Origin of the sequence: Pseudomonas sp. S30_BP2TU TE3576, assembly GCF_050436025.1 — a bacterium.
Taxonomy (GTDB): domain Bacteria; phylum Pseudomonadota; class Gammaproteobacteria; order Pseudomonadales; family Pseudomonadaceae; genus Aquipseudomonas.
On record NZ_JBNDLK010000001.1, the window covers coordinates 5,907,133 to 5,963,960 of the forward strand.

At 60.6% G+C, this 56,828-nt stretch carries 51 protein-coding genes and 1 pseudogene (1 of these 52 running past the window's edge); 28 read left to right on the plus strand and 24 right to left on the minus strand.

Annotated features, from left to right (window positions below; genetic code table 11):
• Together ABIA48_RS27005 and ABIA48_RS27010 are read right to left on the minus strand one after the other, a co-directional pair.
• Positions 1-57, minus strand: partial view of a LysR substrate-binding domain-containing protein gene (locus tag ABIA48_RS27005; RefSeq protein WP_429492615.1) — the 5' portion only. It extends 837 nt beyond the left edge of the window; the window shows 57 of its 894 coding nt (coding positions 1-57); its start codon is at positions 55-57; its stop codon lies beyond the left edge, outside the window.
• An 88-nt stretch (positions 58-145) separates the two neighbouring features.
• Positions 146-373, minus strand: a complete 228-nt coding sequence (locus ABIA48_RS27010; protein ID WP_429492617.1) for a hypothetical protein — start codon at positions 371-373, stop codon at positions 146-148.
• A 175-nt stretch (positions 374-548) separates the two neighbouring features.
• Between ABIA48_RS27010 and ABIA48_RS27015 the strand changes: the two genes are divergently transcribed.
• Positions 549-1,109 carry an NADPH-dependent FMN reductase gene (locus ABIA48_RS27015; RefSeq protein ID WP_429492619.1) on the plus strand — a complete coding sequence of 187 codons (561 nt, stop codon included), beginning with the start codon at positions 549-551 and terminating at the stop codon, positions 1,107-1,109.
• A 23-nt stretch (positions 1,110-1,132) separates the two neighbouring features.
• Here the strand turns inward: ABIA48_RS27015 and ABIA48_RS27020 are convergent, their stop codons facing one another.
• Complete coding sequence (locus ABIA48_RS27020; protein WP_429492621.1) at positions 1,133-1,303, minus strand: hypothetical protein; 171 nt, start codon at positions 1,301-1,303, stop codon at positions 1,133-1,135.
• A gap of 31 nt (positions 1,304-1,334) precedes the next feature.
• Positions 1,335-1,421, minus strand: a pseudogene (locus ABIA48_RS27025) (TetR/AcrR family transcriptional regulator); the annotation flags it as partial.
• Positions 1,422-1,455: 34 nt separating this feature from the next.
• On the opposite strand from ABIA48_RS27025, the gene ABIA48_RS27030 reads away from it, so the two are divergent.
• On the plus strand, positions 1,456-1,734 hold the full coding sequence (locus ABIA48_RS27030; RefSeq protein ID WP_429492623.1) for a DUF2855 family protein: 279 nt from the start codon (positions 1,456-1,458) through the stop codon (positions 1,732-1,734).
• Positions 1,735-1,914: 180 nt separating this feature from the next.
• Here the strand turns inward: ABIA48_RS27030 and ABIA48_RS27035 are convergent, their stop codons facing one another.
• Positions 1,915-2,865 (minus strand): DUF1853 family protein, encoded by a 951-nt coding sequence (locus ABIA48_RS27035; RefSeq protein WP_429492625.1) that lies wholly within the window; start codon positions 2,863-2,865, stop codon positions 1,915-1,917.
• Positions 2,866-2,982: 117 nt separating this feature from the next.
• Here ABIA48_RS27035 and ABIA48_RS27040 point away from each other — a divergent pair, with 117 nt between their 5' ends.
• The 8 genes from ABIA48_RS27040 (at position 2,983) to ABIA48_RS27075 (ending at position 14,210) form a co-directional block, all read left to right on the plus strand.
• The gene (locus ABIA48_RS27040; protein WP_007996366.1) at positions 2,983-3,873 is read left to right on the plus strand and encodes an NAD(+) kinase; all 891 of its coding nucleotides are present in this window, start codon (positions 2,983-2,985) and stop codon (positions 3,871-3,873) included.
• Positions 3,870-4,844 (plus strand): metallophosphoesterase, encoded by a 975-nt coding sequence (locus tag ABIA48_RS27045; RefSeq protein WP_405046380.1) that lies wholly within the window; start codon positions 3,870-3,872, stop codon positions 4,842-4,844. Before ABIA48_RS27040 ends, ABIA48_RS27045 begins: the two co-directional genes overlap by 4 nt.
• Positions 4,841-5,710 (plus strand): rhomboid family intramembrane serine protease, encoded by an 870-nt coding sequence (locus tag ABIA48_RS27050; protein ID WP_429492627.1) that lies wholly within the window; start codon positions 4,841-4,843, stop codon positions 5,708-5,710. The genes ABIA48_RS27045 and ABIA48_RS27050 overlap by 4 nt, the downstream gene beginning before the upstream one ends.
• Positions 5,711-5,743: 33 nt before the next feature.
• Positions 5,744-6,004, plus strand: coding sequence for a YeaC family protein (locus ABIA48_RS27055; protein ID WP_007988613.1), 261 nt, complete (start codon positions 5,744-5,746; stop codon positions 6,002-6,004).
• Positions 6,001-6,831, plus strand: a complete 831-nt coding sequence (locus ABIA48_RS27060; protein WP_429492630.1) for a DUF2797 domain-containing protein — start codon at positions 6,001-6,003, stop codon at positions 6,829-6,831. The genes ABIA48_RS27055 and ABIA48_RS27060 overlap by 4 nt, the downstream gene beginning before the upstream one ends.
• A 10-nt stretch (positions 6,832-6,841) precedes the next feature.
• Complete coding sequence (pepN, locus tag ABIA48_RS27065) at positions 6,842-9,499, plus strand: aminopeptidase N (RefSeq protein WP_429492632.1); 2,658 nt, start codon at positions 6,842-6,844, stop codon at positions 9,497-9,499.
• Between the two features lie 1,245 nt (positions 9,500-10,744).
• Positions 10,745-11,797 carry a WD40/YVTN/BNR-like repeat-containing protein gene (locus ABIA48_RS27070; protein WP_429492634.1) on the plus strand — a complete coding sequence of 351 codons (1,053 nt, stop codon included), beginning with the start codon at positions 10,745-10,747 and terminating at the stop codon, positions 11,795-11,797.
• Positions 11,798-11,825: 28 nt separating this feature from the next.
• Positions 11,826-14,210 carry an efflux RND transporter permease subunit gene (locus tag ABIA48_RS27075; protein WP_429492636.1) on the plus strand — a complete coding sequence of 795 codons (2,385 nt, stop codon included), beginning with the start codon at positions 11,826-11,828 and terminating at the stop codon, positions 14,208-14,210.
• 176 nt (positions 14,211-14,386) lie between these two features.
• On the opposite strand, the gene ABIA48_RS27080 is transcribed toward ABIA48_RS27075, so the two are convergent.
• Together ABIA48_RS27080 and ABIA48_RS27085 are read right to left on the minus strand one after the other, a co-directional pair.
• A complete protein-coding gene (locus tag ABIA48_RS27080; RefSeq protein WP_429492638.1) occupies positions 14,387-15,106 on the minus strand; it encodes a FadR/GntR family transcriptional regulator in 720 nt (239 codons plus the stop codon).
• Positions 15,107-15,290: 184 nt separating this feature from the next.
• On the minus strand, positions 15,291-17,027 hold the full coding sequence (locus ABIA48_RS27085; RefSeq protein WP_429492640.1) for an IlvD/Edd family dehydratase: 1,737 nt from the start codon (positions 17,025-17,027) through the stop codon (positions 15,291-15,293).
• 194 nt (positions 17,028-17,221) lie between these two features.
• Between ABIA48_RS27085 and ABIA48_RS27090 the strand changes: the two genes are divergently transcribed.
• The 9 genes from ABIA48_RS27090 (at position 17,222) to ABIA48_RS27130 (ending at position 24,190) form a co-directional block, all read left to right on the plus strand.
• Positions 17,222-18,544 carry an MFS transporter gene (locus ABIA48_RS27090; protein ID WP_429492642.1) on the plus strand — a complete coding sequence of 441 codons (1,323 nt, stop codon included), beginning with the start codon at positions 17,222-17,224 and terminating at the stop codon, positions 18,542-18,544.
• Positions 18,545-18,703: 159 nt separating this feature from the next.
• The gene (araD1, locus tag ABIA48_RS27095) at positions 18,704-19,696 is read left to right on the plus strand and encodes an AraD1 family protein (protein ID WP_429492644.1); all 993 of its coding nucleotides are present in this window, start codon (positions 18,704-18,706) and stop codon (positions 19,694-19,696) included.
• 10 nt (positions 19,697-19,706) lie between these two features.
• Positions 19,707-21,287, plus strand: a complete 1,581-nt coding sequence (locus ABIA48_RS27100; protein ID WP_429492646.1) for an aldehyde dehydrogenase (NADP(+)) — start codon at positions 19,707-19,709, stop codon at positions 21,285-21,287.
• Between the two features lie 141 nt (positions 21,288-21,428).
• Positions 21,429-21,767: a DUF5629 family protein gene (locus tag ABIA48_RS27105; protein WP_429492647.1), complete on the plus strand. Its 339-nt coding sequence runs from the start codon at positions 21,429-21,431 to the stop codon at positions 21,765-21,767.
• Entirely contained in the window at positions 21,760-22,929 is a 1,170-nt protein-coding gene (locus ABIA48_RS27110) for a lactonase family protein (RefSeq protein WP_429492649.1), read from the plus strand. Before ABIA48_RS27105 ends, ABIA48_RS27110 begins: the two co-directional genes overlap by 8 nt.
• A 156-nt stretch (positions 22,930-23,085) precedes the next feature.
• Complete coding sequence (locus ABIA48_RS27115; RefSeq protein ID WP_007979950.1) at positions 23,086-23,265, plus strand: hypothetical protein; 180 nt, start codon at positions 23,086-23,088, stop codon at positions 23,263-23,265.
• A gap of 217 nt (positions 23,266-23,482) precedes the next feature.
• Positions 23,483-23,608 (plus strand): hypothetical protein, encoded by a 126-nt coding sequence (locus ABIA48_RS27120; protein ID WP_007987003.1) that lies wholly within the window; start codon positions 23,483-23,485, stop codon positions 23,606-23,608.
• 115 nt (positions 23,609-23,723) lie between these two features.
• The gene (locus ABIA48_RS27125; protein WP_429492652.1) at positions 23,724-23,936 is read left to right on the plus strand and encodes a hypothetical protein; all 213 of its coding nucleotides are present in this window, start codon (positions 23,724-23,726) and stop codon (positions 23,934-23,936) included.
• Complete coding sequence (locus tag ABIA48_RS27130; protein ID WP_116261248.1) at positions 23,933-24,190, plus strand: hypothetical protein; 258 nt, start codon at positions 23,933-23,935, stop codon at positions 24,188-24,190. Before ABIA48_RS27125 ends, ABIA48_RS27130 begins: the two co-directional genes overlap by 4 nt.
• 164 nt (positions 24,191-24,354) lie before the next feature.
• Here the strand turns inward: ABIA48_RS27130 and ABIA48_RS27135 are convergent, their stop codons facing one another.
• From ABIA48_RS27135 to ABIA48_RS27180, 10 genes are all read right to left on the minus strand, one after another.
• Entirely contained in the window at positions 24,355-24,951 is a 597-nt protein-coding gene (locus ABIA48_RS27135; protein WP_429492654.1) for a glutathione S-transferase, read from the minus strand.
• Positions 24,948-28,589, minus strand: coding sequence for an AAA family ATPase (locus ABIA48_RS27140; protein WP_429492656.1), 3,642 nt, complete (start codon positions 28,587-28,589; stop codon positions 24,948-24,950). The genes ABIA48_RS27135 and ABIA48_RS27140 overlap by 4 nt, the downstream gene beginning before the upstream one ends.
• Positions 28,586-29,830 carry an exonuclease SbcCD subunit D C-terminal domain-containing protein gene (locus ABIA48_RS27145; RefSeq protein WP_429492658.1) on the minus strand — a complete coding sequence of 415 codons (1,245 nt, stop codon included), beginning with the start codon at positions 29,828-29,830 and terminating at the stop codon, positions 28,586-28,588. Before ABIA48_RS27145 ends, ABIA48_RS27140 begins: the two co-directional genes overlap by 4 nt.
• Positions 29,831-30,088: 258 nt before the next feature.
• On the minus strand, positions 30,089-31,738 hold the full coding sequence (locus ABIA48_RS27150; protein ID WP_429492660.1) for a BatD family protein: 1,650 nt from the start codon (positions 31,736-31,738) through the stop codon (positions 30,089-30,091).
• Positions 31,735-33,474: a VWA domain-containing protein gene (locus tag ABIA48_RS27155; protein ID WP_429492662.1), complete on the minus strand. Its 1,740-nt coding sequence runs from the start codon at positions 33,472-33,474 to the stop codon at positions 31,735-31,737. Before ABIA48_RS27155 ends, ABIA48_RS27150 begins: the two co-directional genes overlap by 4 nt.
• Positions 33,471-34,553 carry a vWA domain-containing protein gene (locus ABIA48_RS27160; protein ID WP_429492664.1) on the minus strand — a complete coding sequence of 361 codons (1,083 nt, stop codon included), beginning with the start codon at positions 34,551-34,553 and terminating at the stop codon, positions 33,471-33,473. Before ABIA48_RS27160 ends, ABIA48_RS27155 begins: the two co-directional genes overlap by 4 nt.
• Positions 34,546-35,040, minus strand: coding sequence for a DUF4381 domain-containing protein (locus ABIA48_RS27165; protein WP_277537539.1), 495 nt, complete (start codon positions 35,038-35,040; stop codon positions 34,546-34,548). Before ABIA48_RS27165 ends, ABIA48_RS27160 begins: the two co-directional genes overlap by 8 nt.
• Positions 35,037-35,981 carry a DUF58 domain-containing protein gene (locus tag ABIA48_RS27170; RefSeq protein ID WP_007987018.1) on the minus strand — a complete coding sequence of 315 codons (945 nt, stop codon included), beginning with the start codon at positions 35,979-35,981 and terminating at the stop codon, positions 35,037-35,039. Before ABIA48_RS27170 ends, ABIA48_RS27165 begins: the two co-directional genes overlap by 4 nt.
• A gap of 5 nt (positions 35,982-35,986) precedes the next feature.
• Positions 35,987-36,946, minus strand: coding sequence for an AAA family ATPase (locus ABIA48_RS27175; RefSeq protein WP_007987019.1), 960 nt, complete (start codon positions 36,944-36,946; stop codon positions 35,987-35,989).
• A 290-nt stretch (positions 36,947-37,236) separates the two neighbouring features.
• Positions 37,237-37,590 (minus strand): hypothetical protein, encoded by a 354-nt coding sequence (locus ABIA48_RS27180; protein WP_429492667.1) that lies wholly within the window; start codon positions 37,588-37,590, stop codon positions 37,237-37,239.
• Positions 37,591-38,093: 503 nt separating this feature from the next.
• Between ABIA48_RS27180 and ABIA48_RS27185 the strand changes: the two genes are divergently transcribed.
• Both ABIA48_RS27185 and ABIA48_RS27190 read left to right on the plus strand, forming a co-directional pair.
• The gene (locus ABIA48_RS27185; RefSeq protein WP_429492669.1) at positions 38,094-42,992 is read left to right on the plus strand and encodes an NAD-glutamate dehydrogenase; all 4,899 of its coding nucleotides are present in this window, start codon (positions 38,094-38,096) and stop codon (positions 42,990-42,992) included.
• A gap of 206 nt (positions 42,993-43,198) precedes the next feature.
• Positions 43,199-44,380, plus strand: coding sequence for a hypothetical protein (locus ABIA48_RS27190; protein WP_429492670.1), 1,182 nt, complete (start codon positions 43,199-43,201; stop codon positions 44,378-44,380).
• 178 nt (positions 44,381-44,558) lie between these two features.
• Here ABIA48_RS27190 and ABIA48_RS27195 read toward each other — a convergent pair whose 3' ends face one another.
• The 4 genes from ABIA48_RS27195 to ABIA48_RS27210 all read right to left on the minus strand — a co-directional run bounded on the left by ABIA48_RS27195 (position 44,559) and on the right by ABIA48_RS27210 (position 47,924).
• A complete protein-coding gene (locus ABIA48_RS27195; RefSeq protein ID WP_429492672.1) occupies positions 44,559-45,266 on the minus strand; it encodes an ATPase in 708 nt (235 codons plus the stop codon).
• A 229-nt stretch (positions 45,267-45,495) separates the two neighbouring features.
• Positions 45,496-45,906 (minus strand): cupin domain-containing protein, encoded by a 411-nt coding sequence (locus tag ABIA48_RS27200; protein ID WP_310063243.1) that lies wholly within the window; start codon positions 45,904-45,906, stop codon positions 45,496-45,498.
• 167 nt (positions 45,907-46,073) lie between these two features.
• The gene (locus tag ABIA48_RS27205) at positions 46,074-46,367 is read right to left on the minus strand and encodes an antibiotic biosynthesis monooxygenase family protein (RefSeq protein ID WP_204929019.1); all 294 of its coding nucleotides are present in this window, start codon (positions 46,365-46,367) and stop codon (positions 46,074-46,076) included.
• Between the two features lie 123 nt (positions 46,368-46,490).
• Positions 46,491-47,924, minus strand: coding sequence for a PLP-dependent aminotransferase family protein (locus tag ABIA48_RS27210; protein WP_429492675.1), 1,434 nt, complete (start codon positions 47,922-47,924; stop codon positions 46,491-46,493).
• A 205-nt stretch (positions 47,925-48,129) separates the two neighbouring features.
• Here ABIA48_RS27210 and ABIA48_RS27215 point away from each other — a divergent pair, with 205 nt between their 5' ends.
• The 3 genes from ABIA48_RS27215 to ABIA48_RS27225 all read left to right on the plus strand — a co-directional run bounded on the left by ABIA48_RS27215 (position 48,130) and on the right by ABIA48_RS27225 (position 50,319).
• Positions 48,130-48,570, plus strand: coding sequence for a carboxymuconolactone decarboxylase family protein (locus tag ABIA48_RS27215; RefSeq protein WP_429492677.1), 441 nt, complete (start codon positions 48,130-48,132; stop codon positions 48,568-48,570).
• A gap of 73 nt (positions 48,571-48,643) precedes the next feature.
• On the plus strand, positions 48,644-49,624 hold the full coding sequence (locus tag ABIA48_RS27220; protein ID WP_429492679.1) for a LysR substrate-binding domain-containing protein: 981 nt from the start codon (positions 48,644-48,646) through the stop codon (positions 49,622-49,624).
• A gap of 173 nt (positions 49,625-49,797) precedes the next feature.
• A complete protein-coding gene (locus ABIA48_RS27225; protein ID WP_429492681.1) occupies positions 49,798-50,319 on the plus strand; it encodes a GNAT family N-acetyltransferase in 522 nt (173 codons plus the stop codon).
• 1 nt (position 50,320) lies between these two features.
• Here the strand turns inward: ABIA48_RS27225 and ABIA48_RS27230 are convergent, their stop codons facing one another.
• The gene (locus tag ABIA48_RS27230) at positions 50,321-51,013 is read right to left on the minus strand and encodes an aspartate/glutamate racemase family protein (protein ID WP_007987033.1); all 693 of its coding nucleotides are present in this window, start codon (positions 51,011-51,013) and stop codon (positions 50,321-50,323) included.
• A 76-nt stretch (positions 51,014-51,089) separates the two neighbouring features.
• On the opposite strand from ABIA48_RS27230, the gene ABIA48_RS27235 reads away from it, so the two are divergent.
• The gene (locus ABIA48_RS27235; protein WP_429492683.1) at positions 51,090-51,866 is read left to right on the plus strand and encodes a helix-turn-helix domain-containing protein; all 777 of its coding nucleotides are present in this window, start codon (positions 51,090-51,092) and stop codon (positions 51,864-51,866) included.
• Between the two features lie 70 nt (positions 51,867-51,936).
• On the plus strand, positions 51,937-52,431 hold the full coding sequence (locus ABIA48_RS27240; RefSeq protein WP_007987037.1) for a hypothetical protein: 495 nt from the start codon (positions 51,937-51,939) through the stop codon (positions 52,429-52,431).
• Positions 52,432-52,569: 138 nt separating this feature from the next.
• Here the strand turns inward: ABIA48_RS27240 and ABIA48_RS27245 are convergent, their stop codons facing one another.
• Complete coding sequence (locus ABIA48_RS27245; protein WP_108229471.1) at positions 52,570-52,791, minus strand: CcoQ/FixQ family Cbb3-type cytochrome c oxidase assembly chaperone; 222 nt, start codon at positions 52,789-52,791, stop codon at positions 52,570-52,572.
• On the minus strand, positions 52,791-54,218 hold the full coding sequence (gene ccoN / locus ABIA48_RS27250; protein WP_429492684.1) for a cytochrome-c oxidase, cbb3-type subunit I: 1,428 nt from the start codon (positions 54,216-54,218) through the stop codon (positions 52,791-52,793). The genes ABIA48_RS27245 and ccoN overlap by 1 nt, the downstream gene beginning before the upstream one ends.
• A 295-nt stretch (positions 54,219-54,513) precedes the next feature.
• Between ccoN and ABIA48_RS27255 the strand changes: the two genes are divergently transcribed.
• Together ABIA48_RS27255 and ABIA48_RS27260 are read left to right on the plus strand one after the other, a co-directional pair.
• Positions 54,514-56,187 (plus strand): nitrite/sulfite reductase, encoded by a 1,674-nt coding sequence (locus ABIA48_RS27255; RefSeq protein WP_429492686.1) that lies wholly within the window; start codon positions 54,514-54,516, stop codon positions 56,185-56,187.
• Positions 56,184-56,663 carry a DUF934 domain-containing protein gene (locus ABIA48_RS27260; RefSeq protein ID WP_429492688.1) on the plus strand — a complete coding sequence of 160 codons (480 nt, stop codon included), beginning with the start codon at positions 56,184-56,186 and terminating at the stop codon, positions 56,661-56,663. Before ABIA48_RS27255 ends, ABIA48_RS27260 begins: the two co-directional genes overlap by 4 nt.
• Positions 56,664-56,828: the final 165 nt, after the last annotated feature.

The following is a 56,828-nucleotide window of genomic DNA, read 5'->3' on the forward strand; positions in this document are numbered from 1 at the left end:
GCCCAGGTGACCGGTCTGCAAGAGCGCCTGGATCACTTCGATATGGCGTAAGCGCATGCGTGAAGTCCATGTTCAGCAGGTGGAGGAGTCAGTGGCTGAATCCTACCCCAAGTCCGCGCATATGACTTCTGCTCATAACGACGAGTTATGAAACGCTGGTGGTTTGCGGTTCGCGGGTAATGGTAATGCCGGTTTGCACCAGCAGAAATTCATTGTCGTCGACCTTGTTGAGGCGGTCGCCAATGGCCAGCTTATAGGTGGTGACAGGCCCTGAGCCATCTGCCGCCGGGGTGGAGTCCTGGAACTCGTGCACCGAATAAATACGGCCTTGCGCGTCTCTTGCATGGAACTGACCGACGAGTACTGCTGCCATCTGCTTAGAACCTCTGGAGATAAATCACTCAATTTGCGGCACTGTAGACCGTGCTTGGGCGAGGTAAGTTTTCCTACAGGAAAAAAATAGTCAGGGACGGTATTTTCAGTCGCCCGCTGCCTGAATCGTCATCTATAACTACAAGCTCTCCATATCGGACAGTCGAGAAACTCCCATGAGCAACGTCTATACGATCGCCGTGCTGGTCGGCAGCTTGAGAAAGGAATCGATCAACCGCAAGGTCGCACGGGCCCTGATAGAACTGGCTCCGGCCAATCTCAAGCTCAACATCGTCGAAATTGGCGATCTGCCGCTCTATAACGAAGACATCGATGGCGCTTCACCGCCGGCAGCCTACAGCACTTTCCGACAACAAGTGAGCTCATCCGACGCGGTGTTGTTCGTGACCCCGGAATACAACCGTTCGGTGCCGGCGCCGTTGAAAAACGCGATTGACGTGGGCTCGCGCCCTTATGGCAAAAGTGCCTGGAACGGTAAACCGGGCGCCGTTATCAGTGTTTCGCCGGGGGCCGTCGGCGGATTTGGTGCCAACCACAACCTGCGTCAATCCATGGTGTTTCTCAATGTCCCGCTGATGCAGCAACCGGAGGTCTATCTGGGGAACGCCGGTTCGGCGTTCGACGAGGCGGGCAAATTGTCCGAGTCGGTGAAGCCGATCCTGCAGAAATTCATCAACGCCTATGGGCAATGGGTTGAACAGCACAAGAAAGTTTGATGTTTATTGACCAGCACTTCGTCTTACAAGGCGCTGGTCAATCGGCTGCAAATCATCGTTTCCATTTCCGACAGCCAGGCGGCAGTTTGCTCCGCCGCCGGTTGTGCCGTGACGCAATAGCGGCGACCACCCCAGGCCATGATGACCCAGGCTTGAATAGTCGGTGCTGATGGCTGCATCGGCAAAATAGTCATACAGCGTGCCAATCGCCACGCCGGCTTCCAGGGCCGCTTCGCGGGTGGTCAGCCCGGACCAGCCGGCACGCTGCCAAATCCGAACAAAAGCCCCGTAAATGGCCTCGACGGTGAAGATCGCCCGGGCCTGACTCGGCTGTTACGAACGCGTGGTGTCCTATGCCGAGTTGGCAACCCTTGCCGGTGACCGTCCTACGCTGTATGTGGATTTTTCCGGCGACCTGGATTTACGTGATCGAGTCCACCAGCATTTTGCCGGGCAACTGGTTTACAGCTGCTTCGCCGGCACTGCGCAAAGTACCGATGAGGCGCGGTTGACGGCTATCGTGGGACCGCAACCGGTATTCTTTTTTGCGCCGATCCAGATCCGCAAGCGCAATGCGGAATGGGGGCCGGAGGGGGCAGCCAGCATATCGGCGAGGGGCATGTGATTCGCTTGTAGGCGGGGCAGGCTTAGTGCTTCCGGGGCTCCTCAGGTAGACCGTGGTGACTTCTTCGCGAGCAAGCCCGCTCCCACATTCGATTTCGGTCGAGTACAGATTTTGTATTCACTGAAGGTCCCTGTGGGAGCGGGCTTGCCCGCGAAGGGGGCGACTCAGGCAATACGAGACTCAACTCTGCCCCGGCACATTCGGCCAACGGTCCGCCACCAGAAACAATCGCTCGGCCTCTTCCCAGTCGCCGCTGGCATTTTCCGTCAGGCGCACCAGCAGTTGTGCCGGCGCCAGCGGGTCCAGGTCATTGAGCCACGCCTGCATCTGTTCAGGGGTCCAGGTGTGCTCCGGCGAATAATGCGCCGGCGCCAGCCAGGCGTGGCGGGGCAGCGGTTGCCAGCGACCGGGCGGGCTCTGGGCCAACAACGCCGCCCAATCCTTTTGATGCAACCAGCGACCGCGCAAATGCTGCGGATGGGCACCCAATGGCGGGGCGGCCTGTCCGGGCCACGGATACAGCAAATACCCGCCCAGCCACAAGTGCGCGCTGAAGGTGTGGATGTCCAGCGACGCCAGCATCTCTCGGCTCTCGGGGCGTGCGGAGATCGGTAATTGATGCTGGCTCAGGTGGGCCAGTTTGCGATCGAGCCGATCGTGGCACCCAGGTCCGAGCCACTGGGCGGTGTCGTGCCCGTCGCCGGATTGCGGGCCGAGGTAGAGCTTGATCGCCAGTTCCATGTGATGCACACCGTCGCGGTCACGCAGCAGCATGTCCAGTTCACCCAGAGTGTGCCCTTCGCGGCGAATCGGCATGTTGGCGGCAATCAGTTCAATGCCCGGTGCATGCTGCACGGCGAATTGCCAGAGGCGTTCGTAGTACAAGCCCAGGCGCCGGGTCCGGGCCTGGGCCAGCCAGTGCAGCAAGCCATAACTGTCCCGATCCAGTTGGCGCAGCCAATGCTCCAGGCGTTCCGGTGCCTGGACCCAGTCGCTGCCGGCCAACGGGTGACGCTGTGGCCACGGAGCCTCACCCAGCATGGGCGGCGCGAGGATGACCCACGCCAGGTCACGCACTTCGGGATGGCGTAACTGGTGGGGCAGGCGGAGCAAATCCGGAAATAGCATCATCTTGCGAGCATAGCCCGAAACCCGGGCACACCCTTGAAGCTGAAAGGATTTTGTCTACGGGCGGCTTTCGCCCATAATCGTGGTTTTCACCGCCACGCAGATCCCCGCAGGAGCCCCATGGAGCAATTTCGCAATATCGGCATCATCGGTCGCCTGGGCAGTTCCCAGGTGCTGGATACCGTCCGCCGGCTGAAACGGTTTCTGCTCGATCGTCACCTGCACGTGATCCTTGAGGACACTATCGCCGAAGTGCTGCCAGGGCACGGCCTGCAAACCTCATCGCGCAAGATGCTCGGCGAAGTCTGCGACATGGTCATTGTGGTCGGTGGTGACGGCAGCTTGCTCGGTGCCGCCCGGGCGCTGGCCAAGCACAACATTCCGGTGCTCGGCATCAACCGCGGCAGCCTGGGCTTTCTCACCGACATCCGTCCTGATGAACTGGAAACCAAGGTCGCCGAAGTGCTGGATGGCCACTATCTGGTGGAAAACCGTTTCCTGCTGCAGGCCGAAGTTCGCCGCCACGCCGAGGCCATCGGCCAGGGCGATGCACTTAACGATGTGGTACTGCATCCCGGCAAATCGACCCGGATGATCGAGTTCGAGCTGTACATCGACGGCCAGTTTGTCTGCAGCCAGAAGGCCGACGGCCTGATCGTCGCCACGCCGACCGGTTCCACCGCCTATGCGCTGTCCGCCGGCGGGCCGATCATGCATCCCAAGCTCGACGCTATTGTGATTGTGCCGATGTACCCCCATACCTTATCGGGTAGACCCATCGTGGTCGATGGCAACAGTGAGCTGAAAATCGTCGTGTCCAAGGATATGCAGATTTACCCGCAAGTCTCGTGTGACGGGCAGAACCACTTTACCTGCGCGCCGGGCGACACCATTACCGTCAGTAAAAAAGCCCAGAAGTTGCGGCTGATTCACCCACTCGACCACAACTACTATGAGGTCTGCCGGACCAAACTCGGCTGGGGCAGCAAGTTGGGGGGTGGAGGCGACTGATGCTCGATCCCGCGCGTAGCTACGACCTGATCGGTGACGTGCACGGTTGCGCCCTGACCCTGGAGCACTTGCTCGACCGACTCGGTTATCACAAGCAGGGTGGCGTCTGGCGGCACGCGTCGCGCATGGCGGTGTTCGTCGGCGATATCATCGACCGCGGCCCGCGGATTCGCGAGGCGCTGCACATTGTCCACGACATGGTCGAGGCCGGTCAGGCGCTGTGCATCATGGGCAACCATGAGTTCAATGCGCTGGGCTGGAGCACACCGGCGCTGCCCGGCAGTGGCAAGCAGTTCGTGCGCGAGCACACACCGCGCCATGCCCGCCTGCTGCACGAAACCCTGACCCAGTTCGAAGATCATCCGGGTGACTGGCACGACTTCCAGCAATGGTTCTACCAGTTGCCATTGTTCGTCGATGCCGGGCGTTTTCGCGTGGTCCACGCCTGCTGGGATGCCGGGCTGATCGAGCCGCTGCGGGCGCTGTTCCCCAACGGTTGCGTCGACGAGCATTTTCTACAGGCATCGGCGGAGTCGGGTTCATTTGCCTGCACCGTGTTCGACCGGCTGCTACGCGGTACGGACATGCGCTTGCCCCATGGCCTGACCATGACCAGCGGCGATGGGCTGGTGCGTTCGTTTTTCCGTACCAAGTTCTGGGAGGACGATCCGAAAACCTACGGCGACATCGTGTTCCAGCCGGATGCACTGCCGGAACCCGTGGCCCGGACGCCGCTGACATCTACCGAAAAGAACAGTTTGCTGCGCTATGGCATCGATGAACCGCTGTTGTTCGTCGGCCACTACTGGCGCAGCGGCAAGCCGGCACCGATCCGGCCGAACCTGGCCTGCCTGGATTACAGCGCGGTGCTCTACGGCAAACTGGTTGCCTATCGACTGGATCAGGAAACCCGCCTGGATCCGCATAAATTCGTCTGGGTCGATGTCGAGCGGCCGGAGGTGCTGCAATGAGTGCTGTAGCGGTATTGCGTCTGCCCCTGGCGGTGGACTTGAGCGGGTTCGTCACGCTGCTCAAGCGCATGCAAGTGCCCCACCGGGTCAGTGAAGAAGCGGGCGAGCAAGTGTTGTGGGTGCCGGACAATATCAGTGAAGACGTGCGTGCGCTGTACGAACGCTTTCCGGCGGGTGACCCCGACCAACAGCTGGACATTCCGGTGGCGCAGACCATCACGCGTCCGGGGTTCGTCGAGCAATTGAAATATGCCAGGGCCACCGCGCTGGTGCTGCTGCTGAGCCTGATTGTCGGTGCGGCGACCATGCTGGGCGACAACCTTGAAACGATGCGCTGGCTGACCTTCCTCGAGTTCCGCGTGGTCGGCGAATACCTTCACTTCACGCCGCTGGCCGACAGCCTGGCGGCGGGGCAGTGGTGGCGCCTGTTCACGCCGATGCTGATTCACTTCGGCATCCTGCACCTGGCGATGAACGGCATGTGGTACTGGGAGCTGGGGCGGCGCATCGAGTCGCGCCAGGGCAGTATCAATTTGATCGGCCTGACCTTGCTGTTCAGCCTGGTGTCCAACTACGCCCAGTATTATTTCAGCGGTCCGACCTTGTTCGGTGGCTTGTCCGGCGTGCTGTACGGCCTGCTCGGGCATTGCTGGATCTTCCAGTTGCTGGCGCCGAACCCGGCTTATCGCCTGCCGCGCGGCGTGCTGGTGATGATGCTGGTGTGGTTGCTGCTGTGCCTGTCCGGGCTGGTCTCGATGATCGGCTTCGGCGAAATCGCCAACGCGGCCCACGTCAGCGGGTTACTCATCGGATGCTTCACCGGTTTGTTGGGCGGTTTGTATAACCGCCGTAAACTGGCCGCCTAATTTAAGAACATGCAATAAAGAGACGGAGACCCAATGTCCTCTTTTAACGAAATGATCAAGAACATCACTTCCGATATCTACGAGAGCCTGAAACTGGCCGTGGAAATCGGCAAATGGTCCGACGGTGGCAAGCTCACTGCCGAACAACGCGAGCTGTCGCTGCAGGCGATGATCGCCTGGGAAATCCAGAACCTGCCCGAGGACCAGCGTACCGGCTACATGGGGCCGCAGGAATGCGCCTCGAAGTCGATCGAAGTGCCGAACATCCTGTTCAAATCGGATGCCATCCATTGATCGAGATTGGCCGCGGTGCAATCAGCAAAATGTCGGCACGCCTTGACGGGTCGAACGTGCAGTACGCTTTGCGTCTGGGCGAAACCGAGGTCCCGGTCAATCCGTTGATCGGCACCACGATACGCCTGGAATACCTGGGTGCGATCCACTGCATCCATTGCGGGCGCAAGACCAAGACCAGTTTCAGCCAGGGTTACTGCTACCCATGCATGACCAAACTGGCCCAGTGCGACGTCTGCATCATGAGCCCGGAGCGTTGCCACTACGACGCCGGTACGTGCCGTGAACCGGAGTGGGGCGAGAAGTTCTGCATGACCGATCACGTGGTGTACCTGGCCAATTCGTCTGGGGTGAAAGTCGGGATTACCCGCGCCACCCAGTTGCCGACCCGCTGGCTTGACCAGGGTGCGAGCCAGGCCTTGCCGATCATGCGCGTATCGACCCGGCAACAGTCCGGTTTCGTCGAGGATCTGTTCCGCAGCCAGGTGGCGGACAAGACCAACTGGCGTGCTTTACTCAAGGGCGATGCAGCGGCGGTGAACCTGGCCGAGGTTCGCGATCAACTGTTCGACAGCTGCGCTGAAGGCTTGCAAGGATTGCAGGAACGATTCGGCTTGCAGGCGATCCAGACCGTTACCAATGTCGAACCGCTGGAAATCCGCTACCCGGTCGAGCAGTACCCGGCAAAGATTGTCAGCTTCAACCTGGACAAGAACCCGATTGCCGAAGGCACGCTGATGGGGGTCAAGGGCCAATACCTGATCTTCGATACCGGCGTGATCAATATTCGTAAATACACGGCTTACCAGCTCGCCGTGCATCAGTAAGGACTCCAGCATGCGCACCGAACAACCGAAGATGATTTACCTGAAGGACTATCAGGCGCCCGAGTACCTGATCGACGAAACACACCTGACCTTCGAGTTGTACGAGGACCACAGCCTGGTCCATGCGCAACTGGTGATGCGCCGCAACCCCGAGCGTGGCCCGGGCCTGCCGCCGCTGGTGCTGGACGGCCAGCAGCTGGAACTGCTGTCGGTCACGTTGGCCGACCAGGAGCTTTCTGCGGCGCAGTATCAACTGACCGAGAATCACCTGACCCTGCAACCGACCAGCGCTACCTTCACGGTCGATACCAGCGTCAGGATCCACCCGGAAACCAACACCGCACTGGAAGGCCTGTACAAGTCCGGCACGATGTTCTGCACCCAGTGCGAGGCCGAAGGCTTCCGCAAGATCACCTATTACCTCGACCGCCCGGACGTGATGAGCACCTTCACCACCACGGTCGTCGCGGAACAACACAGCTACCCGGTGCTGCTGTCCAACGGCAACCCGATTGCTTCCGGCCCCGGCGAAGACGGCCGGCATTGGGCGACCTGGGAAGACCCGTTCAAGAAACCGGCGTATCTGTTTGCGTTGGTGGCCGGCGACCTGTGGTGCGTCGAGGACAGCTTCACCACAATGAGCGAGCGCAACGTGGCGCTGCGCATTTACGTCGAGCCGGAAAACATCGACAAGTGCCAGCACGCCATGAACAGCCTGAAGAAATCCATGCGCTGGGACGAAGAGGTCTACGGTCGCGAGTACGATCTGGACATCTTCATGATCGTCGCCGTGAATGACTTCAACATGGGCGCCATGGAGAACAAGGGCCTCAACATCTTCAACTCCAGCGCCGTGCTGGCCAAGGCCGAAACCGCCACCGACGCCGCGCACCAGCGGGTCGAGGCGATCGTCGCCCACGAATACTTCCACAACTGGTCGGGCAACCGCGTGACCTGCCGCGACTGGTTCCAGCTGTCGCTCAAGGAAGGCTTCACCGTGTTCCGCGATGCCGGTTTCTCCTCGGACATGAACTCGGCTACGGTCAAGCGCATCCAGGACGTGGCGTACCTGCGCACCCACCAGTTCGCTGAAGACGCCGGCCCCATGGCCCACGCCGTGCGCCCGGACAGCTTCATCGAGATTTCCAACTTCTACACCCTGACCGTGTACGAAAAGGGCTCGGAAGTGGTCGGCATGATCCACACCTTGCTCGGTGCCGAAGGCTTCCGCAAAGGCAGCGACCTGTACTTCGAACGCCATGACGGCCAGGCCGTGACCTGTGATGACTTCATCAAGGCCATGGAAGATGCCAATGGCGTCGACCTGACCCAGTTCAAGCGCTGGTACAGCCAGGCCGGTACACCGCGTCTGGCGGTGAGCGAGTCCTTTGATGCGGCGGCGAAAACCTACAGCCTGACCTTCCGCCAGAGCTGCCCGGAAACCCCGGACAAGGTGCAAAAACTGCCGTTCGTGATCCCGGTCGAGCTGGGGCTGCTGGATTCCAAAGGGGCAGCGATTGCCCTGCGTCTGTCCGGCGAAGCCACCGCGCAAGGCACCTCGCGGGTCATTTCCGTGACCGAAGCCGAGCAGACTTTCACCTTCGTCGACATCGCCGAACAACCGCTGCCGTCGTTGCTGCGCGGCTTCTCGGCGCCGGTGAAACTGAGCTTCCCGTACAATCGCGATCAGTTGATGTTCCTGATGCAGCACGACAGCGACGGCTTCAACCGCTGGGATGCGGGCCAGCAACTGTCGGTGCAGGTGCTGCAGGAGTTGATCGCCCAGCAGCAGAAGGGCGAAGCACTGGTGCTCGATCAGCGTCTGGTGTCGGCGTTGCGCACGGTGCTCTTGGACGAGTCGCTGGATCAGGCCATGGTCGCCGAAATGCTCTCGTTGCCGAGCGAGGCGTACCTGACCGAAATCAGCGAAGTGGCGGATGTCGAAGCCATTCACAGCGCCCGCGAGTTTGCCCGTAAACAATTGGCCGATGCGTTGTTCGATGGCCTGTGGCTGCGTTATCAAGCCAATCGCGAGCTTTCGAAGCAAACTCCGTACGTGGCCGAGGCCGAGCATTTTGCCCGCCGCGCCTTGCAGAACATCGCGCTGTCGTACCTGATGCTCAGCGGCAAGCCGGAGGTTCTGGCGGCGACCCTGGAGCAGTTCGACGCGTGCGACAACATGACCGAGCGCCTGACCGCACTCGCCGTGTTGGTCAATTCACCGTTCGAAGCCGAGAAAGCCAAGGCACTGGCCAGTTTCGCCGAGCACTTCAAGGACAACCCGCTGGTCATGGATCAGTGGTTCAGTGTCCAGGCCGGCAGCGTGTTGCCGGGCGGGCTTGCGCGGGTCAAGGCGTTGATGCAGCACCCGGCGTTCAACATCAAGAACCCGAACAAGGTGCGGGCACTGGTCGGTGCGTTTGCCGGGCAGAACCTGATCAACTTCCATGCCGCCGACGGTTCCGGGTATCGCTTCCTGGCGGATCTGGTGATCGAGTTGAACGGCTTTAATCCGCAGATTGCTTCGCGTCAATTGGCTCCTCTGACCCGCTGGCGCAAGTATGACGATGCTCGTCAGGCGCTGATGAAGGGTGAACTGGAGCGGATTCGTGCTTCGGGTCAGTTGTCTAGCGATGTGTATGAAGTGGTCAGCAAGAGTTTGGCTTGATCTTGGCTTTTTGAACTTGGCGGCCTTTGGGCCGACCAGGTTCTGGGTTGATTGAGTACATATCCGTTGCTGCGGTCACGGCGGCTTATGGTTTCGCCCTTACGGCGAGTCCCTTTTGGCAAACGCCCCAAAAGGAACCAAAAGGTCTCGCCCCTTACGTACGGCCCCTCGCTGAGGCTCGGGGTTCCTTCGCTCCGGCATTCATCCGGGGGCATCGCCTCCGGTCGGCTTCGCTTCGACCTCCTCTCGATGTGTTCGGCTTCGCCGAACGGCGCTGCGCGCCCACCCCCGGATGAACGCCTCCACTCAGCCTGCCGAGGGGGCGGGTGGATCAAGATCAAGATCAAGAGCTGCAGGCGAGCTAACGCTCGGCCTGATGAGTGGTGAAGAGCGCGGGTGTACGCCGCTCTGCCTTTGCTCTTCTGTAGGAGTGAGCCTGCTCGCGATGGCTGCCTGCCAGCCGACCAATTACTCACAGGTATACCCAATCCCCCTGTGGGAGCGGGCTTGCTCGCGAAGGCGGTTTGACAGCCGACCGAGCCCCACCTGACTGCCCCCCCGATTTTTCTGAACCCCTATCTGCTTTGGCTTTGGCTTTGGCTTTGGCTTTGGCTTTGGATCTTGATCTTGATCTTGATCTTGATCTTGATCTTTTGCCCCTTCGGCAGGCCGAGCGTAGGTGTTCATCAGGGGGTTAGGCGCGTAGCGCCGTTCGACGAAGTCGAACACATCGAGAGGAGGTCGTCGCGAAGCAGACCGGAGGCGATGCCCCCTGATGGACACCGTAGCGAGGGAACACCGAGCTTTGGCGAGGTGCCGTACGTCGGGGCAAAGCCTTTTGCTTACTTTTCGGCGTTTGGAAAAGTGAGTCGCTGTAAGAGCGAAACCGTCAGCAGCCGTTACCGCAGCAACGGATATGTACACCGATTGAACAAGCAGCCGTTACCGCAGCAACGGATATGCACACCGACCACCGACCACCGACCACCGACCACAACCACCAACCCCCCAATCACCCCACCTGATACCCAATCATTCAGAACAAGCCCCCATCCCCCCGGTTAACAAAAGATAACGTGGCGTCGATTGTCAGACATTAAAAAACACCGATAGGATAAGCCAGCTTCCGAAGGGGCTCTGGATTGCGGGTTTCAGGACTATGCTCTGAAACAGCCGGTCCAGACACGCACCCTTGCGGCGCCCTGAAAGGTTGAACGACCTAACAATAATAATGGGGGAAGGTCTATGAGTGAGCCTGTCATGGGTGTGGGTATCTGCCGCCCGCCGGCATTACGCAAATTCGCGTTGCTGGCTACAGCGCTCTCGCTGTTGGGCTCTGCCATGCTGTCGGCACCTGTGCTGGCCGCGGCGGCGCCAGCATCCGACGTTGTTTATTCCATTGAATCTGCCAAGGCTTCCAAAAGCCTGATGCTCGATGTCGTCCACGCCGGCAAGCGCCTGGTGGCGGTCGGGGATCGTGGGCACATCCTGTATTCCGATGACCAGGGCGCCACCTGGACCCAGGCCAAGGTCCCGACCCGGGCCCTGCTGACGGCGGTGTTTTTTGTCGATGACAAGCACGGCTGGGCCGTCGGCCATGACGCGCAGATCCTCGCCAGCGAAGACGGCGGTGTCACCTGGACCAAGCAATTCGAAGATCTGAAACGCGAATCACCGCTGCTCGATGTCTGGTTCAAGGACGTCGACAGCGGCTTTGCCGTGGGTGCTTATGGCTCGCTGATGGAAACCACCGACGGTGGCAAGCATTGGGAAGACGCCAGCGACCGCCTGGACAACGAAGACCAGTACCACCTGAACGCGATTGCCGCGGTCAAGGACGCCGGGCTGTTCATCGTCGGCGAGCAGGGCAGCATGTTCCGCTCCGCCGATTGGGGCCAGACCTGGGAGAGGCTCGAAGGCCCGTACGAAGGTTCGCTTTTCGGCGTGATCGGCACAGCACAAGCCAATACGCTGCTCGCCTACGGTCTGCGCGGCAACCTTTATCGCTCCACGGATTTCGGCAGCACCTGGGAGCAAGTCGAGCTCAAGGCTGAACGCGGCGCTCTGGAGTTCGGGCTGTCCGGCGCCACGCTGCTCGACGATGGTTCCATCGTGATCGTCGGTAACGGCGGCTCGGTGATTCGCAGCAGTGACAATGGCGAAACCTTCAAGGTGGTCAACCGTGCGGACCGTATTTCGGTCTCGGCGGTGACTGCGGCAGGCAATGGCAATCTGGTTCTGGCCGGGCAGGGCGGCGTTCGCGTCACCTCGCCAAACGGCACCGAGTCGGGCAAATGAGCCGGGTTAATAATAAGAAGGCGGGGCTATGACTTCCTTGAGCACTCATCATCAGGACAAGGCGACGTTTCTTGAGCGCCTGATCTTCAACAACCGCCCGGCAGTGATCACTATCTGCCTGCTGGTCAGCATTTTTCTGTTCTGGCAGGCGACGCTGATCCGGCCGTCCACCAGTTTCGAAAAAATGATTCCGCTGGAGCATCCCTTCATCCAGAAGATGATGGAGCACCGCAACGATCTGGCGAACCTGGGCAACACGGTGCGGATTTCGGTGGAAGCCACCGATGGCGACATCTTCTCCAAGGAGTACATGGAGACCCTGCGTCAGATCAACGACGAGGTGTTCTACATCTCCGGTGTCGACCGATCCGGTCTCAAGTCGCTATGGAGCCCCAGCGTTCGCTGGACCGAAGTGACGGAGGAGGGCTTCGCCGGCGGCGAGGTGATCCCGCAAAGCTACAACGGCTCCCAGGCCAGCCTCGATCTGCTGCGCAACAACGTGCTCAAGTCCGGCCAGGTCGGGCGCCTGGTGTCCAACGATTTCAAGTCGAGCATCGTCGACATTCCGTTGCTGGAGTCCTACCCGGACCCGCAGGACCAGGGCAAGCTGCTGGCGCTGGACTACCGCCAGTTCTCCCACGAGCTTGAAGACAAGATCCGCAACAAGTTCGAAGCACAGAACCCGAACGTGAAGATCCACATCGTCGGTTTCGCCAAGAAGGTCGGTGACCTGATCGATGGCCTGGTGATGGTCGTGATGTTCTTCGGCATCGCCTTCGTCATCACCCTGATCCTCTTGCTGTGGTTCACCAATTGCCTGCGCAGTACCGTCGCGGTGTTGAGTACGACGCTGGTGGCAGTGGTCTGGCAGCTGGGGTTGATGCACTTCTTCGGCTTCGGGCTCGACCCTTATTCGATGCTGGTGCCGTTCCTGATCTTCGCCATCGGTATTTCCCACGGCGTGCAGAAGATCAACGGGATCGCCCTGCAATCCAGTGAAGCGGACAACGCCCTGACGGCCGCGCGACGCACTTTCCGTCAATTGTTCCTGCCGGGGATGATCGCGATCCTCGCCGATGCGGTGGGTTTCATCACGCTACTGATCATCGATATCGGTGTGATCCGCGAACTGGCCATCGGCGCATCCATCGGTGTGGCGGTGATCGTGTTCACCAACCTGATCCTGTTGCCGGTGGCGATTTCTTATGTCGGCATCAGCAAGCGCGCCGTTGAACGCAGTAAAAAGGACGCGCATCGCGAACATCCGTTCTGGCGTCTGCTGGCGAATTTCGCCAGCCCGAAAGTCGCGCCGGTTTCCATTCTGCTGGCGCTGATCGCCTTTGGCGGCGGCCTCTGGTACAGCCAGAACCTGAAAATCGGCGACCTTGACCAGGGTGCTCCGGAACTGCGTCCGGACTCGCGCTATAACAAGGACAACAACTTCATCATCAAGAACTACTCGACCAGTTCCGATGTGCTGGTGGTGATGGTCAAGACCAAGTCTGAAGGCTGCTCGCGCTACGAAGCCATGGCGCCGATCGACGAGCTGATGTGGAAGATGCAGAACACCGAGGGCGTGCAGTCGGCAATTTCCCTGGTGACCGTGTCCAAGCAAATGATCAAGGGCATGAACGAAGGCAACCTGAAGTGGGAAACCCTGTCGCGTAACCCTGATGTGCTGAACAACTCCATCGCCCGCGCTGACGGCCTGTATAACAACAGCTGTTCCCTGGCGCCGGTGCTGGTGTTCCTCAACGATCACAAGGCCGAGACCCTGGATCGTGCGGTGCATGCGGTGCAGGCGTTCGCCAAGGAAAACAACAAGGAAGGCCTGGAGTTCATCCTCGCTGCCGGTAACGCCGGGATCGAAGCGGCCACCAACGAAGTGATCAAGAAGTCCGAGCTGACCATCCTGGTCCTGGTGTACATCTGTGTGGCGGTCATGTGCATGATCACCTTCCGCTCCTGGGCGGCGACCTTGTGCATCGTGCTGCCGCTGGTGCTGACCTCGGTACTCGGCAACGCCCTGATGGCCTTCATGGGCATCGGTGTGAAAGTGGCGACCCTGCCGGTCGTGGCGCTTGGGGTGGGGATTGGCGTGGACTACGGCATCTATATCTACAGTCGCCTGGAAAGCTTCCTGCGTGCCGGCCTGCCGTTGCAAGAGGCGTACTACCAGACGCTGAAGTCCACCGGCAAGGCCGTGCTGTTCACCGGTCTGTGCCTGGCCATCGGCGTGTGCACCTGGATCTTCTCGGCCATCAAGTTCCAGGCCGACATGGGCCTGATGCTGACCTTCATGCTGCTGTGGAACATGTTCGGTGCGCTGTGGCTGCTGCCGGCACTGGCGCGGTTCCTGATCAAGCCAGAGAAACTGGCGGGGCAGAAGGGCAACTCGTTGTTTGCTCACTGATCCATGCAGAAGTGAAAAAGCCGCAACCTTGGGGTGCGGCTTTTTTATACTTCGAATTTCACACCGTCCAATGTGGGAGCGGGCTTGCTCGCGAAAGCGGCGTGTCAGTCGACATCAATAGTGACTGTCAGTCCACCTTCGCGAGCAAGCCCGCTCCCACATGGGTTCTTTGGTCGTTATGAAAGATCGGTGCCCAATACGACATTCAACGCACTGCGTGCATCATCCAGCTGCACCAGCGTCGCATGCCGCGCGCCCAGAGCATCACGGTTCTCAATGGCGGTGAGAATCGCCTTGTGCCGGGGCAGCGCCAGTTCATGCAGGTTCGGCCGCTGGTTCGAATGCTTCAAGGCTTCGGCAATCGCCACCGAGAGCATGTTGCACAGGTTAGCCAGCAAGTCGTTGTGCGTGGCGTCGGCGATGCGGCTGTGGAAGTCCAGGTCCGGCTGCAACAGCGCCTCCGGTGTCGGCGCGGCTTCCATGCGTTGGTAGGCCTCACCGATGGACGCGATATCGGCATCGGTCGCGTACTGCGCGGCGAGCGCGGCGGCGGCCGGTTCGATGATGCTGCGCACACTGGTCAGCAGGTCGAAAAACTGGTTTTGCGGACTGCTCTGCATCAGCCAGTGCAGCACGTCCGGATCGAGCATGTGCCAGTCCTTGCGCGGCTTGACCACGGTCCCGACGCGCGGGCGGGAATACACCAGGCCCTTGGCAACCAATACTCGGGTGGCTTCGCGCAGCACCGGCCGGCTGACTGCATACTCTTCGCACAACAGCGCTTCAGCGGGCAGTTTGTCGTCCGGCAGGAAACGTCCCGAGACGATCTGCATGCCCAGTTCCTGGACGATGCGCGAGTGCATGCTTTTGCGGTCGGAGGGTTTGCGGTAATCCATGGGGAGCGGCGCGATCCAATGCGAATAGGTGTCGCGCATGATAGCAGGCGCGGCGCAATCTTGAGGCAGACGAAAATCGAATGTGGGAGCGGGCTTGCTCGCGAATGCGGAATCTCAGCCAACTGAAATGTTGAATGATAAACCGCATTCGCGAGCAAGCCCGCTCCCACATTAGAGGGTGGTGTCAGTGGGAGTGGCGCGGCACTTCAGCCCCACGGCAACCGACCAGGAAGTCGAAGTCGCACCCCTGGTCCGCTTGCAGCACATGGTCGATGTACAGCTGACGATACCCACCGACGATCAGGTTCTGCGGCGGTTGCAGGTCGGCCATGCGCGCGGCCAGTTCTGCATCGGGAATATCCAGGTGCAAACGGCCGCTGGCGCAATTGAGTTCGATCCAGTCACCTTCTTTCACGGCGGCCAATGGTCCACCAGCGGCGGCCTCCGGGGCGACGTGTAGCACCACTGTGCCGTACGCGGTGCCGCTCATGCGCGCATCGGAAATGCGCACCATGTCGGTCACACCCTGGGCCAGCAGCTTGGCTGGCAAACCCATGTTGCCCACTTCGGCCATGCCCGGATAACCCTTCGGCCCGCAGTTTTTCATCACCAGGATCGAGTTGGCATCCACGTCCAGTTCCGGGTCGTTGATCCGCGCCTTGTACATGTCGAAGTTCTCGAACACCACCGCACGGCCGCGATGCTGCATCAGTGCCGGCGTGGCGGCGGACGGCTTGAGCACGGCGCCCAGCGGTGCCAGGTTGCCGCGCAAAACACAGATGCCGCCGTCGGCACGGATCGGGTTGTCGAGGGTGCGGATCACTTCGTCTTCGCCATAGATCGGCGCATCCCTGGTGTTCTCGCCGATGGATTTGCCGTTGACGGTCAGGGCATTCGGGTTCGGGATCAGGTTGGCTTCGCCGAGGCGACGCAGCACCGCCGGCAAGCCTCCGGCGTAATAGAACTCTTCCATCAGGAAGCGCCCCGACGGTTGCAGGTCGACGATGGTCGGCATGCCGCGACCGATGCGGGTCCAGTCGTCGAGGTCCAGCTCCACGCCAATACGCCCGGCAATGGCCTTAAGGTGGATCACCGCGTTGGTTGAACCGCCGATGGCGGCATTGACGCGAATGGCGTTTTCGAAGGCTTCCCTGGTCAGGATCTTCGACAGTTTCAAGTCTTCGCGAACCATCTCCACGGCACGCATGCCGGACATGTGGGCCAACACATAACGGCGCGCATCCACGGCCGGGATCGCGGCGTTGTGGGGCAGGGAAGTGCCGAGTGCTTCGGCCATGCAGGCCATGGTCGAGGCCGTGCCCATGGTGTTGCAGGTGCCGGCCGAGCGGGACATGCCGCCCTCGGCCGCGAGGAAGTCGTCGATGCTGATGGTGCCGGCCTTGACCTGTTCGCTGAGCTGCCAGACCACGGTGCCGGAGCCGATGTCCTTGCCCTTGTGCTTGCCGTTGAGCATCGGCCCGCCGGTGACGACGATGGCCGGCACGTCGCAACTGGCGGCACCCATCAGCAGTGCCGGGGTGGTTTTGTCGCAACCGGTCAGCAGCACCACGCCATCGATTGGGTTGCCGCGAATGGCTTCTTCCACGTCCATGCTCGCCAGGTTGCGGGTGAGCATGGCGGTAGGACGCAGGTTGGATTCGCCGTTGGAGAACACCGGGAACTCCACCGGGAAGCCGCCGGCCTCGATCACGCCGCGTTTGACGTGCTCGGCAATCTGGCGGAAATGCGCGTTGCACGGAGTCAGTTCCGACCAGGTGTTACAGATGCCGATGATCGGCTTGCCATGGAACTGGTGGTCGGCGATGCCCTGATTCTTCATCCAGCTGCGGTACATGAAGCCGTTCTTGTCGGCCGTGCCAAACCATTGGGCGGAGCGCAGGGTGGGTTTCTTATCAGACATGATCTGTTCTCTTATTGTATGACTATATGGTTCGAGCTGAGGCGTAACATAAGCGTAAATTGCAATGTTTGGAAGTGTTGTTGATTAAATAGTATTACTATATAGTCCGCTCAAACGGAGGGATGACCCTGGCGAATCTTTCGCGAGAGGCGTCCCCCGAGGTTCCATAACAACAACAATCGGAGACCGATCTCATGAGCCAGGAACTGCGGCTTATCCGTCGCATTACGCTAAAACTGATTCCCTTCCTGATCCTGCTGTACCTGATCGCCTACGTGGACCGCTCCGCAGTGGGCTTCGCCAAACTGCACATGGGCGCCGACATCGGTCTGGGCGATGCGGCCTACGGCCTTGGCGCCGGGCTGTTCTTCATTGGCTACTTCCTGCTGGAAATCCCCAGCAACCTGATGCTCGACCGCTTCGGCGCACGGCGCTGGTTCGCGCGGATCATGCTCACCTGGGGCGCCATCACCATCGGCATGGCCTTCGTCCAGGGGCCGAACAGCTTCTATGTGATGCGCTTTCTGCTCGGCGCCGCCGAGGCCGGGTTCTTCCCGGGCGTCCTGTACTACATCACCCAATGGTTCCCGGTGCGCCATCGCGGCAAGATCCTCGGGCTGTTCATCCTCTCGCAACCCATTGCGATGATGATCACCGGCCCGGTATCCGGCGGCCTGCTGGGTATGGACGGCGTGCTCGGGCTGCACGGCTGGCAGTGGCTGTTCATTGTCATTGGCACCCCGGCGATCCTGCTGACCTGGCCTGTGCTGCGCTGGTTGCCGGACGGCCCGCAGCAAGTGAAATGGATGGACCAGGCGGAAAAAAACTGGCTGAGCGGCGAGCTGAAAAAGGACCTGGACGCGTACGGCCAGACCCGACACGGCAATCCGCTGCACGCCCTCAAGGACAAGCGCGTCCTGCTGCTGGCGCTGTTCTATTTGCCGGTGACCCTGAGCATCTATGGCCTCGGCTTATGGTTGCCGACACTGATCAAGCAGTTCGGCGGCAGCGACCTGGTGACCGGTTTCGTTTCCGCGGTGCCGTACATCTTCGGCATCGTCGGCCTGCTGATCATTCCGCGCAGTTCCGATCGCTTGAATGACCGCTACGGCCACCTCGCCGTGCTTTACGTGCTGGGTGCGATTGGCCTGTTTCTCAGCGCCTGGCTGTCGGTGCCGGTGCTGCAACTGGCGGCGCTGTGCCTGGTGGCATTCGCGTTGTTCTCCTGCACGGCGGTGTTCTGGACCTTGCCGGGCCGCTTCTTTGCCGGCGCCAGCGCGGCGGCGGGGATCGCCTTGATCAACTCGGTGGGCAACCTCGGCGGCTACCTCGGCCCATTCGTGATCGGCGCACTCAAGGAATACACCGGCAACCTGGCTTCGGGCCTGTATTTCCTTTCGGGCGTGATGGTGTTCGGGCTGGTGTTGACCGGTGTGGTGTATCGCTTGCTGGAGCGCAAGCACGTGTTGCCGGCCGATGAGTTTGCGGCGAGTGCGCGTGGGGCATCGCGTACCTGATTTTGAGAGTTCACACCGACCAAATGTGGGAGCGGGCTTGCTCGCGAAAGCGGAGTGTCAGTCACCAATGATGTCGGGTATGACGGCCTTTTCGCGAGCAAGCCCGCTCCCACATTGGTTCTGCGGTGATTTGACGTTTTGTTTTACAGGAGAAAACTCATGCATTTGGTTCAGTTCGAATTGAGTAACGGCGAACGCCGTGTCGGCGTGGTCGACAACGGTCTGGTGCGTGAAGTGCAGGACGCGCGCACTGTCCGCGACCTGGCACTGGCGGCGATCGAGGCGGGTGCGAGCCTTGAGCAACAGGTGCAGAGCCTGGGGCTGGGCATCAGCCATGACTATGCCGAACTGCAGACGCAACGGCGCATCCTGCCGCCGCTGGACCATCCGGACCCGGCGCACATGCTGGTCAGCGGTACTGGCCTGACCCATCTGGGCAGCGCGTCGGCCCGGGACAAGATGCACCAGCAAAGCGGCGACGAAACCGCGATGACCGACACCATGCGCATTTTCAAATGGGGCGTGGAGGGTGGCAAGCCGGCGGCGGATGAAGCCGGCGTGCAACCGGAATGGTTTTACAAAGGCGACGGCAGCATCGTCGTAAGGCCGGGGCAGCCGTTTCCATTGCCGCCGTTTGCCGAAGATGCAGGTGAAGAGCCGGAGATCGCTGGCCTGTACGTGATCGGTCACGACGGCAAGCCGTATCGCCTGGGTTTTGCCGTGGGTAACGAGTTCTCCGATCACGTCATGGAGCGCAAGAACTACCTGTACCTGGCCCATTCGAAACTGCGTAGCTGCAGCTACGGCCCGGAACTGCGGGTCGGCGAACTGCCGCAACATCTGGCGGGCACCAGCCGCATCCTGCGCAACGGCGAAGTGCTGTGGCAGAACGAGTTCCTCAGTGGCGAGGCGAACATGTGCCACAGCCTCGCCAACCTGGAATTCCATCATTTCAAGTACAGCCAGTTCCTGCGCCCGGGGGACGTGCACATTCACTTCTTCGGCACCGCGACCCTGTCCTTTGCCGACGGCATTCGCACCCGACCGGGTGACGTGTTCGAGATCACCCAGGCTGAATTCGGCGCACCGTTGATGAACGGCATCGCACCGGTCCCGGCGGCTTTCGAACCCGGCACTGTCGGCACACTTTGAGGAATAGCCCATGACCCGGATTCTTGGTCACAACTACATCGGCGGCCAACGTAGCGCCGCCGGCAGCGTCAAGTTGCAGAGTGTCGATGCCAGCACCGGCGAGACCTTGCCCCACGATTTTTTTCAGGCGACACCGCAGGAAGTCGATGCGGCGGCCAACGCAGCAGCGGCCGCCTATCCGGCCTATCGCAGCCTGAGCGCGGAGCGACGGGCGCAGTTTCTCGATGCTATCGCCGATGAACTGGACGCCTTCGCTGATGATTTTGTCGCTGTCGTCTGCCGCGAAACGGCGTTGCCCGCAGGCCGGATTCAAGGCGAGCGTGGGCGTACCAGCGGGCAGATGCGCCTGTTCGCCAAAGTGCTGCGTCGCGGTGATTTCTACGGCGCGCGAATCGACCGGGCATTGCCTGAGCGTCAGCCCTTGCCGCGTCCGGACCTGCGTCAGTACCGCATCGGCCTGGGACCTGTGGCGGTGTTTGGTGCCAGCAACTTTCCGCTGGCGTTCTCCACCGCCGGCGGCGATACCGCCTCGGCGCTGGCTGCCGGGTGCCCGGTGGTGTTCAAGGCCCATAGCGGCCACATGGCCACGGCCGAGCAGGTGGCAGATGCGATCATTCGCGCTGCCGAAAAAACAGGTATGCCGGCCGGCGTGTTCAACATGATCTACGGCGGCGGTGTCGGCGAGGCGCTGGTCAAGCATCCGTCCATTCAAGCCGTGGGATTCACCGGCTCGCTCAAGGGTGGTCGAGCCCTGTGCGACATGGCTGCGGCACGTGCGCAACCGATTCCGGTGTTCGCCGAGATGTCGAGCATCAACCCGGTGATCGTCTTGCCCCAGGCATTGCAGGCGCGGGCCGACACGGTTGCCCGGGACCTCACGGCCTCGGTGGTGCAGGGCTGCGGGCAGTTCTGCACCAATCCGGGTCTGGTGATCGGCATTCGCTCGGCGTCGTTCAGTGCCTTTGTGCAGCAAGTGGCCGGGTTGATGGGCGACCAGCCGGCGCAAACCATGCTCAATGCTGGAACCCTGAGCAGCTACGGCCAAGGCTTGCAAAAACTGCTGGCGCATCCGGGAATTGAACACCTGGCCGGCAATCCGCAACAGGGCAATCAGGCCCAGCCGCAGCTGTTCAAGGCCGATGTCCGCCTGCTGATCGATGGCGATGAAGTCCTGCAAGAGGAAGTGTTCGGGCCGACCACCGTGGTGGTCGAGGTCGCGGATCAGGCGCAACTGACGGCCGCCCTGAACGGCCTGCACGGCCAATTGACCGCCACCGTTATTGGCGAGCCGGAAGACCTCGAGCAGTTCGCCGGGCTCACGACATTACTGGAGCAGAAGGTCGGGCGAATCCTGCTCAATGGCTATCCGACTGGCGTGGAAGTCTGCGATTCGATGGTCCACGGCGGGCCTTACCCGGCCACGTCCGATGCGCGCGGTACATCGGTGGGCACACTGGCCATCGATCGTTTCCTGCGCCCAGTGTGTTTCCAGAACTATCCGGACAGTTTGCTGCCGGATGCGCTGAAGAACGGCAATCCGCTGCGCATCCAGCGTCTGGTGGATGGCCAGCCATCCCGTGACGCGTTGTAACAGGCAACCACAATCCCTGTGGGAGCGGGCTTGCTCGCGAATGCGGTTTATCATTCGACATCTCTGTTGGCTGACACTCCTCTTTCGCGAGCAAGCCCGCTCCCACAGGTCAGTCATTCCAACCGGGGGAAATGGGGTGCGATGAGCTATCATTGCGTCTTTCTCATTCAAAGATTGACTGCCATGACTTCCGCAACCGATACCCTGCTCAATGCCCTCGAACACTGTGGAATGGTGGAAATCGACGGGCTGCATGCCTTCGAATTCGCCCTCGACGAGTTTGATAACCTGCACATTGAATGCATGGATGGCCGCGCCGCCAAGCATTGGGAGTTCAGCCCGGCGCAGGTTCAGGCTGCGACATACGACATTACACTGCAAAGCTGGTTGATCACCGGTGATTCGGGTGAACACCGTTTGGTGTGCCTGGGCGACGTCGTCAGCGGTGACAACGATGACGATGAACCTGAGGATGAGTAAGCTCTGGCCACTGTTGATGGCCGGCAGCATCGGCGCGATGGGCGTCCAGGTCGCATCCGCCGATGACTATCAACTGCTCGTCGGCTCCTACACCGCCGGTCAAAGCCAGGGGATCTATCGCCTGGCTTTCGACAGCGCTACCGGGCAGATCAACGCCAAACCTCTACAAATCATCAACAGCGAAAACCCGTCGTGGCTGACCCTGTCGAAGGACCGACGATACCTGTTCGTGGTCAACGAAAACGGCCCCGGTCAGACCGATCCGGTCGGGCGCGTCAGCAGTTACGCGATCGATCCCAAGACTCATGCGCTGAGCTTGATCAGTCAGGTGCAAAGCCTGGGCAACGAGCCGACCCATTCCAGCCTCAGTGCCGATGGCAGCCATTTGTTTGTCAGCAATTACTCGGTGGCCGAAGACCCGGGTGGCACCCTCGCGGTGGTGCCGGTGGCGGCCGATGGCAAGCTCAAACCGGTGGTACAGATGAGCAGCCACCCGGCGAGCCGGGTCAATCCCGAGCGCCAGGCCTCGGCCCACGTGCATTCGGCGATCCCGTCTCCAGATGGCAAGTACGTGTTTGCCTGCGACCTGGGGGCGGACAAGGTGTTTGCCTACCGCTTCGACCCCAAGGCCAACCCGGATCTGCCATTGATCGCGGCGACCCCGGCATTCGTGCAGCTGCCACCCGGCAGCGGGCCGCGCCACTTGCTGTTCAGCGCCGATGGCAAACACGCCTGGCTGGTCATGGAGATGAGTGCTCAAGTGGCGGTATTCGATTACCACGACGGCACCCTTGAGCAGACGCAGATGGTCGATCTGGCCGCCGGGCAACCGGTTTCAGACAAGGCCGCGGCGGCGTTGCATGCCTCTGCCGACGGCAAGTTCCTCTACGTCAGCAACCGTGGCACGACCAATCAACTGCTGGTGTTTGCCATCGATCCGGCGACCGGCCACCTCAGTGAGCTGCAGCGTCGGGCGGTGGAGGGCGATCATCCACGGGAGTTCAGCCTCGACCCGAGTGGCAAATTCCTGTTGATTGCCAACCAGAAGAGCAACCAGATTGTTGTCGTCGAACGCGATGCCAAGACCGGTCTGCTGGGTAAAACCGTGCAAAAACTGCCGATGGATGCCCCGAGCGACCTCGGGTTTCTGCTGCGTCAATAGGCCGCAGCCCCCGGTTCGTGGGGCCTGCCTGCTTTTATTAATGACGCTGATATTCGGTAATGCTACAAAGCATTTCAAGGCATGAACCCTCGAGGGTTAAGTTTGCTTCACGGCCCCACCGGGCAAGCAAGCCAACTGAATCCGAGGAATACCGCCATGAACTTCAACATCTTTTCTGTCATCGCCGCTTCCGCCATTTCTGCCACCGTTGCGCTGCCAGCCAGTGCCAACGTTGAAATCAGCGACAAAAAAGCCCACACCCAGAGCTACACCCAGAAATACCTGCAACAGAGCGCCAACTTCTACGCCGCGCTGGATCACAAAACCCAGGCCTGAACGTTCATCCCTGCCTTTATGCAGGAGCGAAGTCACTGATGATCGAAGGCCGTGGTGTTCAAAGCCAAGTGTCGAAAACGATCAGAGTGATGTCGCTCCTGCATAACGCATTTGCGACAGTATCATTTTGCCATCAATGTCGCGCTTGATATCACATAGCCATACGTTTAAATTGACGCTGATTTTTTGACTCCTCCTCACGGCAAGGATCGGCAGCATGGTGACGCGTCTGGCATTGGTTCTTCTTTTCCTCTATTCCACCCCCATTTTGTCAGCGGCCGACCCTGTTCCGGGTGAACCGGATGCAGCCCGCGAACGCTTGATAAGTTTTATTGAAGACTGAAATAGTCTGGCTTAATGATCAATGAAGTTGATGGTCACTATGGATAACCCTGAGTGGTTAGCCAGGCTTTTTTGATCGATTCTGTGGGCATTGAAACATGCCTGCGGAGAACATCATGGCCAGCGCAATTCTCACTTCTGCCAAGCACGGCGCCTATGTGGCGATCGGTCTTTACCTTGCCCTGGTGCTGGTGGTCAGCCTTTGCGCCCAGTCGCAATACACCTTTGAAGCACCGATCCAGGTCGCTCATCCCGGCATCCAGTTTGAACACCGTGCGCAAAACGCGAGCGTTGATCAGGCTGAACTCGCAGGAGTCGCCGGCGCATGAAAGGGCACAGACTTTGGGTCATCGCCTTCCTGGCGTTCATGACCAACGGATCCTCCTTGTTGGGGATCGGGCAGGGCTCGGCGGGTTCGGTGGCACGGGCCATCGAAGCCAATCACAACATCGCCCGCAACATCGAAAACGCCAAGGCCCAGGGGATGTTGGCCGGCAATCCGCCGATCAGGACTGAAGGGGTGGTTTTCGGGCCGTTCCAGGTCGATTGCTCGGTGATTGGGATGTGTGAGGTGTTGGCGTGAGCCCTGCTGTCGATGAAGGGCTTTTGTGGCGAGGGGGCTTGCCTGTGGCGAGGGGGCTTGCCCCCGTTCGGTCGCGAAGCGGCCGCAAATCCGGATGACCAGAAAAAGCTTGGGGCTGCTTCGCAACCCAACGGGGGCAAGCCCCCTCGCCACAGGGGCCGCGTTTACTTTTTCATTACGCCAGTAAACAGTTCCGACTCCAGAAACCGCTGCAACCAATCCTGCAACCGCCGATACGGTGTCTGTGCAAACCATTCGCGGTCGACGTGGGCGAACTGCCGCACGAAGGGCATCAGCGCCACGTCGGCCAGGCTTGGATGGTCGGCCAGCAAGTAGTCGCGATCCTCCAGCAACTCATCCAGCCTTTGCAAAAACACTTCGCCTTCGGCGCGATAAACCGCCATCGGCTGCTCGGGATAACGCTCGGCGTACTTGTAGCGATTCAAGTGCACCTTGAACACCTGATCGTTCTGTTCGATCAGGCTGGCGATTTGCGCCGCTGCGGCAGGATTGTCCTTGAGCAACCAGTCTTGCGGATCGTTCTGCGCCAGGGCCCAGCGCATGATGTCGAGGCTTTCGTCGATCACCCGGCCATCGGCACTCAGTACCGGCACCGTGCCTTTGCCCGACAGCGCGAGCATTTCGGCGGGCTTGGCCTTCAGGCTGACTTCGACGATGTCCACGGCCACTCCCGAATAACGCAGGGCCATGCGTGCGCGCATGGCGTACGGGCAGCGGCGGAAGGAATACAGCGTGTTCATTTCACCTCCAGGGTGCTCAGGCCGTTGCCCTGGCGCTGGACCTGAATCTGCACCGGAATCCGTTCATGCATTTCCTGTACGTGGGAAATCACCGCGACCTTGCGGCCCTGGGCTTGCAGGCCGTCGAGCGCGTCCATGGCCAGTTGCAAGGACTCCGGATCGAGGCTGCCGAAGCCTTCGTCGATGAACAGCGATTCGATTTTCAGCGTGCTCGACGCCATCGACGCCAAACCGAGGGCCAACGCCAGCGATACCAGGAATGTCTCGCCACCGGACAGCGAATGCACCGAGCGCAGTTCGTCACCCATTTCGGTGTCCATCACCAGCAACCCGAGCATGCTGCCGCCGCGCTTGAGGCGATAGCGTCGTACCAGTTGGCGCAATTGCACGTTGGCATGGTGCACCAGCAGGTCGAGGTTGTAGGCCTGGGCGATCTTGCGGAAGGTGTCGCCGGTGGCTGAGCCAATCAGCGCATTGAGCCGTGCCCAACGCTGGTATTCGCTGTAGGCCTCGGCGATCTGTTGCGCCAGGGCCTGATTGGCGTTCTGTCGGCGCTGGTCCTCGGCCTGCTCGGCGCGCAGTTCGGCGCAGCGTTGCTCGCTGGTGGCGGCAAGGTTTTGCAGATCGACCAGTGCGGCGGCCAATTGCCCGGCGTCGAGGTTGCCGTTGTGTTGCGCTTGATGATCGAGCAGGCGTTTGTCGCGCTCTCGCACTAGGACGCTGGCTTGTTCGATGGCCTTTTCGCTGTGCTGCAAGCGCTGGCGCAGTTCACTGACCTGAGTGTCGTCAACCCGCAACAGGTCTTCGAGACCGCCGTCATCCAGTTCAGGGTGGCGGGCGCGCCAATCGCCGATTTTGCCGGCGAGTTCATGCTCTTCGCCTTCCAGTGCGTGCAAGCGCTCTTGCTGGGCCTTGAGCTCGGCGGCGATTTGCACTGACTGCGTAAGGACGCTTTGCAGCGCCTGCGCGGTGCCGGTTTCGGCGCTGCGCGCCTGTTCCACGGCCTGTTCCAGTTGCTGCTGCCAATGCTCGGCGCTGGTGTGTTCGCCGAGTAATTGCCCGAGTGTGTGCTGGCTTGCCTGTTGCTGTTCGGCCAGCCTGGTGAACTGTTGTTCGGCGGCATGCAATTGCTGCACGCGGCTGTGCTGGCGATCCTGCTCCTTCTCCAGGTTTTGCTGGCGCTGTTGCTGTTCGGCCAGTTCTTCCTTTTGTTGATCGAGTTGTGCCAGGCGCTCGGCAATTTGCCGGTCGAGCTGCAGGAAGGTCGCGGCCGGCTCGACGCGCAGCGCTTGCAGGGTCTCGTCTGGCAGCAGGCTGGCGAATGCTTTGAGTTCTTCGTCCAGACGCTGGCGATCGTTGCCCAGTTCACGCTGTTGATTGCTCAGGTGCTGGGCTGCCTGCTGGTGCGCGGTTTCGGCATGGCGCAGTTGCTGGGTCAGGCGTGCCGCATCCTGTTGCAGGGTAAGCAGTGCACTCTGCCGTTGCTCGTCCTGGCTGATGCTCTGGTTGAGCTGACTGTTTTGCTGGTTGAGCCAGGCGTCGCGTTTGGCGGCATCCTGATTCAGCAGTTGGGTCGCCAGCGGATGACCTTCCAGGCTTGGGGCGAGGGCTTGCTGCTGGGTCGCCAGTTGTTCCTGCTGTTGCAGCAGTTCCTTTTGCTGGGCGATCAATCCACCGACTTCGGCGCGCAAGTCAGTGAGTTTTTCCTTGAGCAGGTCGACGGCCTTCTGGGCGCTGGCCTGTTCGCTTTCATCGAAGCGGCCGAGGCTTTGCAGCAGCGCTTCAGGCTGATGATACGGATGCTCGTTGCTGCCGCAGACCGGGCATGGCTGGTCATCCTGCAACTGTGCGCGCAGCTCTTCGACACTGGCACTGCGCGCCAGACGCTGACGCTCCAGCAGTTCGCGGGTGACGTTGAGGGTTTGCTCGGCAACACTCAGTTCAGCCTTGGTCTTTACCCCGTCCTGGGTCAGGCGTTCACGTTCCTGCTGTGCGGTGAACTGGCGCTGTTGCAGCTCGGTGCCGCGCTTGTCCAGTTCCTGCTGACTGGCCCACAAGCGCGCCAGGTCTTCGATGGCGCGCAGTTGTTTGCGGTTGTCCTGCAACAGGCTGCCCAGAATGCCGATCTGTTCGGCGACGGCATCCGGTTCGGCACCGGCCTCCTTGAACAGCACCTCAAGTTGCTGCTTCTGCGCGGTGAGCAGTTGATCGGTAGTCGCGGCGTTTTGTTCGAGGCTGGCCAGTTCGGTCTGCCCCTGATTCAGTCGATTGCCGATCAACATCAACTGCTGCAGGCGATCGCGGTAGGCATTCCAGGCCTCGCTTAACGGTGCCAGGTGAGTGCTTTGCTCCAGTTCGGTGGCGATGCGCTGCAACTGCCCGGCGCCACGAGCCTGTTGATCAAGCAAGGTCTGAATCGTGCTCTGGCCCTGGGTGCAGGCCTGTTCCGCCTGTTGCTTGGTTTCGGCGCTGAGGGCTGTGTCCTTGGCCAGGCGGGCGAGGGTGCTTTGCGCTTCGAAGGCCTGACGCAGCAACGGCGTGCTGTCGGCTTGCCGCTGTTGTGTTTCGCTCAAGGTGATCCGGGCGGCGCTGAGCTGTTGCTCAAGGTGCGTCTGGCGCTCGCCGAGTTCGCCATGTTGCTGCGTATGCAAGGCAATTTGCGCCGCCAACGGTGTCAGCAGTGCATCGACCTCGGCTTTACGGGCGAACTGATGTCGTTGCGGGGCAAGCTGTTCGAGACGCGTTAACTTCAAGCGCTCACTGGCCAAGGCTTCCCAGTGGGTCTGCGCCGATTGCAGTTGTTCGCTGGCGGCCAGATGCTCGTCCTGCAATCGATGCAAGTCCTTGAGCCAGGTGTCTTGCAGTTCAAGCTGTTTGAGTTGTGCCTGTTGGGTCTTGAGTTGCTGCTGCGCTTCGTTGAAGCGCAGATCCAGTTCCGCACGGGCTTCGGGCGACAGCGGCGTCACTCCGCTGGCCTGATCCTGCAGCAGCTTGTGCGCCTCGCGAGCCTCCTTGGTCTTGTCGAAGGCCCGACGACCGAGGCGGGTGTAGAGCGCCGTGTCGGTGAGTTTTTCCAGCAGTTCGCTGCGGTCGTTGTCATCAGCCTTGAGGAACGCGCTGAACTCGCTTTGCGCCAGCAGCACGGCGCGGGTGAATTGTTCGAAGTTCAAGCCCAGCGCGGCTTCGAGTTGAGTTTTGTATTCGCCTTTCTGGCTGGCCAGCAATTGATCCTGATCGATGTCACGCAGGCTCTGGCGGCTGGCTTGCAGTTTGCCACCGGCCTTTTCCCGGGCGCGATTGGCTTCCCAGCGTGCGCGATAGCGGCGGCCATCGACGCCGACGAAATCCACTTCTGCATAGCCTTCACCCGTGCCGCGACGCAGCAGGGTGCGCGGGTCGCCGGTAGCGATTTCGCCGTCGGCGTCCGGCACTTTCGCGTCGCGGCCGGTGTTGTTCAGGCGAGGTACGGCGCCAAACAGCGCCAGGCACAAAGCGTCGAGCAGGGTACTTTTGCCAGCGCCGGTAGGGCCGGTGATGGCGAACAGTCCGGCACTGGCCAGGGGTTCGGCGGTGAAGTCGATTTCAAACGGCCCGGCCAGGGAGGCGAGGTTTTTCAGGCGGATTGCGAGAATCTTCATGGTTGTTCGCTCTCCATCTGCACGTCTTGCAACAGCTCGGCAAAGTCCTTGAGGGTCTGCTCGTCGACCTCGCTGCCGTAGTTGTCCTGCCAGGTGCGGCTGAACAGTTCCTGGGGCGTGAGCTGATCCAGTTCGATCAACGCGTTGCCATCCTCGACGCCGTCACGGCTGCCGTTCCCGGCGTATTCAGCGGCAATGCGCACCAGGCGCACGGCCTTGCCTTGCAGGGCGGTTTCCACTTGATTGCGCAGGTCGGGCTGCGGTTCATCCAGGCGTACGCGTACTTCCAGCCATGGCTGTCGCTGAATGTCGGCCAACAGGTCGATGTTCGGCAGATCCGCCAGTTGCAGCAGGATCTCGCTCAAGGGTGCAGGGCCGATGCGTTGCAGGTTGACTGCGCGGGGAATCAGTTTCGGCTCGACGCTGACCAGGGTTTCGCCGTCGAGATGGATGTGCAGAATCTGGTGCTGATAGCTGATCTCGGAGAACGACAGCGGAATCGGCGAGCCGCTGTAGCGAATGCGCTCCTCGCCGTTGACCTTCTGCGGCTTGTGCAGGTGGCCCAGGGCCACGTAGCTGATGCTCGGCCCGAACAGGCTGGCCGGCAGGGCCTCGGCATTGCCGATGATCAGGCTGCGCTCGGAGTCTTCCGACACCGAGCCGCCGGCCATGTGCGCGTGGCTGATGGCGATCAGTGCCTGCCCCGGCTGTCGCTTGGTGTTGGCCGCTTCGATCAGCCACTCGTGCACCTGGCCGATCCCGCGCAGATAGTTGTCGCCCAAGTGTGCGCCAGTGACTTCCGCTGGCCGCAGAAATGGCAGTGCCAGGCACCAGGCGGCGACTTCGCCACTGGCATCCGGCAAGGGCAGCAACAGGCGCTGGGCGTCCAGTTGACCGTCGTCGAGCCACAGCACACGGCCGAGCGCGTGGGTGCGCAAGCGCCGCATCAATGGCGCGGGCAATTCGATTCGCGAGCCGGAATCGTGGTTGCCGGCAATCATCACGATGGTCAGCGACGGCTGCTGCTCGTGGGCGCTGACGATGAAGTCGTAGAGACGCTCCTGGGCTTTGACCGGCGGGTTGACCGTGTCGAAGATATCGCCGGCGATCAACAGCACATCCGGCTGATCCAGCTTCAGCTGGCGCAACAGCCAGTCAAGAAAACAGCCATGTTCGAAATCGCGATCCTGGCCGTGCAGGTTTTGCCCCAGGTGCCAGTCGGAGGTGTGAAACAAGCGCAAGGCGAACTCCGCTACAAAATAGGTAATGGCCGCGTGAAAAATGAAGGCGGCGAAAGGAAAGGGAGTTTACTGGCAAACGCTCCCGAGGTGGTCAGGCACTCAACCTGTGGCCGCCCCGATCTTAAGGCAATACCCGATTAACTGTGGGAGCGAGCTTGCTCGCGAAAGCGTTAGCCCATTCAACAATGATGTGTCTGACACACCGCATTCGCGAGCAAGCTCGCTCCCACAGGTTGTGCTCTTTGTCTCAAGGGTGAGTTATTTGGGATAAAGCGGCGGCAACCCACTGTCACCGACCGGATCCTGGACCCGTTCGGCCATCGGGATCGCCTTGATCGCCCGCCACAACTCGTCACCTTGCCAGTACTGGCCGGTTTCGCTGTACAGCGCGCCGTTCAGGCCGTCGAGGGCGTCGGACAGGGGTACGAAGCGGGCGGCCATGTCGGCCAGGGTTTCCGGTTGTTGCCGGGCCCAGGCATCGAGGGCCTGGCGGGTGGCGTGGGAGTCGTTGGCCTGGCAGGCGCGCTTGAGGTCGTCGAGTACGGTGCGCGGGCTCGGGCCGGTTTGAGCGGTACGCGCCACCGCCGGTTGCCAGCGGCCACGCCACCAGAGGCCGAAGCCGAGCAGGGTGGTGCAGGCCAGAATCAGGGTGCTGAGCTTCCAGCGCCAGAGTGCTCCGTTGTCGACACCGGCATCGACCGCTGAGGCGCCGGCCTGGGTGTCGACCACCAGATTTGGGTTGGCCGCCACGTGCAGCGTGCGCGCCGGCAGGCTGCTGTGTTCCAGATGGTCTTCGAAGGTGTTCCACCAGACTACGTCAACGGTGGGCAACTCGATGGCGCCGGTGCGTGTCGGCACCAATGCTTCCCGGTCTTCACGACTGCCGACCAGGCCGCGTTCGCTGTTCTGGTTGCCGAGCACCGGTTGATCCGGGTAGCGGCGCAGGCCGCCGACATCGGTGCCGGGCAGCGGTGGCAGTTGGGTGCTGGACAAGCCTTCGGCCGTCACTGTCAGGCTGCGGGTCAGCGAATCGCCGACCTGTGTGTGATCCGGCTCTGGGCTCCAGCTTTCGCTCAGGCTCAGGCTGCGGGCAGGCAACCAGGGCGCGTCGGCGGGATAGGTGATGGGTTTGGCCTTGACCGTCAATAACAGTTCGGTCGAGGTGACGGGCATCTGCTTGCCGGATTTCGGCACTTGGGCCGCGTCCTGTGACGGTTGCGCATCGACCAGTGCGGCGTTGAAGACCTGTGCCGGAATGATCAGTTCGCCACTGTGTTGCGGGTAGATCGCATAGCGCATTTCGATCACGCCGTGGCGCTGGCCATCGATGTCTTTTTCGTAGGTGCGTGAGTCACCCAATTGTTCAATGCGCGCATCAGGTATCTGCAAGGGCGGCAGGCTGCTGTCGTCGTACAGCGACACCGAATGGTAGATGCGCAGGGTCAGGATCGCCTGGGCCTGTACGTAGACGCTGGTTTGATCGAGGCTGGCATCAATGAACACCGGGGCCCGTTTGTTCGGGTTGTCTGGCGTATCGCTTTCGACCACTTGTAGGGTGATCGGCTGGCTCTGCAGTTCGCCCAGTTGCAGTGACGGAATTACCACGCTGCCGTTTTGCCGGGGCAGGAGGGTGACGATCCAGCGGGTGGTGGCCCGGTTTTCGCCGCTGAGGGTGTTCAACTGGTTGACCTGGCGTGTGCCGCGCACTTCGAACAGCGGCTCCAGCGGCGCCAGGTCGGGTTTGCCGAACTGCGTTACATCGGTGGATTCCAGGGTCAGCTCGACAGTCTCGCCTGAGCTCAGGCGACTGCGATCAACACTGGCGGCCAGCTCCGCTGCCTGTGCCTGAAAAGTGCAGAACAACAGGCCATGCAGCAGTGCGAGCAATAAAACGGTGAAGCGGGTCATCGAGTTTCTTCCTGATCCTGATGTTGTTGCTGTTCGTACCAGAATTTGCGCCTGAGCAGTTCACTGGGGTCATCCGGGATCTGCCGCAGCCACTGTTCCAGTGCCTGGCGCTGTTCACCTTCGATACTGTCGGTGGCCGGGCGCAAGGGCGGCGTGGTGTGTTGTTCGTCACCCAACTCGCTGCCTGGCACTTCGTTGGTTCCGGGTTTGGGCGGCGACGTTGGCGATTGCTCGGTGTCGGCGCTGGTGTGCGGTTCTTGCGCTTGCGGCTCGCCACTGTCCGAAGGCTGCGACGTGGCGCCGGGCGGCGTCTGTTGTTCCTTGGGCTGGAGTTCGTCACTCGCGGATTTGTCCGGTTGCACAGCGGTCGAGCTGTTTTTCTGCTTGAGCAACTCTTCCACCAGCGCCTTGTTGGTCAGCGCCGGACGCAAATCCGGTTGACGTTCCAGTGCCTGTTCGTAAGCGTCCAGGGCTGCCTCCAGCTCACCGCTTTTGGCCAGGGCATTGCCTCGATTGTAGTGGGCGTGGGCACTGTTGCCTTCAGCGAAACGCTCGGCGGCGCCCGCGTAGTCACCGGCCTCATAAAGCGCCACGCCTTGCCACTGATGGTCGTCGAAACGCCTGGCGGCTTCGGCCGGGCGCTTCTGTTTGAGTAAATGCGCGCCTTGTTGATCAGGACGCAGCCACACGTCTACAAGATCGAAGGCGTAGCTCGGTTGAGGCAGTGCCAATAGCAGCGGCAGGCAGAGCAGCCAACCGCGACGTCCCGCGCAGGCCGCGAGCAACAACAGCGGGAGCAACAGCCAGTAGCCTTGATCGGCCCAGGTGTCCAGGCGCAAGGTCTGACCATCGTTGCGCAAGTTGCGTGGACCGTCGAGCAGGCCAAGGGCGTGCAGGTCGCTATCGTCCAGGCGCGCTTGGCGATAGCGTCCATCCAGGTCGTTGGCAAAGCTTTTCAAGCCAGGCTCGTCGAGGCGCGGTACGAGAATGGCGCCTTGTTCATCCTTGAGGAAACTGCCGTCCTCCTGGGTGATGGGCGAGCCTTCGGCGGTGCCGATACCGAGCATCAGGAACCGGGTCGATTTGCCGTCCAGCGCGTGACGGATGCCCAGCCGCTCTTGTTCGGTCAGGGACGAACCAATCAGCAGAATCCGGCCATCGCCCAGAGCTGCCTGTTCGAGCAGCGCCAGGGCCTTGCGTACCGCCAGATCGGCACGATGCCCGGCCTCTGGCATCAACGACGGTTTTAGCGCATCCAACAGATTGCGGCTGGTGGAAAGGTCATCCGACAGCGGTACCAGCGTGTGGGCACTGCCGGCGTAGACGACAATGGCGGTTTGCGCGTCGCTGCGAATCTGCAGCAGATCAAGCAACTTGCGTCGTGCCTGTTCGAGTCGGTTGGGCGTGACGTCGGTGGCGAGCATTTCCGGGGTCAGCTCGAGAATCACCACCAGCGGATCGGCAGGCTTTTGACTGGACTGTTCGACACGCTGCCAGCCCGGCCCAAGCAGGGCGAGCACGGTCAACAGCCACGCGAGGCCGAGGGCGATCCAGGGCAGTTTACTGTTACGTCCACTGCCACCGCTGAGCAGTGCTGCGTGAAAGGCCGGAGGCAGAATCATTTGCCAGCGCCCGGCGCGTTGCTCGCGGTGCCACAGTTGCCAGAGCAACCAGCCAAGCACCGGCAGCAACAGTAGCCACCAAGGGCGGAACCAGTAAGGCCACAACATACTCATCGACGCCTCCGCAGACGCAGGCGTTTGAGACGCTGGCGCCAGTCAGGCAGCAGTTGGGTTTGCAAAAACAGATCCTTGGTAAACAGGCGATGCAGCGGGTTGTCTGGCCAGAGTACGGGGGCCACCAGCAGTATGCTCAACCACAGCGCCAGGGCCAGTGGCCAGTGATACAACGCTTGAGCCGGGCGGGCCTGGGTGGGTTGCTGGGCCACGGGTTCCAATTGGTCAAGGGTGTCCTTGATTGCCTGCAGTTCCTTGCCGTCGCGAGCACGGAAGTACTGGCCACCAGTGACCTCGGCGATTGCCTTGAGGGAAGGTTCGTCAAGGTCCAGGCTCGGATTGACGCCGAGAAAGCCGACCGTGCCACTTTGCTCCGGATCGGCACCGATACCGATCGGGTAGATTTTCACGCCTTCTTTGGCCGCCAGCCGCGCAGCGGTGAGTGGGCCGATTTCACCCGCATTGTTGGCGCCGTCGGTCACCAGTATCAGCACACGGCTGGTAGCCGGCCGTAAGCGTAGGCGTTTGAGGGCCAAACCGATAGCATCGCCGATGGCGGTATTTTTGCCGGCAATGCCAATGCGCGCTTCGTCGAGCCAGACGCGTACGGTGTGCCGGTCGAATGTCAGCGGCGCCTGCAGATAGGCCCGGCTGCCAAACAGGATCAGGCCGACGCGGTCACCTTCGCGGCGTTCGAGGAAATCGCCGAGCAGATGCTGGACCAACGACAGCCGGCTCACCTCTTCGTCCTGCCATTGCATGTCAGGGAAATCCATGGAGCCGGAAACGTCCACCGCCACCAGCAGATCGCGGCCGCTGGCGGCAATCGGCAAGGGTTCGCCGAGCCACTGCGGGCGCGCCGCCGCGATCAGCAGCAACAGCCATAGCAGCATGAACGGTGCCTGCTGGCGCCATGCCGGCAGGTTCGCCCGGGCGCGACGCCCGGCGAGGCCTTCGAGATCGCTGAGAAAGCTGACCTTGAGTGCCGGTTCACCGCTGTCAGCCACCGGCAATACAATGCGCATCAGCCACGGCAGTGGCAAAAGGGCAAAAATCCACGGCCAGGCGAACTCAAACATGTTTGCGAATCCACGTTTCAACGGCTTGGGTCAGGCCGGCAATGGCCTTGTCGTCGAGTTTGCATTCGGGTTTGTACGCGCCTTCGACCAGCACCATCCAGCGGGTCAGGCCGGCCGCCGGGCAGCGGTTGTCGAGGAACGCCAGCCATTTGCGGCCGTTGAGGGTGTGGCTCTGGCTGTAGGGGTAGTGGTTGCGGCACAGGCGTTTGAGCAAACCGTTGAGTTGCTGCAGCCAGGCACCGGCTGGCGCACCGTCGTAGGGTTTGGGCATCAGTGCCAGCTCTGCCAGGGCGGCAAGGCGCACCGGGTCAAGTGGCTGTTCGGCTCGTACCACGGGGCGCTTGGCCGGTATAAAGCGACGCAGTTTCCACAGGCCCAGGCCGATCAGTGGCACCAATAAAATCAGCAGCCACCAACCCGGTGCCGGAGGCCAGAATTCCACCGGTGGCGGGGATATCAGCGGTTGCAGTTGATCAAGGCTGCTCATCGACCTTTCCCCGGTTTCTGTGGGTTCAGGTATTCGCGCAATTGCTCGACCATCTCGCTCTGAGTGCTCAGAGGCATCATCAGCACCCGTAGTTTCTGTGCGAGCAGCTCCCAGCGAGCGATGCGCAATTCGGCCTGGGCCCGATAAGTCTGGCGCAGGTCGAAATTCAGCGTGTCGAGCTCCAGTTGCGCACCGCGTTCGGCGAAACGTAAAAGGCCGGCGGCGGGCAGGGCATGATCCAGCGGATCGGACACCGGCAGCAGCAGCAGGTCGCAATGACGCGATAACAGGCTCAGCTGTTGCTCGGCGCTTTCCGACAGCGCGCGTTCATCACAAATCACGATCACCAGGCTGCCCGGACGAGACACTTCCCGCGCGCGGCGCAAGGCAATGCCAAAGGCGTCGCGGTCCGGCTCGCCTTCGGTGCTCAGCGACTGGTTGACCCGCACCAGCCGGTTGAGCAATTGCAACAGGCTTTGCTTGCTGCGCCGGGGCTTGATTTCGTAATGCACATTGTCGCCATACACCAGGCCGCCAACCCGGTCGTTGTGACCCAGGGCAGCCCAACCGATCAGGCTCGCGGCCTGGGCGGCGAGCACCGACTTGAACATCAGGCCAGAGCCGAAAAACAGCCGGCGGCTTTGTTCGACCATGATGAAAATCGGCCGCTCACGTTCTTCGTGGAACAGCTTGGTGTGGGGTTCCTGGGTACGCGCGGTCACGCGCCAGTCAATGGTGCGCACATCGTCGCCGGCCTGATAGACCCGCACCTGATCGAAGTCCACGCCACGTCCGCGCAGTTTGGAATGGTGCAGGCCGATCAGCGGGCTGCGCTGGCTCGGTGTGGAAAACAGCTGCACTTCGCGCACGCGATGGCGCATCTCGATCAGGTCGGCGAGGCTGACACGAATGCCCGGCTCGGGCGGCTGGCTGGCGTTCATCGGGGTCAAGCGACGGCTACGACGTCGAGAATCCGCTGGACCACCCGGTCCTGATCGATGCCAGCGGCTTCGGCTTCAAAGGAAAGGATGATGCGATGGCGCAACACGTCGAACAGCACGGCCTGGATGTCTTCCGGGCTGACGAAGTCGCGTCCGGCCAGCCAGGCGTGGGCACGGGCGCAGCGGTCCAGGGCGATCGAGCCGCGAGGGCTGGCGCCATAGGCGATCCACTCGGCCATTTCCGGGTCGAACTTGGCCGGGGTGCGGGTGGCCATGACCAGTTGCACCAGGTATTCCTCCACGGCGTCGGCCATGTACAAACCCAGGATCTCCTTGCGTGCGACAAAAATCGTCTGTTGAGTCACCCGCCGCTCTGGCTTCGCTTCGCCGTTCAGGGCCTCTCCACGGGCTTGCTGCAGAATCCGGCGCTCAACAGCGGCATCGGGAAAGCCGATTTTCACGTGCATTAGGAACCGGTCAAGTTGGGCTTCTGGCAGCGGATAGGTACCTTCCTGCTCGATGGGGTTTTGCGTGGCCATCACCAGGAACAGCGGCGACAGCTCATAGGTGCTGCGCCCGACACTGACTTGTCGCTCACCCATGGCTTCGAGCAAGGCTGACTGAACCTTGGCCGGGGCGCGGTTGATTTCGTCCGCCAGCACCAGGTTGTGGAAGATCGGGCCTTGCTGGAACACGAAGCTGCCGGTTTCCGGGCGGTAGATTTCCGTACCGGTAATGTCGGCCGGCAACAGGTCAGGGGTGAACTGGATGCGGTGGAACTGAGCCTCGATGCCTTCGGCAAGTTCTTTGATGGCCTTGGTCTTGGCCAGGCCAGGGGCGCCTTCGACCAGCATGTGGCCATCGGCAAGCAGGGCGATGAGCAAGCGCTCGATGAGTTTTTCCTGGCCGAGAATCTGCGTTGAAAGAAAGGTTCGCAGCGCGAGCAGCGCTTCACGATGTTCCATCGATGACTGTTCCTGCAAAAGGGTGGCCGAGGACGTTCGAAAATGCGCCAGGGCTGGGGGCGTTACTTTAATCCATCGCGGGGGGCGGCGACTAACGGCATTTTGTGCAAAGTGCAGGAATTGGTTGGCAATCGTTGTAGGAACTTTCTACAGGTTACAGGCTGGAGGTGTTCTTTCGGGCGCCTTCGCGAGCAAGCCCGCTCCCACAGTCGACCACGTTCTTGCAGTAAGAATGCGATCAAATGTGGGAGCGGGCTTGCTCGCGAAGGCGTCAGCAGGCGCGCTGATCCTCAGAGCTCGCTGATATAAGTCCCGGTGCCCTTGAGAATGTTCTGCAAGGTTTCTTCCACTTCGGCCAGATCCGTCATATCGGCATCAAAGGTGATTTCCAGCACATCATCGCCATTGAGCGCATCGGCATCTGCCGCCGCAATTTCTATCTTCAACAGGGAGGGGCCGAGCGTGACTTTCACGCCGTCGAGGGTCGAGGGTTCGCCGTCAAGGGTGATTTCCAGCTCGTCTTCATCGGGATAGCGGCTCATCAGGAACATTTCGCCCTGGTCGCTGTGGCAGCAGAGCATGGCCATGTTGTCTTCTTCGTCGTCGCAAGGGTTGACGATCAAGAGGGCGGTGTTCATTTTCATGGGAAATTCCTGGCTCGACGAGCGCGGTAAACGCAACAAAGGGCGATTCTGCCAGCCCGCGCACATTTCTGCTCGTCCGAGTGTCAATGAGCGGGTTGTGGACCGGCAGAGTGTTACTGGTCATTTCTGGTACGCATGTCCCGTAAAACCGGACGGAAAACCGTCATTTTTCCGTGCGAATGCTAGTGTTGTTCGATGCGTATGCCTTGAGCTGCGTACCGTTGACCGAATATGTCGCAGCATCGCAAGCATGGGCCTTGCCGCACTCGTTAAGCTGCGCAACGGATGAGCACCCGTAAAGACATTGCGCTGCACGCAGCCCAGTCGTTTTTGCAGATGCCCATTCACGGAAGGTGAATGTGACCTGAGTGTCTCGTCCAGCTTCACCCACCTGTCACCCTGTTTCCTCTGCCCGAGAATCAGGAACAGGATGACGGGTAGCCCCGAAAGGGGTTTTGCACGCGACGCTTCCATCAATAACAAGCCCAAGCGGAGTACCACAGATGGCGTTCTTCACCGCAGCCAGCAAAGCCGACTTCCAGCACCAACTGCAAGCGGCACTGGCGCAGCACATCAGTGAACAGGCACTGCCACAAGTGGCGCTGTTCTCTGAACAATTCTTCGGCATCATTTCCCTTGACGAGCTGACCCAGCGTCGGTTGTCCGACCTCGCTGGCTGCACCCTTTCTGCGTGGCGCCTGCTTGAGCGCTTCGATCACGCGCAACCGCAAGTGCGCGTCTTCAACCCCGATTACGAACGCCACGGCTGGCAGTCGACCCACACTGCGGTCGAAGTGCTGCACCACGACCTGCCATTCCTGGTGGACTCGGTGCGTACCGAGCTGAACCGCCGCGGCTACAGCATCCATACCCTGCAAACCACCGTGCTGAGTGTGCGTCGTGGCAGCAAGGGCGAACTGTTGGAAATCCTGCCGAAAGGCACCCTGGGCGACGACATTCAGCAAGAGTCGCTGATGTACCTGGAAATCGACCGTTGCGCCAACACCGCCGAGCTCAATGTCCTGAGCAAAGAGCTGGAGCAGGTGCTTGGTGAAGTTCGTGTTGCCGTCGGCGATTTCGAGCCGATGAAGGCCAAAGTCCAGGACATCCTGACCAAGCTGGACAACAGCCAGTTCGCCGTCGACGCCGACGAGAAGAACGAAATCAAGAGTTTCCTGGAATGGCTGGTGGGCAACCACTTCACCTTCCTCGGCTACGAAGAGTTCGTGGTCAGTGATGAGGCCGATGGCGGCCATATCGTCTACGACAAAGACTCCTTCCTCGGTCTGACCAAGCTACTGCGTGCCGGCCTGACCTACGATGACCTGCGCATCGAAGACTACGCCGTGAACTACCTGCGCGAACCGACCCTGCTGTCGTTCGCCAAGGCTTCGCACCCAAGCCGTGTCCACCGTCCGGCTTACCCGGATTTCGTGTCGATCCGTGAAGTTGACGCCAACGGCAAGGTCATCAAGGAATGCCGTTTCATGGGCCTGTACACCTCGTCGGTGTATGGCGAGAGCGTGCGGGTGATCCCGTACATCCGCCGCAAGGTCGAGGAAATCGAACGCCGTTCCGGCTTCCAGGCCAAGGCTCACCTGGGCAAGGAACTGGCGCAAGTGCTCGAAGTGCTGCCACGCGACGATCTGTTCCAGACGCCAGTGGACGAGTTGTTCAGCACCGTGATGTCGATCGTGCAGATCCAGGAACGCAACAAGATTCGCGTATTCCTGCGCAAAGACCCGTACGGCCGTTTCTGCTACTGCCTGGCCTACGTGCCGCGTGACATCTACTCCACCGAAGTGCGCCAGAAGATCCAGCAAGTGCTGATGGATCGCCTGAAAGCGACCGACTGCGAGTTCTGGACCTTCTTCTCCGAGTCCGTGCTGGCCCGCGTGCAGCTGATCCTGCGCGTCGACCCGAAAAACCGCCTCGACATCGACCCGCTGCTGCTGGAAAAAGAAGTGGTGCAGGCCTGCCGCAGCTGGCAGGACGACTACGCCGCACTGACCGTCGAGAGCTTCGGTGAAGCCCAGGGCACCAACGTGCTGGCCGATTTCCCGAAAGGCTTCCCGGCTGGTTACCGCGAGCGTTTCGCCGCGCATTCCGCTGTGGTCGACATGCAGCATCTGTTGAGCCTGAGCGACAAAAACCCGCTGGTGATGAGCTTCTATCAGCCGCTGGGCCAGCTCGCCGGTCAGCGCCAGCTGCATTGCAAGCTGTACCACGCCGATACTCCGCTGGCACTGTCCGACGTCCTGCCGATCCTGGAAAACCTCGGTCTGCGCGTGCTGGGCGAGTTCCCGTATCACCTGCGTCACAGCAATGGTCGCGAATTCTGGATTCATGACTTCGCGTTCACCGCCGCCGAAGGCATGGAACTCGACATCCAGCAGCTTAACGACACGCTGCAGGACGCATTCGTCCACATCGTGAGTGGCGATGCCGAGAACGATGGGTTCAACCGTCTGGTACTGACCGCCGGCCTGCCATGGCGCGACGTGGCGCTGCTGCGCGCCTACGCCCGCTACATGAAGCAGATTCGTCTGGGCTTCGACCTGGGCTACATCGCCAGCACCCTGAATAACCACGCCGACATCGCTCGCGAGTTGACCCGGTTGTTCAAGACCCGTTTCTACCTGGCGCGCAAGCTGACCGGCGACGATCTGGGAGATAAGCAGCAACGCCTGGAACACGCGATTCTCAGCGCCCTGGACGACGTCCAGGTACTGAACGAAGACCGCATCCTGCGTCGCTACCTGGACCTGATCAAGGCCACCCTGCGCACCAACTTCTACCAGACCGATGCCAACGGCCATAACAAGTCGTACTTCAGCTTCAAGTTCAACCCGCACTTGATTCCCGAGCTGCCGAAGCCGGTACCGAAGTTCGAAATCTTCGTTTACTCGCCACGCGTCGAAGGCGTGCACCTGCGCTTCGGCAACGTTGCTCGTGGCGGTCTGCGCTGGTCCGACCGTGAAGAAGACTTCCGTACCGAAGTCCTGGGCCTGGTAAAAGCCCAGCAAGTGAAGAACTCGGTGATCGTGCCGGTGGGTGCGAAGGGCGGCTTCCTGCCGCGTCGCCTGCCACTGGGCGGCAGCCGTGACGAGATCGCGGCCGAGGGCATCGCTTGCTACCGCATCTTCATTTCCGGCCTGCTGGACATCACCGACAACCTGAAAGACGGTGCACTGGTACCGCCGGCCAATGTCGTGCGTCATGACGACGATGACCCGTACCTGGTAGTGGCGGCGGACAAGGGCACTGCAACCTTCTCCGACATCGCCAACGGCATTGCCATCGACTACGGCTTCTGGCTGGGTGACGCGTTTGCGTCCGGTGGTTCGGCCGGTTACGACCACAAGAAAATGGGTATCACTGCCAAGGGCGCGTGGGTCGGCGTACAACGCCACTTCCGCGAGCGCGGCATCAATGTCCAGGAAGACAGCATCACCGTTGTGGGCGTCGGCGACATGGCCGGTGACGTGTTCGGTAACGGCTTGTTGATGTCTGACAAGCTGCAACTGGTCGCAGCCTTCAACCACCTGCACATCTTCATCGATCCGAACCCTGAGCCGGCGTCGAGCTTCGCCGAGCGTCAGCGCCTGTTCGACCTGCCGCGTTCGGCGTGGTCGGATTACGACACCAGCATCATGTCCGAAGGCGGCGGGATCTTCTCGCGCAGCGCGAAGAGCATCGCGATTTCCCCGCAGATGCAAGAGCGCTTCGACATCCAGGCCGACAAGCTGACCCCGACCGAACTGCTGAATGCCTTGCTCAAGGCGCCGGTGGATCTGTTGTGGAACGGCGGTATCGGTACCTACGTCAAAGCCAGCAGCGAAAGCCACGCCGATGTCGGCGACAAGGCCAACGATGCACTGCGTGTGAACGGCAACGAACTGCGCTGCAAAGTGGTGGGCGAGGGCGGTAACCTCGGCATGACCCAGCTGGGTCGAGTCGAGTTCGGCCTCAATGGCGGCGGCTCCAACACCGACTTCATCGACAACGCCGGTGGCGTGGACTGCTCCGACCACGAAGTGAACATCAAGATCCTGCTGAACGAAGTGGTTCACGCCGGCGACATGACCGACAAGCAACGTAACCAGTTGCTGGCGAGCATGACCGACGAAGTCGGTGGTCTGGTGCTGGGCAACAACTACAAGCAGACTCAGGCCCTGTCCCTGGCAGCCCGTCGCGCCTTGCCGCGGATTGCCGAATACAAGCGCCTGATGAACGATCTGGAAGGCCGCGGCAAGCTGGATCGCGCCATCGAGTTCCTGCCGGCCGAAGAAGCCATCAACGAGCGTGTAGCGGCAGGTCATGGCCTGACCCGTGCCGAGCTGTCGGTGCTGATCTCCTACAGCAAGATCGACCTCAAGGAGCAGTTGCTGGGCTCCCTGGTGCCGGACGACGACTACCTGACCCGCGACATGGAAACCGCTTTCCCGCCAACGCTGGTGAGCAAGTTCTCCGCGGCCATGCGCCGTCACCGTCTGAAGCGTGAAATCGTCAGCACCCAGATCGCCAACGATCTGGTCAACCACATGGGCATCACCTTCGTTCAACGACTCAAAGAGTCGACCGGCATGAGCCCGGCGAACGTGGCCGGCGCCTACGTGATCGTGCGTGACATTTTCCATCTCCCGCACTGGTTCCGTCAGATCGAAAACCTCGATTACCAGGTTTCCGCCGACGTTCAACTGGAGCTGATGGACGAGCTGATGCGCCTGGGCCGTCGCGCCACGCGCTGGTTCCTGCGTGCCCGTCGCAACGAGCAGAACGCTGCCCGTGACGTCGCGCACTTCGGTCCGCATCTGAAGGAGTTGGGCCTCAAGCTCGACGAACTGCTCAGTGGCGAGATCCGCGAGAACTGGCAGGCTCGCTATCAGGCGTACGTCGCAGCCGGTGTGCCGGAGTTGCTGGCGCGCATGGTGGCTGGCACTTCGCACCTGTACACCCTGCTGCCGATCATCGAGGCCTCCGACGTGACCGGCCAGGACCCTGCGGACGTGGCCAAGGCCTACTTCGCCGTGGGCAGCGCACTGGACATCACCTGGTATCTGCAACAGATCAGCGCTCTGCCGGTTGAAAACAACTGGCAGGCCCTGGCCCGTGAAGCGTTCCGCGATGACGTCGACTGGCAGCAACGTGCGATCACCATCTCGGTCCTGCAACAGGGCGACGGCACCCAGGACGTGGAAACACGGCTCTCCCTGTGGATGGCGCAGAACGAAAGCATGATCGAGCGCTGGCGCGTCATGCTGGTGGAAATCCGTGCCGCCAGCGGCACGGACTACGCCATGTACGCGGTGGCCAACCGCGAGCTGCTGGACCTGGCATTGAGCGGTCAAGCGGTAGCGCCTGCCACCACTGTCGCCGCCGAGCTGGAACCGGCGGCCTGATCAGGCGTTGAATGAAAAAGCCCCGCATTGAGAGATGCGGGGTTTTTTTTGTGTTTGGACGAGACACCGGCGTCTAGCTTTTCGACTTCATTTCCTTTGGTTCTTATCGATAAATCCAATTATTCCTATGCCAAATTTTGGTATCGCTACTCTTGGTTGCAGTTGATGGATCACCCACCCGCAGCAATCAAATGGAGCAATACATCATGCTGTCTCTCGCTCATGCAATCCGCAAAAACTCTGTTTCTCTCGCCCAAGTGCAGTCTGACTACAAACAGAATGTGGTTGCGGTTAACACCGTAATGACCAGCGTCCTGGGATCAAGCCTGCCCACCCTCAACCAGGTGCCGCCAGACTGGCCGGCGTTCGTTAGTGCTTTTGAAGCGGCTAATGGCGATGCCTTGAATTGGGTTAATACTGTGATGGCCCGCTTGCTCAATGTTCCGCAGGATGTCATTGGCTATAACGCAGTGATCAGTCAGGTTCTTCAAGATGCTAAAAATCAGAGCCAGACTCTCGTCACTCAACCCACTAATCAGGTCGCTTTGGCGACACTCAATCAGGATCTGACCACGCTCACTGGCCAGCTGGGGTTGGTGACTTCTTTCATCAGTGGGGCCATCAGCGCCTTGCAAAAGTCGAGTGATACGTTGCCTGATATGGCCGCTCAGCTTCAAAGCATCGCTGACAAATCGACGGTCGATGCCAATGCTGACCAAGCCCAGATCGACACGCTCAATGCTCAAATCGATCAGCTCAAGGCGGATATAAAGAGCCTCACTGCAGCCATTATTGCGCTCGGTATTGCTGACGGTGTGGCCTTGACGTTGGGTGTTGTGGCGACGATCGCCCTATGGCCTGTTGGTGCGGTTGTTTGGTTTATGCTCGGCCCGGCCATTGCGGTTGCCAGTACCTACATTGCGTTGGACGCCAAGCAAATCGAGGCTGACAAGGCGACGATTACCGCAACCCTTGCCACCATCCAAGGCATCACAGCCGATGTCGCAACATTGCATGTGCTGGCGCACAATTTTGCCGATATGGCTGCTCAGTCGGTGGCCATTGAGACGAGCCTCCAAGCGGTTTTAGCTGAGTGGCAAACGCTTGAAAATGATGTCAACGCAGCGGTAACCGACATCCGGACCGCCATATCTGACGCCGGCGCGAGCAACTTCTCTGCAGTACTCAATGACGTCAATGAAGCCATCAGTGAATGGAACGACTCCTATGCGCAAGCGGGCTCGTTGCAGCTGGATTTGCAGGTCAACAACGCCAACCTCCAGTACGGCATGTCCTCGGCTCAGGTTCAGACAGCCATGGCCGGTGCACAAACGGTGGATCTGATCAGCTACTACAACCAAGTGTCGCTACAGAGGAAAGTGGCTTGAGTACACGAAAAGTCCCGTGAACACGGTGCCTTTTTGAGTTTGTGTTTGCGGTGACTGGTCTGACGCCTTCGCGGGCAAGCCCGCTCCCACAGTGATTTGTGTCGTACGCACCAACCATGTACACCAAATCAACTGTGGGAGCGGGCTTGCCCACGATGGGGGTATAAGCACCCATTAATTACTTGAAGACTGAAGTTTTTTCTGTCTTCATCGAGACATTACTTGTCGGGCTGGTCAGTAAATTGCTGAGCGACTGGTCAAACCTTTGCAGCGCCCGGACTTGCACGTTCTGTTGTTCGTTAATGTCCGCAACTATATCTTCACTACGTTTATAGTCCGCCCAGACTGGACTAAGCGCTTTAGCATCGTGACCTTTCGCAGTACCGATGTAATTGAAATTTTTGTCATAGAAATCCGCACTGACATCCGCCTGTATATCCGAACTGCGCGACGTTATCAGTTGACTGCGGGTGTCGACCAGCGCCATCACATCCGGTTTCGCCGCCCTGAGGCTCTGCATGTCCGGATACACCGTAACCGAGCCGAATTGCCGTTGCAGGGAGGCCTTGACCCAATCCACGGCCAGGTCTGGCCTGGAAGTGGCTACGTAGGCGTCATGAATCGGCTGCACCAGCAGACTCTGACCGAAACCCGTGCCGGCGTTGGCCTGGTAATCCCGAAGGTAGGCGCGGTTGGTCTGAGTATTCTGGCTGTAGACGATGCCCAGCGAGACATGGCTGCCGTTGGCAATACGGGTGGCACCGCTGCGGCCTACCGGTTCGGAAAAGATACCGTTCAGTGAAGAAACCGCTGTCGGCGCGGTGGGGATCGAGCAACCGGTTAAAACAACGGCCATGGTCAACGTACTGGCAAGCACAAGTTTCATGGTGTTTCTCCAGTGAATCAACTTCAGTCGAAAGTTAAAGTTGCCGGTGTTGTACCGGCGGTGACTCAAGACTAAACCCTGGATGATTTATTTAAATAGCCAATATCCACCCTTGTCCGGCGACCAATAGTTTTGTTTGGTTTAAAAGCTTTCGGTTAATTGCGTGAGGAAATTAAAAGGCCCGAATTCGCGATTCGAGCCTTTTTATTTATAGCTGTACGTTCAGCCATCAGTGTTCCAGTGGGATCAACACTTTCTCGTCGGGGGCCAATACCATGAACACCAGCAACTTGGCCGGTTGGGTCGCGCTGGCATTTTTCGACACCATGTGTTCCGACCCCGCCGGCTCATACCAGAACTCACCGGCCTTGTAGGTTTTCGCCGCCTCGCCTTTGACTTGGGAAATGATCTCTCCCGAAAGGACATAAGCCATGGCGGTACCTTCGTGCTTGTGGGCGATGGAGGACTGTCCGGGCTCGTAATCGACTTCGATCATCAGCGCTTTTTTACCGGGGACGTTTTTCAACATCTCGTCTTGCAGGATGGTGACCTTTTCCGAAGGGTCATGGGCAAAAGCCGATGCGCAGACCATCAGGGCCAGGGCAGCAAGGGGCGCAGCACAAAAGCGCAATACGTTCATGGTTGTTTACCTGCGGTGGGTTAGTTGTCGTAAACAACAGTAGTGCGCAAGCAGTAGAGGTTAAACAGCCAATATTCGGGAAGGCGAGGGGACCAATTACAGAAGATTCCGGGGCAATGGAGAATGAATTGTGGCGAGGGAGCAAGCTCCCTCGCCACAGGTATTGGTTAAACGATCGGAAAACTGTTGAAGTCCACTGCATTGGCCAGTTGGCTATCGATCAGGCTGATGAAGCCCTGAACTTCGGGGCAGTTGAAATGTGATCGCATGGCCGCTTCTGATTGCCAGCGGGCGCTGACGGTCCAGCGATTGGTGTCCTCGGGACAGCGGTCGACCATATAGGATTCGCAGCCGGGCAATTCACGCAGGGTTTCGACAATCTTCTGCAGTTGCTTGCCCAGTTCATCCGAGCGGCCGGCGGCGGCCTGTACCTGTACGGTATTGATCACTTCATAGGACATTGCTCACACTCCTGAATCAGGCCGGACGAATCCTGCTCATTGAGGGATAACGCCTATGCAGGATAGGCCTGCACCCCGGGACCGCCAATAGCCAATTGCCGGATAAAGACGCAGGCCAATCCGTCAGGCCACTTGTTGCAGGATGTCGCGCAAACGGTCCAGGGCGATGTCGATGTCGAGGGTTTCGATGGCGCCAAAACCGAACCAAAGACCGGCCCTTGGCGTTTCCTGATAGAAAAAGCTGTCGATGGCATAGAGCCCGACTTCGACTTTTTTCGCCAGTTCGATCACTAATGGAATATCCAGCGGCACTTTGCACATCACCGCCATGTGGAAGCCGGCAGTGGTCGGCACGGCCTCCAGCCAGGGCGAGAGGTCGCCGGCCATGCGCGCCAGGATCCGCTCACGGCGGCCGGCATAGATCGTATGGCAGCGCCGAATGTGCTTGAGCAGGCAGCCTTCGGCGATGAACTTGGCCAGCGCCCATTGCGGCAGGGTCGAGGTGTGCAGGTCGGTGAGCTGCTTGGCGCGTACCACGGCCTCAAGGATCGCCGGTGGCAAAATCGCATAGCCCAGGCGCAGTTCGGGCAGCAGGGTTTTGGAAAAAGTCCCGACGTACGCGACGACCCCGCGTTCATCCATGCTTTGCAGGGAGTCGGTGGGACGGCCCTCGTAGCGGAACTCGCTGTCGTAGTCGTCCTCGATGATGATCGCGCCCAACTCGTGGGCCTTGGCCAGCAGTGCCACCCGGCGCGCCTGGCTCATCGGCATGCCCAGCGGGAACTGGTGCGAAGGGGTGACGTAGATCAGGCGCGTGCCGCGCGGGATTTTGTCCACCACGATGCCTTCGGCGTCCACTGGCACGCCAATCACCGTGGCGCCATGGGTGCCGAACAGCAGGCGCGCCGGCGGATAGCCGGGATCCTCCATGGCGGCCAGGCTGCCCGGACTTATCAGCACCCGGGCGATCAGGTCCAGCGCCTGCTGCGCGCCGTTGCACACCACCACATCCTCATCCTGGCAGTTGACCCCGCGGGAGAACGCGATGTGCCGCGCAATGGCGTTGCGCAAGGCCGGCAGGCCCTCGGGCACGCTGTAGAAGCCCTTGGAGCCGGCCATCTGGCGCAGTGCATGGGAGGTGCAGCGCCGCCAGTCATCCTGGGGAAACTGGCCCTTGCTGGTCGCACCACCGATGAAGTCGTAGCGCAGTGAGCCTTCCAGGGTCGGGTGACGCAGAAACACCGGCAGGTTGCGCCAGGATTCGATCACCTCGAAACCGGCGAGCTCGCAATGGCTCTGTTTACGCTGCACCTTTGACGTGCGTGCGTTGACGTAGGTGCCTTTGCCGACCACTCCGGTGAGGAAGTTTTCGTAGGTCAGCTGAGCGTAGGTATCGGATATGGTCTTGCGCGAAATACCCAATTGTTCGGCGAGCAAACGGCTGGGCGGCAGTTGCGTCCCGGCGGCCAGGCGACCGGACTCGATGGCGCTGCGCAGTTGGTTGTACAGCTGGCCGGCCAGGTCCTTGCGACCGTTGATGACAACATGTAGTTCCATACCGGCGAGGCTCCGGGGCGATTGAGGCGCGTGTGCGTCGCGCAAGATTACCCTTATCCGCCGGTGGTGCAGAAGTTGTGCGGTGGAAAAACCGTCAATTGGTCTGGTGGCGGTGGTCCACGGGGAAATCACTGAATTGGATCTGTCATGCCCCCGCGCCAGCGGCTACCGTGAAGATCACCTCACGGCTGCACGAGATCGTTCCATGAACCCCCGTCTGGATTACTACAGCGCGTCCCCCAAAGCGATGAAAGCCATGATCGCCATGGAGGCCCTGACCAGCAGCCTGAGCATCGAACAGGGCCTGCTGCACCTGATCAAGATTCGTGCTTCGCAGCTCAATGGCTGTGCCTTTTGCACCGACATGCACTCGGTGGATGCCCGGCGTCTGGGCGAAAGCGATCGGCGCCTGTATTCCATCGTGGTCTGGCGTGACAGTAGCTTTTTCAATCCGCGGGAAAGAGCCGCGCTGGCCTGGACCGAGGCGGTCACCTTGCTCTCCGAAAGCCACGTGCCGGACGATGTCTACGCGCAATCCCGGGAGCAGTTCAGTGAAAGCGAGTTGGTCGACTTGACCATCGCCGTCACCACCATCAACAGCTGGAATCGCCTGGCCGTGAGCTTTCGGCAAACACCCAGCGCCTGAGTCATTGTCACAGCAGGTTCATGAATGATCCGCAGGATGCAACTGTCATTGCAAGGTCGACAGGGAGTCCTCGATGTCAGTCATGGAAACCAGCGCCCACCAGGGGGCTGCCGAATATCGTATAACCATCGATAAAAATGCGGCATGGCGCCAGTTGGCTGCGGGGCTCGACCCCGAACTGGCGCTGTATTTCACCGTCAGTGCCCGTTGCGGTTGTTTCATGCAGGCCGCCCGCAGTCTCAACATCAAGGCCACTCGCCTGCGCAGGCAATTGGTGTTGCTGGAAACGCAGCTGCAGTGTTCGCTGTTCAACCATTCAGACAATGGCTTCAGCCTCAGCCGCGATGGCTTGCGCTTGCACGCACAACTGATCGCCCTGGCCCATGAGCGCAATTTGCCGGTGATCGAGCAGCCGTTGATTCGGCTGGCTGTGGCGGACTCGATCCTGCGTGACGTTCTCGGTCGCGACCTGGTTGCACTGTTGCGGCGCAACGCCCGCGTGCGCCTGGATATCATTTCGCTCGACAGCGAATTGTCCCTGCAAGCGGCCAGCGCCGACGTGGTGGTGTGGCTGGGTAAAACCGCATCGCCGTTACCGGGGCCAAGCTTTGCCACCACCGAACCCCGGCCTCTGGCGCAAGTGGATTACCTGCCGCACATTGCCAAGCGCTACTCGCGGGTCGCTTCCAGGCCGGAACGCCTGGATGAGCTGGCCGATTTTCTCCTGGTGCAATGGCGACAGGACTGCCAGGTTGAAAGCTTCCAGCCATGGAATGCACTGGTGGATGAACGCCTGGCCGGGGTGGTGCATCTGCAATCCTACGAGCTGATGCTGGAGATGATCCGTTGCAGCGCCTGCATTGGCCTGCTGCCGCACTACATAGGGCACTTCGATCGCGGGTTGATTGCCTTGCCGGGCCTGTTTGACCGGCCGATGCGGCGTCAGGTATGGATGGCGGTCAACGCCCGTTCCGAGGACGACGCGCAGGTACGGATGATCGTCGAGTTGATTGAAAACACCTTCAGCGAGCGTCGGGAGTGGTTCGAAAGCTGAGTGCGATCAAAATGTGGGAGCGGGCTTGCTCGCGAAAGCGGTTGACCAGACACCTTCAACGTTGAATGTGATGGCGCCTTCGCGAGCAAGCCCGCTCCCACTTTGGTTCTCGCCACACGGGAAGGAAGCGTTATAGAGTGAACGGCCATGTCTGCTTCAAGGATGATTCACCCATGCCAGCCACTGATCCCGTCATCACCCTCGAACGCTTCAACGAATCCCACATCGAAGGCATTACGGCGCTGTACAACGACCCCGCAATCGCCCGTCAAACCCTGCAAATGCCGTTTCAGTCCACCGAACTCTGGCGCAGTCGCCTGGCGCTGGATAACGAACGATCGGTGAAGGTAGTGGCCCTGCATCAAGGCACGGTCATCGGCAATATTGGCCTGGAGCAGTTCTCGCGCATTCGTCGCAGCCATGCCGGCAGTTTCGGCATGGGCGTTGCGGTCGAGTGGCAAGGCAAGGGCGTGGGCTCGAAGCTGCTCGCGACGGCGCTGGATATCGCCGATAACTGGATGAACCTGCAGCGCGTCGAGCTTTCGGTGTACGCCGACAACGAAGCGGCCATTGCGCTGTATCGCAAGTTCGGTTTCGAATCCGAAGGCCTGTTGCGTGATTACGCCGTACGCGACGGCGTGCTGGTGGACACCTTGAGCATGGCGCGCCTGCGTCGCACGCCCAAGGCCGGTTGAGTCAGTCGCCCAGGGCGAACGCCACCGCAGCTTGCGCATGCAGCTCGGTGGTGTCGAGCAAGGGCAGGGCGCTGTGTTCGGGTTTGATCAGCAAACCAATTTCCGTGCAGCCAAGGATGATCGCCTGGGCGCCGCGCTGAGTCAGCGCCTTGATCACCTGCTGATACACCTGGCGTGAGGCTTCGCTGATCACGCCGACGCACAACTCGTCGTAGATGATCCGGTGCACGGCCTGGCGCTCCTCGGTCTCCGGCACCAGCACCGTCAAACCCCGGGCAGCGAGGCGTGCCTTGAGGAAGTCCTGTTCCATGGTAAACGCGGTGCCCAGCAAGCCCACCTTCAAGGCACCGGCCTCGACCGCGGCCTGAGCGGCCGGATCGGCGATGTGCAGGAAGGGAATGTCGATGGCGGCCTGAATCTGCCCGGCGACCTTGTGCATGGTGTTGGTGCACAACACCACGCAATCGGCGCCGCCCGCCTGCAAACGCTGCGCTGCATCCACCAGGATCAACGCCGCATCGTCCCAGCGACCGGCGTGCTGGGCCTGTTCGACAGGGCCGAAGTCGACGCTGTACATTAACAATTTCGCCGAACGCAACGGCCCGAGGCGGTCGCGAACCTGCTGGTTGATCAGGCGGTAATACTCGGCGCTGGACTCCCAGCTCATGCCGCCGATCAGGCCGATGGTGCGCATGGTGTGCTCCTGTTGTTGGTAACCCTTTTCGAGAGTGTCCCGTGGATCTTCGCTTCGATCTATCAGGAAATTTCACATGCCCACGGTACTGAGCCAGGATCTGTTGGGCGGTCGGCTCAATGTGCAGCTGTTGCCCCGGGCGGCGTACAGCGCCCGTGATCCTGCGCAATGGCAAACCCTCGGCGTGACCCTGGAGCGCCAGCAGGGCGTGCACGCGATCGATTCGGACCAGCGGGTCGATTTCGATACCTTGCCCGGCGTGCTGGCCTACACCCCGGTCGGCGTGGAGGTTTTTTCCGAGTCGACCAGCGGTGGCGAATATCTGCTGCTGCGCCTGGACGATCCACTGGCCAGCCAGAATTTACCGGCGGTCAATCACCGCGTGCAGTCGGCTGGTCACCGACAGGCGTTGATGTTGGGACGGGAATTGCGGCGCCTGCTGCTGGCACCTCAAGCGGATGCGCTGGCGCTTGAGCAATGTGCAATGGGGCTGGTGGGACTGGGCAACGGTACGGCGAATACGTCCCGGCGCGTCGTGCCGAAGGCGTTCACCCGCGTGCTGGAGCAGATCGCCGAACAGTTTGATGAGCCGCTGACACTGGAGCATTTGGCGGCGGCCTACGGGCAAAACGAACTGCGCTTGCTGCGCGACTTCACCCGGTACATCGGCCTCACGCCCCATGCTTACCTCGTGGAAGTGCGGCTACAGGCAGCGCGGCGGATGATCGAACGCACCGACCGACCCTTGGCCGACATCGCCCTGGACGTCGGCTTCGCCCACCAGTCCCACATGGGCAGCGCCTTTCGCAAACACCTGGGCATGACCCCCAGCCAGTACCGTTCGCGCTTTTAGTCGTACACCGACAGCGCGCATCTGCCATGCTCGAAGTCCGCAGTACCGCTGCAACCAAAGGAACACCGCAATGGACGACGTACGGCAACTGGGCGAGATGCTTCGCCACTACGCAGAAAGCGAAGCGCACAAGAAACAAGTGTTTGAGGCGCAATCGGCCGAGTGGGCGACGCGCATCGGCGATTTGTTCGATCAGATCCAGCAATGGCTGGAGCCGGTGCTGGCGCCGAATCTGCTGGAGGTGACACGCGAAGCTTACGTTGCGTTCGGGCCGAGCGTGCCGGTCGAGACGTCGACGTTCAAGACCGAGAAACTGTCCATTGCGATTGCCGGCAAACCGGTGGAGTTCGTGCCGGATGTGATGGGCGCCGGTGGGCAGATTTCCCTGGCAGTGATGGGCTTTACCGCTGCACGCTATGGCAGCGTTTCGCTGGTGTGCCTGCCGCCGTCGAACGCCTGGCAGTGGCGCAAGACCAATGGCTTGAAGGACCCGGATACCTTTGCGTTCGATGCGGATTTTCTGGCACAGCAGCTACAGGTTTTGATCCCCCGGGATCGTGTCTGACGGGTTCCAATTGTGTGAACAGTAAATAACCCATGTGGGAGCGGGCTTGCTCGCGAAGGGGACCTGTCAGTCGATATTGATGTTGAATGCTGATCCGCCTTCGCGAGCAAGCCCGCTCCCACGGTGATCGGTGTTGCATCAGATATCGATGTTTCCCCAGCCTGGCTTCACCTCTTCGGGCGCCACTGCATTGATGGTCTTCCCGGTAGCCGCCTCCACCCGTCGCGCCACCTCCGGGTCATCGGCAAACGGGATCAGGCTGGCGTCGTCGAGGCTCTTGGTAGTCTGGTGGCGCAGGCAGTATTCGATGGCGAACCACAGAAACGCCATACCCAGCAGGTTCAGCACGACTTCAGTCATCAGGCTATCTGCGCCTCACGTTCCACCATCGCCACGTCCGATACCCGCACCGTGCGCCATACGTTGTAGGCCATCAGCAACATGCCCGTGAGGAAGAGCACGCCGCCGGCGAAACGCACCACAAATCCCGGATGGCTGGCCTGCAGGGCTTCGACGAACGAATAGGTCAGGGTGCCGTCGTCGTTGATTGCACGCCACATCAAGCCCTGGGTGATGCCATTGACCCACATCGAGGCGATGTACAGCACAGTGCCGATGGTGGCGAGCCAGAAGTGCAGGTTGATCAGCGGCGTGCTGTGCATTTGCTCACGGCCGAAGATTTTCGGCACCATGTGGTATGTCGCGCCGAAGGTGATCATCGCCACCCAGCCGAGGGCGCCAGCGTGTACATGGCCGATGGTCCAGTCGGTGTAGTGGGAGAGGGCGTTGACCGTCTTGATCGCCATCATCGGCCCTTCGAAGGTCGACATGCCGTAGAACGCCAGGGACAGCACCAGAAAACGCAGGATCGGGTCGGTGCGCAATTTATGCCACGCGCCCGACAGCGTCATCATGCCGTTGATCATCCCGCCCCAACTCGGCGCCAGCAGGATCAGCGACATGGCCATGCCCAGCGACTGCGCCCAGTCCGGCAGCGCGGTGTAGTGCAAGTGGTGCGGACCGGCCCAGATGTACAGGGTGATCAGCGCCCAGAAATGCACGATCGACAAGCGATAGGAATACACCGGCCGACCGGCCTGTTTCGGCACGAAGTAATACATCATGCCGAGGAAACCGGTGGTCAGGAAAAAGCCCACGGCGTTGTGTCCGTACCACCACTGGACCATGGCGTCGGTAACCCCGGAGTACACCGGGTAGGACTTGAACCAGCCCACCGGAATCGACAGGTGGTTGACCACGTGCAGCATCGCAATGACCACGATGAACGCACCGAAGAACCAGTTGCCGACATAGATGTGTTTGGTCTTGCGCTGCACCACGGTGGTGAAGAACACGATGGCATAAGCGACCCAGACCACGGTCATCCACACCGCGCCGGAGAACTCGATCTCGGCGTATTCCTTGGTGGTGGTATAGCCCAGCGGCAGGGTGATCAGCATCACCACAATGACCGACTGCCAGCCCCAGAAGGTGAAGGCGGCGAGTTTGTCCGAGAACAGTCGCGCCTGACAGGTGCGCTGCACCGCGTAATAACTGGCGGCGAATTGTGCGCTGCCGGCGAATCCGAAAATCACCAGGCTGGTGTGCAAAGGGCGCAAACGACCGAAAGTGGTCCACGGCAGATCGAGGTTCATCTGCGGCCACACCAGTTGCGAGGCGATCCACACGCCCATCGCCATCCCGACGACGCCCCAGATCACGGTCGCCACGACGAATTGGCGCACGACCTTGTAGTTATAGGCCTGTCCGATAGTTGTTGTGCTCATGCTCAATGCTTCCACGGTTGCAATGCCGTGCACTGTAGAAATCCCGATGGAAACAAAACAGGCTCAGGAAACTTTCATTTATGCGGATCAGATTTGAGAGCCACCTGCGGCCCTCTACCGCGCTCTGATACGGTTTTTATGCATTCAGGTGAATCTGTAATGATCTGCGCCGCAGGTCCATAGTCATGCCACACAAGAACCGCCAAACCCCGCCGGCCGTAGCAGCTGCCGAGCAGCTGCTACGGGCGAGGCGAAGTTACGGGCGATGCGCGGTCAATCCTGATGAGGTATTTACATGTATCAGTACGATGATTATGACCGGGCGCTGGTGTTCGAACGGGTTGCGCAGTTCCGCGATCAGGTCGAGCGCTTCATGGCCGGTGAACTGAGCGAAGAAGAGTTCCTGCCGTTGCGCCTGCAGAACGGCCTGTACATGCAAAAACACGCCTACATGCTGCGAGTCGCCATTCCCTACGGCACGCTGAGTGCCCGGCAAATGCGCACGCTGGCGAGCATCGCCCGGGATTACGATCGCGGATACGGTCACTTCACCACCCGGCAGAACATGCAGTTCAACTGGATCGAACTGGCCCAGGTGCCGGACATCCTCGAACGCCTGGCTCAGGTGGAAATGCATGCGATCCAGACCTCCGGCAACTGCGTGCGCAACATCACCACCGAAGCCTTCGCCGGGGTTGCGGCAGACGAAATGATCGACCCGCGACCGCTGGCGGAAATCCTGCGGCAGTGGTCGACCATCAACCCGGAATTCCTGTTCCTGCCACGCAAGTTCAAGATCGCCATCTGCTCGGCCGAACAGGACCGGGCGGCGATCATGATGCATGACATCGGCCTCTATCTTTACCCCGGCAACGACGGGCAAATGCTGTTGCGGGTGATCGTTGGCGGCGGTCTGGGGCGCACGCCCATCCTCGGTTTGCAGATCCGCGAAGGCTTGCCGTGGCAGCACCTGCTGTCCTACGTCGAGGCGGTGTTGCGGGTGTACAACCGCCATGGCCGACGGGACAACAAATACAAGGCGCGGATCAAGATCCTGGTCAAAGCCCTGGGCATCGAAGCCTTCGCCCGGGAAGTGGAGGAGGAGTGGCAGCACCTCAAGGACGGCCCGGCGCAACTGACCTTTGATGAGTTCGACCGCGTGGCCAGCGCCTTCGTCGCGCCACCTTATCGTGAGCTGGCAGACACCAGCCTCGATTACGGCACGCATCTGGCCGACAACCCGGCGTTCGCGCGCTGGGTGCTGCGCAATGTTCAGCCGCATAAAGTGCCGGGCTACGCCAGCGTGGTGTTGTCGACCAAACCGGGCAGCGCTTCGCCACCGGGCGACGTCACGGATAAACAAATGGAAGCGGTGGCCGACTGGGCCGAGCGCTTCGGTTTCGGCGAGATCCGCATTGCCCACGAGCAGAACATCGTTCTGCCGGACGTGCCAAAAGCCGAGCTGTTCGCGCTGTGGCGCCTGGCCTGCGAACACAATCTGGGCAGCGCCAACGCCGGTTTGCTCACCGACATCATCGCTTGCCCCGGCGGTGATTTCTGCGCGCTGGCCAACGCCAAGTCGATCCCCATCGCCCAGGGCATTCAGGCGCGTTTCGACGACCTCGATTACCTGCACGACCTGGGTGACATCAGCCTCAACATCTCCGGCTGCATGAACGCCTGCGGTCACCACCACATCGGCAACATCGGCATCCTCGGCGTCGATAAGAACGGCAGCGAGTGGTACCAGATCACCCTCGGCGGTGCCCAAGGCAAGCACAGCGCGCTGGGCAAGGTCATCGGCCCGTCGTTCAGCGCAGTCGAAGTGCCGCAGGTGATCGAGCAGATCGTCGAGACTTTCGTACGTTATCGCGAGAGTGAGGAGCTGTTTGTCGACACCGTGCAGCGCATCGGTCTGGAGCCGTTCAAGGAAGCGGTCTATCCGAAAGTGCTGGAGGTATCGGCATGAACAATCTGTTGCGGCTGGAAGAGGGCGTGGCGCGGATTGTTGCGGATGATCCGTGGACACTGGTGCGCGACCTGGAGCAACCAGTGCCGGACGGTGCCGTGATCCTGCCGCTCGCCCGATGGCTGGAAAACACTCGGCAACAGGGTGTGTGGCTGGGGCCGGATGATGAAGTGGAAAGTCTCAAGCCATGGTTTGCCCAACTGCCGCTGATCGCCCTGGACTTCCCGAGCTTTCGTGATGGTCGCGGCTACAGCCAGGCTTATCTGCTGCGCACCCGATTGGGTTGGGCCGGCGAGTTGCGCGCCATCGGCGACGTTCTGCGCGATCAACTGAGCCACATGCGCCAATGCGGTTTCGACAGCTTCGCCGTGCGCGAAGACAAATCCGCCGAGGATGCGTTGAAAGGCCTGGCGGGGATGAGCGTGCTTTACGGGCGTTCGGTGATCGAGCCGCGGCCGTTGTTCAGACGTCGTTGAAGTTTTTGCCCGTTGTACGTTGTAGCAGCTGCCGAGCAGCGCGAGGCTGCGTAGCAGTCGTAAACCCTGCGAACGCGGTATTCCTGAACACCGCGTCGTTTGATTTCACGACGGCTTCGCCGCCGAACGCAGCCTCGCGCTGCTCGGCAGCTGCTACGGGCGGGA

Bases quoted from the DNA above. Each gene is read 5' to 3' on its own strand.
- ABIA48_RS27010 (WP_429492617.1), bottom strand. From the start codon at position 373: ATGGCAGCAGTACTCGTCGGTCAGTTCCATGCAAGAGACGCGCAAGGC.
- ABIA48_RS27015 (WP_429492619.1), top strand. From the start codon at position 549: ATGAGCAACGTCTATACGATCGCCGTGCTGGTCGGCAGCTTGAGAAAG.
- ABIA48_RS27020 (WP_429492621.1), bottom strand. From the start codon at position 1,303: ATGACTATTTTGCCGATGCAGCCATCAGCACCGACTATTCAAGCCTGG.
- ABIA48_RS27035 (WP_429492625.1), bottom strand. From the start codon at position 2,865: ATGATGCTATTTCCGGATTTGCTCCGCCTGCCCCACCAGTTACGCCAT.
- ABIA48_RS27040 (WP_007996366.1), top strand. From the start codon at position 2,983: ATGGAGCAATTTCGCAATATCGGCATCATCGGTCGCCTGGGCAGTTCC.
- ABIA48_RS27050 (WP_429492627.1), top strand. From the start codon at position 4,841: ATGAGTGCTGTAGCGGTATTGCGTCTGCCCCTGGCGGTGGACTTGAGC.
- ABIA48_RS27055 (WP_007988613.1), top strand. From the start codon at position 5,744: ATGTCCTCTTTTAACGAAATGATCAAGAACATCACTTCCGATATCTAC.
- pepN (WP_429492632.1), top strand. From the start codon at position 6,842: ATGCGCACCGAACAACCGAAGATGATTTACCTGAAGGACTATCAGGCG.
- ABIA48_RS27070 (WP_429492634.1), top strand. From the start codon at position 10,745: ATGAGTGAGCCTGTCATGGGTGTGGGTATCTGCCGCCCGCCGGCATTA.
- ABIA48_RS27075 (WP_429492636.1), top strand. From the start codon at position 11,826: ATGACTTCCTTGAGCACTCATCATCAGGACAAGGCGACGTTTCTTGAG.
- ABIA48_RS27080 (WP_429492638.1), bottom strand. From the start codon at position 15,106: ATGGATTACCGCAAACCCTCCGACCGCAAAAGCATGCACTCGCGCATC.
- ABIA48_RS27085 (WP_429492640.1), bottom strand. From the start codon at position 17,027: ATGTCTGATAAGAAACCCACCCTGCGCTCCGCCCAATGGTTTGGCACG.
- ABIA48_RS27090 (WP_429492642.1), top strand. From the start codon at position 17,222: ATGAGCCAGGAACTGCGGCTTATCCGTCGCATTACGCTAAAACTGATT.
- araD1 (WP_429492644.1), top strand. From the start codon at position 18,704: ATGCATTTGGTTCAGTTCGAATTGAGTAACGGCGAACGCCGTGTCGGC.
- ABIA48_RS27100 (WP_429492646.1), top strand. From the start codon at position 19,707: ATGACCCGGATTCTTGGTCACAACTACATCGGCGGCCAACGTAGCGCC.
- ABIA48_RS27105 (WP_429492647.1), top strand. From the start codon at position 21,429: ATGAGCTATCATTGCGTCTTTCTCATTCAAAGATTGACTGCCATGACT.
- ABIA48_RS27110 (WP_429492649.1), top strand. From the start codon at position 21,760: ATGAGTAAGCTCTGGCCACTGTTGATGGCCGGCAGCATCGGCGCGATG.
- ABIA48_RS27115 (WP_007979950.1), top strand. From the start codon at position 23,086: ATGAACTTCAACATCTTTTCTGTCATCGCCGCTTCCGCCATTTCTGCC.
- ABIA48_RS27120 (WP_007987003.1), top strand. From the start codon at position 23,483: ATGGTGACGCGTCTGGCATTGGTTCTTCTTTTCCTCTATTCCACCCCC.
- ABIA48_RS27125 (WP_429492652.1), top strand. From the start codon at position 23,724: ATGGCCAGCGCAATTCTCACTTCTGCCAAGCACGGCGCCTATGTGGCG.
- ABIA48_RS27130 (WP_116261248.1), top strand. From the start codon at position 23,933: ATGAAAGGGCACAGACTTTGGGTCATCGCCTTCCTGGCGTTCATGACC.
- ABIA48_RS27135 (WP_429492654.1), bottom strand. From the start codon at position 24,951: ATGAACACGCTGTATTCCTTCCGCCGCTGCCCGTACGCCATGCGCGCA.
- ABIA48_RS27140 (WP_429492656.1), bottom strand. From the start codon at position 28,589: ATGAAGATTCTCGCAATCCGCCTGAAAAACCTCGCCTCCCTGGCCGGG.
- ABIA48_RS27150 (WP_429492660.1), bottom strand. From the start codon at position 31,738: ATGACCCGCTTCACCGTTTTATTGCTCGCACTGCTGCATGGCCTGTTG.
- ABIA48_RS27155 (WP_429492662.1), bottom strand. From the start codon at position 33,474: ATGAGTATGTTGTGGCCTTACTGGTTCCGCCCTTGGTGGCTACTGTTG.
- ABIA48_RS27160 (WP_429492664.1), bottom strand. From the start codon at position 34,553: ATGTTTGAGTTCGCCTGGCCGTGGATTTTTGCCCTTTTGCCACTGCCG.
- ABIA48_RS27165 (WP_277537539.1), bottom strand. From the start codon at position 35,040: ATGAGCAGCCTTGATCAACTGCAACCGCTGATATCCCCGCCACCGGTG.
- ABIA48_RS27170 (WP_007987018.1), bottom strand. From the start codon at position 35,981: ATGAACGCCAGCCAGCCGCCCGAGCCGGGCATTCGTGTCAGCCTCGCC.
- ABIA48_RS27175 (WP_007987019.1), bottom strand. From the start codon at position 36,946: ATGGAACATCGTGAAGCGCTGCTCGCGCTGCGAACCTTTCTTTCAACG.
- ABIA48_RS27180 (WP_429492667.1), bottom strand. From the start codon at position 37,590: ATGAAAATGAACACCGCCCTCTTGATCGTCAACCCTTGCGACGACGAA.
- ABIA48_RS27185 (WP_429492669.1), top strand. From the start codon at position 38,094: ATGGCGTTCTTCACCGCAGCCAGCAAAGCCGACTTCCAGCACCAACTG.
- ABIA48_RS27190 (WP_429492670.1), top strand. From the start codon at position 43,199: ATGCTGTCTCTCGCTCATGCAATCCGCAAAAACTCTGTTTCTCTCGCC.
- ABIA48_RS27195 (WP_429492672.1), bottom strand. From the start codon at position 45,266: ATGAAACTTGTGCTTGCCAGTACGTTGACCATGGCCGTTGTTTTAACC.
- ABIA48_RS27200 (WP_310063243.1), bottom strand. From the start codon at position 45,906: ATGAACGTATTGCGCTTTTGTGCTGCGCCCCTTGCTGCCCTGGCCCTG.
- ABIA48_RS27205 (WP_204929019.1), bottom strand. From the start codon at position 46,367: ATGTCCTATGAAGTGATCAATACCGTACAGGTACAGGCCGCCGCCGGC.
- ABIA48_RS27210 (WP_429492675.1), bottom strand. From the start codon at position 47,924: ATGGAACTACATGTTGTCATCAACGGTCGCAAGGACCTGGCCGGCCAG.
- ABIA48_RS27215 (WP_429492677.1), top strand. From the start codon at position 48,130: ATGAACCCCCGTCTGGATTACTACAGCGCGTCCCCCAAAGCGATGAAA.
- ABIA48_RS27220 (WP_429492679.1), top strand. From the start codon at position 48,644: ATGTCAGTCATGGAAACCAGCGCCCACCAGGGGGCTGCCGAATATCGT.
- ABIA48_RS27225 (WP_429492681.1), top strand. From the start codon at position 49,798: ATGCCAGCCACTGATCCCGTCATCACCCTCGAACGCTTCAACGAATCC.
- ABIA48_RS27230 (WP_007987033.1), bottom strand. From the start codon at position 51,013: ATGCGCACCATCGGCCTGATCGGCGGCATGAGCTGGGAGTCCAGCGCC.
- ABIA48_RS27235 (WP_429492683.1), top strand. From the start codon at position 51,090: ATGCCCACGGTACTGAGCCAGGATCTGTTGGGCGGTCGGCTCAATGTG.
- ABIA48_RS27240 (WP_007987037.1), top strand. From the start codon at position 51,937: ATGGACGACGTACGGCAACTGGGCGAGATGCTTCGCCACTACGCAGAA.
- ABIA48_RS27245 (WP_108229471.1), bottom strand. From the start codon at position 52,791: ATGACTGAAGTCGTGCTGAACCTGCTGGGTATGGCGTTTCTGTGGTTC.
- ccoN (WP_429492684.1), bottom strand. From the start codon at position 54,218: ATGAGCACAACAACTATCGGACAGGCCTATAACTACAAGGTCGTGCGC.
- ABIA48_RS27255 (WP_429492686.1), top strand. From the start codon at position 54,514: ATGTATCAGTACGATGATTATGACCGGGCGCTGGTGTTCGAACGGGTT.
- ABIA48_RS27260 (WP_429492688.1), top strand. From the start codon at position 56,184: ATGAACAATCTGTTGCGGCTGGAAGAGGGCGTGGCGCGGATTGTTGCG.